Annotated in this window: 40 protein-coding genes and 1 rRNA gene; 11 read left to right on the plus strand and 30 right to left on the minus strand. The window is 71.0% G+C overall.

Features of this window, described 5'->3' with window-relative positions; genetic code table 11:
* Nucleotides 1–101: 101 nt before the first annotated feature.
* Nucleotides 102–956 (minus strand): hypothetical protein, encoded by an 855-nt coding sequence (locus AB0L37_RS26715; protein WP_365510387.1) that lies wholly within the window; start codon nt 954–956, stop codon nt 102–104.
* 74 nt (nt 957–1,030) lie between these two features.
* On the opposite strand from AB0L37_RS26715, the gene AB0L37_RS26720 reads away from it, so the two are divergent.
* Nucleotides 1,031–1,825: an SDR family oxidoreductase gene (locus tag AB0L37_RS26720; RefSeq protein ID WP_365510390.1), complete on the plus strand. Its 795-nt coding sequence runs from the start codon at nt 1,031–1,033 to the stop codon at nt 1,823–1,825.
* Between the two features lie 349 nt (nt 1,826–2,174).
* Entirely contained in the window at nt 2,175–3,749 is a 1,575-nt protein-coding gene (locus AB0L37_RS26725; protein WP_365510393.1) for a sodium:solute symporter family protein, read from the plus strand.
* Nucleotides 3,750–3,865: 116 nt separating this feature from the next.
* Here AB0L37_RS26725 and AB0L37_RS26730 read toward each other — a convergent pair whose 3' ends face one another.
* From AB0L37_RS26730 to AB0L37_RS26750, 5 genes are all read right to left on the minus strand, one after another.
* Nucleotides 3,866–4,987 (minus strand): ADP-ribosylglycohydrolase family protein, encoded by a 1,122-nt coding sequence (locus AB0L37_RS26730; protein ID WP_365510395.1) that lies wholly within the window; start codon nt 4,985–4,987, stop codon nt 3,866–3,868.
* Between the two features lie 386 nt (nt 4,988–5,373).
* Entirely contained in the window at nt 5,374–9,078 is a 3,705-nt protein-coding gene (locus AB0L37_RS26735) for a tetratricopeptide repeat protein (protein ID WP_365510398.1), read from the minus strand.
* 60 nt (nt 9,079–9,138) lie between these two features.
* On the minus strand, nt 9,139–10,020 hold the full coding sequence (locus tag AB0L37_RS26740) for a sigma-70 family RNA polymerase sigma factor (RefSeq protein ID WP_365510401.1): 882 nt from the start codon (nt 10,018–10,020) through the stop codon (nt 9,139–9,141).
* Nucleotides 10,017–10,919, minus strand: a complete 903-nt coding sequence (locus AB0L37_RS26745) for a haloalkane dehalogenase (RefSeq protein ID WP_365510403.1) — start codon at nt 10,917–10,919, stop codon at nt 10,017–10,019. The genes AB0L37_RS26740 and AB0L37_RS26745 overlap by 4 nt, the downstream gene beginning before the upstream one ends.
* Before the next feature lie 136 nt (nt 10,920–11,055).
* Entirely contained in the window at nt 11,056–13,653 is a 2,598-nt protein-coding gene (locus tag AB0L37_RS26750; RefSeq protein WP_365510406.1) for a bifunctional FO biosynthesis protein CofGH, read from the minus strand.
* A 94-nt stretch (nt 13,654–13,747) separates the two neighbouring features.
* Here AB0L37_RS26750 and AB0L37_RS26755 point away from each other — a divergent pair, with 94 nt between their 5' ends.
* A complete protein-coding gene (locus tag AB0L37_RS26755) occupies nt 13,748–14,095 on the plus strand; it encodes a hypothetical protein (protein WP_365510409.1) in 348 nt (115 codons plus the stop codon).
* Between the two features lie 85 nt (nt 14,096–14,180).
* Nucleotides 14,181–15,686 carry a CehA/McbA family metallohydrolase gene (locus AB0L37_RS26760; RefSeq protein WP_365510412.1) on the plus strand — a complete coding sequence of 502 codons (1,506 nt, stop codon included), beginning with the start codon at nt 14,181–14,183 and terminating at the stop codon, nt 15,684–15,686.
* 18 nt (nt 15,687–15,704) lie between these two features.
* Here the strand turns inward: AB0L37_RS26760 and AB0L37_RS26765 are convergent, their stop codons facing one another.
* The 8 genes from AB0L37_RS26765 to AB0L37_RS26800 form a co-directional block, all read right to left on the minus strand.
* The gene (locus tag AB0L37_RS26765) at nt 15,705–17,243 is read right to left on the minus strand and encodes an APC family permease (protein ID WP_365510414.1); all 1,539 of its coding nucleotides are present in this window, start codon (nt 17,241–17,243) and stop codon (nt 15,705–15,707) included.
* A 249-nt stretch (nt 17,244–17,492) separates the two neighbouring features.
* Entirely contained in the window at nt 17,493–19,067 is a 1,575-nt protein-coding gene (locus AB0L37_RS26770) for a serine/threonine-protein kinase (protein ID WP_365510417.1), read from the minus strand.
* A gap of 115 nt (nt 19,068–19,182) precedes the next feature.
* Entirely contained in the window at nt 19,183–20,646 is a 1,464-nt protein-coding gene (locus tag AB0L37_RS26775; protein WP_365510419.1) for an aldehyde dehydrogenase family protein, read from the minus strand.
* Entirely contained in the window at nt 20,643–22,382 is a 1,740-nt protein-coding gene (locus tag AB0L37_RS26780; protein ID WP_365510422.1) for a D-aminoacylase, read from the minus strand. The genes AB0L37_RS26775 and AB0L37_RS26780 overlap by 4 nt, the downstream gene beginning before the upstream one ends.
* Before the next feature lie 187 nt (nt 22,383–22,569).
* On the minus strand, nt 22,570–23,691 hold the full coding sequence (locus AB0L37_RS26785) for an LLM class flavin-dependent oxidoreductase (protein ID WP_365510425.1): 1,122 nt from the start codon (nt 23,689–23,691) through the stop codon (nt 22,570–22,572).
* Between the two features lie 119 nt (nt 23,692–23,810).
* The gene (locus AB0L37_RS26790; RefSeq protein ID WP_365510428.1) at nt 23,811–24,599 is read right to left on the minus strand and encodes an SDR family NAD(P)-dependent oxidoreductase; all 789 of its coding nucleotides are present in this window, start codon (nt 24,597–24,599) and stop codon (nt 23,811–23,813) included.
* A gap of 11 nt (nt 24,600–24,610) precedes the next feature.
* Complete coding sequence (locus AB0L37_RS26795; protein WP_365510431.1) at nt 24,611–25,537, minus strand: TIGR03619 family F420-dependent LLM class oxidoreductase; 927 nt, start codon at nt 25,535–25,537, stop codon at nt 24,611–24,613.
* Nucleotides 25,538–25,650: 113 nt separating this feature from the next.
* Complete coding sequence (locus tag AB0L37_RS26800) at nt 25,651–26,910, minus strand: amidohydrolase family protein (protein ID WP_365510434.1); 1,260 nt, start codon at nt 26,908–26,910, stop codon at nt 25,651–25,653.
* Nucleotides 26,911–27,162: 252 nt separating this feature from the next.
* Between AB0L37_RS26800 and AB0L37_RS26805 the strand changes: the two genes are divergently transcribed.
* From AB0L37_RS26805 to AB0L37_RS26820, 4 genes are all read left to right on the plus strand, one after another.
* Nucleotides 27,163–30,144 carry a BTAD domain-containing putative transcriptional regulator gene (locus AB0L37_RS26805; RefSeq protein WP_365510437.1) on the plus strand — a complete coding sequence of 994 codons (2,982 nt, stop codon included), beginning with the start codon at nt 27,163–27,165 and terminating at the stop codon, nt 30,142–30,144.
* Between the two features lie 200 nt (nt 30,145–30,344).
* A complete protein-coding gene (locus AB0L37_RS26810) occupies nt 30,345–30,530 on the plus strand; it encodes a sigma-like protein (protein WP_365510440.1) in 186 nt (61 codons plus the stop codon).
* A gap of 184 nt (nt 30,531–30,714) precedes the next feature.
* Nucleotides 30,715–30,861 (plus strand): hypothetical protein, encoded by a 147-nt coding sequence (locus tag AB0L37_RS26815; protein WP_365510442.1) that lies wholly within the window; start codon nt 30,715–30,717, stop codon nt 30,859–30,861.
* A 353-nt stretch (nt 30,862–31,214) separates the two neighbouring features.
* Entirely contained in the window at nt 31,215–31,763 is a 549-nt protein-coding gene (locus AB0L37_RS26820) for a hypothetical protein (RefSeq protein ID WP_365510445.1), read from the plus strand.
* A gap of 7 nt (nt 31,764–31,770) precedes the next feature.
* On the opposite strand, the gene AB0L37_RS26825 is transcribed toward AB0L37_RS26820, so the two are convergent.
* The 7 genes from AB0L37_RS26825 to AB0L37_RS26855 form a co-directional block, all read right to left on the minus strand.
* Complete coding sequence (locus tag AB0L37_RS26825; RefSeq protein WP_365510448.1) at nt 31,771–32,937, minus strand: winged helix DNA-binding domain-containing protein; 1,167 nt, start codon at nt 32,935–32,937, stop codon at nt 31,771–31,773.
* A 33-nt stretch (nt 32,938–32,970) separates the two neighbouring features.
* Nucleotides 32,971–33,960 (minus strand): porphobilinogen synthase, encoded by a 990-nt coding sequence (hemB, locus tag AB0L37_RS26830; RefSeq protein ID WP_365510451.1) that lies wholly within the window; start codon nt 33,958–33,960, stop codon nt 32,971–32,973.
* A gap of 104 nt (nt 33,961–34,064) precedes the next feature.
* On the minus strand, nt 34,065–35,738 hold the full coding sequence (locus AB0L37_RS26835; RefSeq protein WP_365510454.1) for a bifunctional uroporphyrinogen-III C-methyltransferase/uroporphyrinogen-III synthase: 1,674 nt from the start codon (nt 35,736–35,738) through the stop codon (nt 34,065–34,067).
* Nucleotides 35,735–36,712, minus strand: a complete 978-nt coding sequence (gene hemC / locus AB0L37_RS26840; RefSeq protein WP_365510457.1) for a hydroxymethylbilane synthase — start codon at nt 36,710–36,712, stop codon at nt 35,735–35,737. The genes AB0L37_RS26835 and hemC overlap by 4 nt, the downstream gene beginning before the upstream one ends.
* Nucleotides 36,709–38,364: a glutamyl-tRNA reductase gene (locus tag AB0L37_RS26845; protein WP_365510460.1), complete on the minus strand. Its 1,656-nt coding sequence runs from the start codon at nt 38,362–38,364 to the stop codon at nt 36,709–36,711. Before AB0L37_RS26845 ends, hemC begins: the two co-directional genes overlap by 4 nt.
* Nucleotides 38,361–39,155 carry a redox-sensing transcriptional repressor Rex gene (locus AB0L37_RS26850; protein WP_365510463.1) on the minus strand — a complete coding sequence of 265 codons (795 nt, stop codon included), beginning with the start codon at nt 39,153–39,155 and terminating at the stop codon, nt 38,361–38,363. Before AB0L37_RS26850 ends, AB0L37_RS26845 begins: the two co-directional genes overlap by 4 nt.
* Before the next feature lie 309 nt (nt 39,156–39,464).
* Nucleotides 39,465–39,743, minus strand: a complete 279-nt coding sequence (locus AB0L37_RS26855) for a glutaredoxin family protein (RefSeq protein WP_365510466.1) — start codon at nt 39,741–39,743, stop codon at nt 39,465–39,467.
* Between the two features lie 139 nt (nt 39,744–39,882).
* Here AB0L37_RS26855 and AB0L37_RS26860 point away from each other — a divergent pair, with 139 nt between their 5' ends.
* The 3 genes from AB0L37_RS26860 (at nt 39,883) to AB0L37_RS26870 (ending at nt 43,406) form a co-directional block, all read left to right on the plus strand.
* Nucleotides 39,883–40,818: an HAD-IB family hydrolase gene (locus tag AB0L37_RS26860; RefSeq protein WP_365510469.1), complete on the plus strand. Its 936-nt coding sequence runs from the start codon at nt 39,883–39,885 to the stop codon at nt 40,816–40,818.
* A 337-nt stretch (nt 40,819–41,155) separates the two neighbouring features.
* Nucleotides 41,156–41,959 (plus strand): ECF subfamily RNA polymerase sigma factor, BldN family, encoded by an 804-nt coding sequence (locus tag AB0L37_RS26865; RefSeq protein WP_365510472.1) that lies wholly within the window; start codon nt 41,156–41,158, stop codon nt 41,957–41,959.
* A gap of 238 nt (nt 41,960–42,197) precedes the next feature.
* The gene (locus tag AB0L37_RS26870; protein ID WP_365510475.1) at nt 42,198–43,406 is read left to right on the plus strand and encodes a DUF5667 domain-containing protein; all 1,209 of its coding nucleotides are present in this window, start codon (nt 42,198–42,200) and stop codon (nt 43,404–43,406) included.
* 72 nt (nt 43,407–43,478) lie between these two features.
* On the opposite strand, the gene AB0L37_RS26875 is transcribed toward AB0L37_RS26870, so the two are convergent.
* The 9 genes from AB0L37_RS26875 to rrf form a co-directional block, all read right to left on the minus strand.
* Nucleotides 43,479–44,525, minus strand: a complete 1,047-nt coding sequence (locus AB0L37_RS26875) for a lysophospholipid acyltransferase family protein (RefSeq protein WP_365510478.1) — start codon at nt 44,523–44,525, stop codon at nt 43,479–43,481.
* Nucleotides 44,526–44,539: 14 nt separating this feature from the next.
* Nucleotides 44,540–45,613, minus strand: a complete 1,074-nt coding sequence (locus tag AB0L37_RS26880) for an NAD-dependent epimerase/dehydratase family protein (protein WP_365510480.1) — start codon at nt 45,611–45,613, stop codon at nt 44,540–44,542.
* A 268-nt stretch (nt 45,614–45,881) separates the two neighbouring features.
* Complete coding sequence (locus AB0L37_RS26885; protein WP_003948845.1) at nt 45,882–45,980, minus strand: AURKAIP1/COX24 domain-containing protein; 99 nt, start codon at nt 45,978–45,980, stop codon at nt 45,882–45,884.
* 149 nt (nt 45,981–46,129) lie between these two features.
* Nucleotides 46,130–46,342, minus strand: a complete 213-nt coding sequence (locus AB0L37_RS26890) for a helix-turn-helix domain-containing protein (RefSeq protein WP_365510483.1) — start codon at nt 46,340–46,342, stop codon at nt 46,130–46,132.
* 129 nt (nt 46,343–46,471) lie between these two features.
* A complete protein-coding gene (locus tag AB0L37_RS26895; protein ID WP_365510486.1) occupies nt 46,472–47,287 on the minus strand; it encodes a phosphatase in 816 nt (271 codons plus the stop codon).
* 88 nt (nt 47,288–47,375) lie between these two features.
* Nucleotides 47,376–48,551, minus strand: coding sequence for an acetoin utilization protein AcuC (locus AB0L37_RS26900; protein ID WP_365510489.1), 1,176 nt, complete (start codon nt 48,549–48,551; stop codon nt 47,376–47,378).
* The gene (locus AB0L37_RS26905) at nt 48,502–49,737 is read right to left on the minus strand and encodes an MFS transporter (protein WP_365510492.1); all 1,236 of its coding nucleotides are present in this window, start codon (nt 49,735–49,737) and stop codon (nt 48,502–48,504) included. Before AB0L37_RS26905 ends, AB0L37_RS26900 begins: the two co-directional genes overlap by 50 nt.
* A 56-nt stretch (nt 49,738–49,793) precedes the next feature.
* Complete coding sequence (locus tag AB0L37_RS26910) at nt 49,794–50,438, minus strand: HAD family hydrolase (protein WP_365510495.1); 645 nt, start codon at nt 50,436–50,438, stop codon at nt 49,794–49,796.
* A 63-nt stretch (nt 50,439–50,501) separates the two neighbouring features.
* Nucleotides 50,502–50,587, minus strand: a 5S ribosomal RNA gene (rrf, locus tag AB0L37_RS26915); the annotation flags it as partial.

Raw genomic sequence — 50,587 nt, forward strand, 5'->3', positions numbered from 1 at the left:
CCACAGAGCACAACGTAGGAGCCCTCTCGACTGGCCCGCCGTCCTGGCCGAGGGGGCTCGGCCCTTTTCCGGATCATGAATTCTCCGAGAGTTCCGCGAGCTCAGCGCAGTTGATCCACATAGCGGTCGGTGCCCGGCACCGTCGGGACGAACGGCGCCATCAGCTCCACCCGCGCCCCGAGGCCGGCCCCCGCCACCTGCTCCCCCAGGCCGGCGAAGTGGTCCTGCCAGCAGTCGCGCGGATCCTGTTCCAGGAACCACAGCAGCGTCAGCCGGGTGTCGACGCCCTCGACCTGTTTCACGTACGTCATCCGGTCGCCCGGCAGCGGCGTCGGCCGGAAGATCGTGACGAGGGCGGCCGGTGACCCGGCGAGGACCTTCGGCAGGTGGCGCGAGCGCAGCCACTCGAGGACCTCGGCGCGCTGCTCGGCGCGTTCGACGTCGACGACCTCCACCACGAGCCCCGCGTACGGGTGGTCGAGCGCGTGGTAGTCGCGCGGTCCGGCGGCGCCGTCCCGGTAGACGGTCGCCTCGTGGTCCTGGAACGCGGTGAAGACGTGCGTGCGGTCCTGGTAGACGCGCCCGTCGCGGTTGAGCCGCTTGTTGATGCCGACGGTCCACTTCATGTGGTCGTCGTAGCGGCCTTCGGTGACCCAGTACGTGGAGATGTAGCAGCCCGCGGTGACCGGCTCGGCGACCGCCGACTTCTCCGGGTAGCGCAGGAGTTGTAGATCGCGGGTCGCGACCCAGCGGCGCCCCGCGTACATCCAGGGCATGGCCATCGCGCCGGCGTAGTAGTGGTCGTCCTCGTACCATCGGTTGTACGCGTACTCGTGGCCCGGGTGCGGTTCCACCATGGTGATCAGGGCGTGCCCGGGGCGCACCCCGTACGGTCCGACGGCCGCCAGTTCCGCGTACGTGTCGCTGCGCGTGTCGCCTGTTTCCATGCCGCTCATCCCCTTCCAACCTCCGTCCGACGCCCATACTCTGACGCCCCGTCAGATAGATGGCCAGAGTCGGGAGGCACCCAATGGCGCAGGACGCACCGCTCGCCGGCAAGACCGTGATCGTCTCCGGGGTCGGCGCCGGGCTCGGCCATCAGGTCGCGGCCGCCGTGGTGCGCGACGGCGGGAACGCGGTCCTGGGGGCGCGCACGGAGGCCAACCTTGCCAAGTGCGCCGCCGAGCTCGACCCGGCCGGCACCCGGACCGCCCACCGCTCGACCGACATCGGCGACGAGACGCAGTGCGAGGCGCTGGTGGCGCTCGCGCGGGAGCGGTTCGGCGGGGTCGACGCGGTGGTCCATGTCGCCGCCTGGGACAGCTACTTCGGCGGCCTGGAGGACGCCGACCTCGACACCTGGCGCGAGGTGATCGACGTGAACCTGCTCGGCACGCTGCGGATGACCCGGGCCTGCCTGCCCGCCCTCAAGGAGCGCGGCGGCTCGGTCGTCATCATCGGCACGCAGTCGGCGGTGGCCGCGCCGTCCCAGGTGCGGCAGGCGGCGTACGCGGCGTCGAAGGGCGCGCTGACGAGCGCGATGTACTCCCTGGCGCGGGAGCTGGGTCCGTACCGGATCCGCGTGAACACGGTCCTGCCGGGCTGGATGTGGGGCCCGCCGGTACAGGCGTACGTGCAGTTCACGGCGCACACCGAGGGCGCGTCGGAGGAGGAGGTGCTCGCCCGGCTCACGGAGCGGATGGCTCTGCCGGAGCTCGCCACCGACGGCGACGTGGCGGACGCGGCGGTGTTCTTCGCGTCGGACCGGTCCCGCGCGATCACCGGTCAGCAACTCCTGGTGAACGCGGGTGAGTTGATGCGCTGAGCCGACCACCTCTCCTTCTGTCCACTCACGCGACCGCACGGGACCCGCATCCCGTGCGGTCGTTCGCGTATCCGCGACTGTCTGCGGCCACTTGCGGGCACTGACGAAGTGCCCGCTCATCGTGTGGCCGCCGTCACGTTCACGACAACTCCCCGCCGGGTCACGAAAGAGCAAAATCGTTCGGCTTCCTGATCTCGGTTCACATCCGTGACCTCTGGAACCCTTGACCGACCGGCCGAACAGGCGGTTCAATCCCCGAAGTCCCCACTCCCGCACGGGGGCGCCCGCTGGAACGGACGTACTGACGAAGAGCCGCAACGTTCACAAGGCGGACCCCTGGAGGGGGCACATGAACAGTCTCGACTGGGCCGTGCTCATCGGCTACTTCGGCGTGATGGTCGCGATCGGCGTCTGGTCCCACAAGCGTGTGGACAACGTCTCCGACTTCTTCACGGCCGGCGGAAAGATGCCCTGGTGGCTTTCCGGCATCTCGCACCACATGTCCGGCTACAGCGCGGTGATGTTCACCGGGTACGCCGGCATCGCGTACACGTACGGCGTGACGTCCTTCGTCACCTGGTCCTTCCCGATCGCGCTCGGCATCGCCATCGGTGCGAACCTCTTCGCGCCGCGCATCAACCGGCTGCGCTCGCGGCTGCACGTGGCCTCCCCGCTCGAGTACCTGAAGAACCGGTACAACCTGGGCACGCAGCAGGCGCTCGCCTGGTCCGGGATGCTCCTGAAGATCGTCGACGTGGGTGCGAAGTGGGCGGCGATCGCCACGCTCCTGTCGGTGTTCACCGGGATCTCCCTCAATCAGGGCATCCTCATCACCGGCGCGATCACCGCCGTCTACTGCACCATCGGCGGCCTGTGGGCGGACGCGCTCACCGAACTGGGCCAGTTCATCATCCAGTTGCTGGCCGGCGTCTCGATGTTCGTCGCCGTCGTGCTCAAGCTGAACGACAAGGGCATCGGGTTCTTCGGCGCCTGGGACGAGCCCGCGCTCCAGGGGCACGGCAAGCCGCTCGTCGGCCCGTACGGCACGGTGTTCCTGCTCGCGTTCCTGTTCATCAAGCTCTTCGAGTACAACGGCGGCATGCTCAACCAGGCCCAGCGCTACATGGCGACGAGCAGCGGGCACGAGGCCAAGCGCTCCGCGCGGCTCTCGGCGATCCTGTGGCTGGTGTGGCCGGTCGTGCTGTTCTTCCCGATGTGGATGTCGCCCCTGCTGGTCAAGGCCCAGAAGCCGGACGGCTCCGACTCCTACGGCCTGATGACCGAACAGCTGCTGCCGCACGGCCTGTTGGGCCTGGTCATCGTCGGCTTCTTCTCCCACACGATGGCCATGTGCTCCTCGGACGCCAACGCCATCGCGGCCGTCTTCACACGGGACTGCGCGCCGGTTCTCTCGAAGCGCGCCCGTGCGTGGAACGCGCGGTCGGGGCTCATCGCGGCCCGTGTCACCACGGTCGTCTTCCTCGGTCTGTCGATGGCGGCTGCCACGCAGGTCAACTCCCCCGCGTTCAAGGACATCATCACCGTCGTCATCAAGTGGGTCGCCGGCCTCATGGGCCCGATGGCCATCCCGATGATGCTGGGCCTGCTGCGTCCCTTCCGCCGGTCGGGGCCGACCGCGGCGCTCACCAGCTGGGCCCTGGGCCTCTTCGCCTTCTGGCTGGTCAACTACCCGATCAACTGGAACGTCGAGGGCGGCGTGCCCCTCCAGTACCAGGTGTCGGTCCCGCTCGCGGTCTCGCTGATCCTGTACATCGCCATCGGCTTCATCAAGCCGGAGGACACTCCCGAGCGCGACGCGCTCATCGAGACGATCAACAGCGACGGCGACGGCCCGGGCGGCACGGGGGCGGCGGCCGCGGTGCCGGCGCCCGCGGGAGCCGCGGACGACGTGTCACGGCTGTAGAAGACGGGATACGTGGACGGGCCCGCGGGTGATCACTCACCCGCGGGCCCGTCCACGGACGGCGGGCCCGCGGTCGCCGTACGGCACGGCCACCGCCTGCGGTATCGGTGGGCCCCTCACGCCCTCGGGTAGCGGGCGAGCCAGCCCGGGGAGGCCGCGCCGGGGCCGTGCAGGGCCGGGCCCTGGGTCATCTCCATGGCGAAGTCGTCCGCGAGTTCCAGGATCGTCGCGCGGCCCTCCAGCTCCGCGACCCAGGCGGGCGGCAGCGCCGTCTCGCCGTGCAGGGCGCCGAGCAGTCCGCCGCACAGGGCACCGGTGCCGGACGAGGGGCCGTCGTGATGGACGGCGAGGCCGAGGCCGTGCCGGATGTCCTCGCCGACGAGCGCGCAGTACACGGCGGCGGCCAGGGAGCCCACGGCGTCGCCGTCGCCGACGAGTTCGCCGACCCGGGCCGCGTTCGGCATGCCCTGGCGTACGGCGCCGAGGGCGTGCTTGAGCGCGTCGGCGACCGGCGCGTGCCCGGGGCGGGCGGCGAGCAGGGCCAGCGCGCGCTGCACGGCCGCGTCCAGGGAGTCGCCGCGCGCCAGGGCGTGCACGATCACGGCGTACGCGCCCGCGGAGAGGTACGCCTCGGGTGTGCCGTGGGTGTGCACGGCGCACTCCACGGCGAGCTGGAGCACGAGCTGCGGCTCCCAGCCGACGAGCAGGCCGAACGGAGCCGAGCGCGTCGCCGCCTCGGGGCCCGCCGCGTCCGGGTTCTTGGGGCGGTCGAGGGTGCCCATCACGTCGTTGCCGAGCCCGAGCAGACAGGCCTGGGAGGCGCCGCGCCGCGAGTACAGCCACTCCTCGCGGGCCAGCCAGCCGTCCTCCTTGCGCCGCTCGTCGGGCCCCCAGTCGCGCTGGGTCGCGGACCAGCGCAGGTAGGCGCGGTGCACGTCGGTGGGCGGGTGCCAGGCGCCGGTGTCGCGGCGCACCTGGGCGCGGATCAGCCCGTCCACGGTGAACAGCGCGAGCTGCGTCGCCGCGGTCACCGCTCCCGTACGTCCGTACGCCGGCGCGAGCTGGGTGAGTCCTTCGGCGCCGTGCGCCTCCCGGATCGCGTCGAGGGTGAGGCCGTCGAGCGGGGCGCCGAGGGTGTCGCCGAGCGCGGTGCCGAGCAGGGTGCCGCGGACCCGGCTGCGGAAGTCCTGCTGTTCGGCGCGGCCCCATACGGCTGCGCCGGCGGGCGGTGCACCCATGGGATCCCCTCACATCACGTCACGACCGGCCGACCGCAGCACTCTATTCGACCGGGCACGGCCAGGAACGTTCGCTTCAGCGACTCAAGCGAACTCAACTGGTATGCGAAAAGACGCCCTTGAGGTCACTTCGGCCCACATTTGCCCACCGTTCGCCGTCGGTCAGGTACGCGGCGCGGACGTCGAGCAGCGGCTCGTAGACCTTCGCCCACCCCGACGCCCGCCCGGGTCGCACGAGTCGTCCGCTTCATGCGGCTCCGGGTCCGACGAGGCGCGCGAGGAGTTCGGCCCGTTCCGGGGATACGAGAAGCAGGGGCTGGGGCTGTCCCCTGCCGAACTGCGCGCGCTCAAGGCGGGGTTGCTGGCGTGACGCCGAAGCGGGGCCGCTACACCGCGAACCGCTCCCCGATCTCGTCCCGCGCCCGCTCCACCCGGGCGATGCGCGGAGCGAGCCGGGCGGCGTCGACGCCCTGGCAGGTGGCCAGGAGGCGCAGATAGTGCGCGAACTCCTCGAGACCATCCCAGTTCGCGGGTCCGGCCAGCGCCGCGGTGAGGTGGGCGTCGAGGAGGGACCACTCGGCGAGGCCCGCCGCGGCGACGGCACAGCCCTCGGGCTCGCCCGTGCCGTCCCCTTTCCGCAGCACCGCCTGCCACAGAGGACGCGCGGCGACGGCTCCCCGCAGGCAGGTCGTCGTCATCGCCTGCTCGAACGCCCCTTCGTCGGCGTCGAGTTCACACAGCCGCTCGCAGACCGCCGCCGCCTCGGGCATCCGCCCGGCCCTGCGCAGCGCGACCATCCACAGCCGCAGCATCTCGAAGTCCGTCTGGTCCCCCGCGCCCGGGCCCGCGCCCGGGTCCGCAAGCACCGTCTCGTGCTCGCCGCGGTACAAACGCACGGCGGCCCTCGTCCTGCGGGCCCAGTCGCGCTCGCCGCCCGCCTCCTCGTAGCGCCGCAGATCGTCCAGCGCCCGGTCCAGGCGGCCCACCGCCAGCATGACCCTGGCGTGCCTGCCGAGTGTCCAGGAGGAGGAAGGCGGTGCCAGCCGGACCGCGCGCTCCACGTCCGACACGGCCTGCTCCAGCCGGCCGAGATAGCAGTTCACCTCCGCCCGGCACCCCCACGCCCAGGCGTATTCGGGGTCGAGTTCCAGAGCCCGGTCGAAGGCGGCAAGCGCCTCCTCGTCCCGATCGAGGCGGTAGAGCACGGCGCCCCGGGAACCGTGCGCCGAACCGTTGTCCGGGTCCAGCGCCAGTGCCTGGTCGAGGTCGTGCAGGGCCTCCTCGTAGCGGCGGGCGAGGCGGTGGGCCTCGCCGCGCTCGTACCGGACCCAGGCGTCCGCTGGCGCGAGATCCACCGCGCGGTCCAGGTCCGCCATCGCCCGCTCGTGCTCTCCCAGGTGGCCCAGGATCTCGGCGCGCTGCACCAGCGCCCAGGCGTCCGAAGGCTCCAGCTCGACCGCCCGTCCCGCGGCCGCCAACGCCTCGTCGTCCCGGCCCAGTTCGCGCAGACAGACGCCGCGCATTCCGTGGACGCTCCCCTGCCGGTCGTCGATCTCCAGCGCAAGCTCATAGGCGGCGAGCGCTTCCTCGAAGCGCCGTGCCCCGTACAGGAGATCGCCCTTCGTGGCCGGGTACCAGACCTGAGCCGTCCGGTCCGCCATGGCGTCGTCCAGGTCGGCGAGCGCCTCGTCCCGCGCTCCTTGTCCGGCGAGCAGCCGAGCGCGGTCGGTCCGCGCGGGCCAGAAGTCCGGATCGACGGCGAGCGCGCGGGCGAAGTCACCGAGCGCCTGATCGGCCCGGTCGAGCGCACGGTGCGCGACACCCCGGTGCCAGTACATGACGGGGTCGGGGCCGCCGAGCCGCAGCCCCCGGTCGCACTCGACGACCGCTTCGGCGTAGCGGCCGTCGTCGTCCAGCTGACGGACCCGCTGCCGCGCCAGCCATCCGGTGTACGGCGCCAGGTCGATGCCCTCGTCGGGCCCGGGCCGGCCGTCCGAGTCCTTGCCGAGCTGGCGGTGTACGCGCTCGCGGTCCTTCAGCGCCTTCGCGAGGACGCCGTCCCCCGCGGCCGAGCGGTCGAGCGCGTCCAGGGCCTCCTCGGGCCTGCCCAGCTCGTACAGCAGCACCCCCTGGAGCGCGAGGGCTTCGGAGTTGGACGGCTCACGGTGCAGTGCGTCCTCCACGCCCCGGAGCGCCGCGGCGGTCTCCCCGAGGAACCAGACGGCCTCGGCGCGCTGGATCAAGGAGTCCACGTCGTCCGGATCGAGTTCGAGGGCCCGGTCGAGGTCCGCCAGGGCCTCCCGGTCGCGGGCCTGGATGAGCCGGGTGTAACCGCGTCCGTAGTACGCCCGCTGCAACTCGGGGTCCAGCTCGGCGGCCCGGCCGTACTCGGCGACCGCCTTCTCGTACTCACCGGCCACGCGCAGTTCACGCGCTCTGAGCCCGCGCACCAGGCCGCGGGTCGGCCCGTCGAAGCCGGCCCGGTCGAGCAGCAGATCGAGGGCCGCGAGGACGCCGCCCTCGTCGAGGGCCGCCAGCAGATCGTGCCCCCACCGGCCGACGGCCTCCTCGGCCGCCGCGTCCTCGCCGGCCTCCACCAGCATCTGCGCCCAGTTCCTGATGTCGACCGACCGCCCGTCGTCGAGGACGTCGACGGTCAGCCGCAGGACCGGTCCCAGGGCCGTCTTCGGGTCGGCGCACAGCCGGTGGTAGGTCTCGGAGACGCGCAGTTCACGCCAGCGCTGGTCGCGCCACCGCTCCCAGGCCGTCAGGGGCGCCCCGGCCTCGGTCCGCCACGCCTCGAACGCCTCGGCGAGCCGCCCGTGCCGCTGGGACCACTCGCGGGGCGAACGCTGCCGTTGCAGGCACAGCATCTGCCTGCGCACCACCGGGTGGTACTGCACCCGGCCCGCCCGGTCACCGACGAAGGCGAGCCCGCGCAGCCACTCGTGCAGCGCGTCCGCCTCCTCGTCCGTACCGTCCACCGCGGCACGGAAGACGTCCGCGTCCAGGCGGCGGGGCAGCGCGCAGGCGAGGGCCACGTCGCGGCGGTCCTCGCGCTCCCACTTCAGGAACAGGGTGACCGCGGCGGTGCTGGGCTCACCGATGTCCTCGATGCTGGTCGGACGGCCGTTGGCCAGCATGGACACCAGTACGGGAAGACAGCCGGTGACGTTGAGGATCTTCGCCACGAGCTGCTCGTCGGAAATGCCCTTGGCGGCGAGCAGTCCCCGCGCCTCCTCCTCGGTGAACGGGTCGAGCGGCATGGTCTCCAGGACGGCCGCGTCCGCACCCCACCGCGCCATGTCCAGGGGGCGCTGCCCCGCGGTGACGACCACCACGTTGGCGGGTAGCGTGCCGTGCCGCCCGGTGGTCATCAGGTCGTGCAGCCACGCGTCGAGGAAGGGGCCCGTCCTCTCGTACGTGTCGAAGAAGAGCACGACCCAGGGCACGGCGGCCGCGACGTCGTTCAGCTCACGCAACAGGATCGGCGTCAGCACCTTTTCCGGTGACATGACGAGCTGTACGTCGTCCTGGCTGCTCAGCCGCGCGCTCAGCGCCGCTCTCAACCGGTCGGCGCCCAGCGCGAGTTGGGCGGAGTCGGCGGCACCCGCGAAGGGCCCCATCCCGGGGATGAGCCCGACGCCGGCGAGCCCGGCCCTGACCATCGCCGAGCTCGCCGCCGAGGGGGTCGGCGGGCCGTCCTGCGCCGCGGCGGGCACTGCCGCCTCCGCCTCGTGCCGCCGCTCCCGGTGCACGGCGAGCCGGCGCTCCAGTTCCTTGAGCCGGTGCCCGCTCCGGGCGAACTGGGCGCACACCTCGGCCATGACCTCGGGCACGCTGCCGACCGCCTCGTCCACGGTGGCCGTCACCGCACGGAACTCCCGTGCCACATCGGCCATTTCCTTGAGCAGCGACGTCTTGCCGACCCCGGCGAGCCCGTGCACGTGGAACAGGAACCGGTGCCGCTCGTCCCCCGGCGACACCTCGAAGTTCGCCCGGAACGCGGCCAGTTCGTCCCGCCTGGCGATGAACCCGGCCCTGCGGCGCCGTCGGATCAGCTCCTGCATCGTCGGTTCGGCCTCAGCCACCGCGCCCCCTTCAGTCACCCTGACCTCCCGGCCAGTGTTCCAGGGCTCCGCCGCGGCGGACTACTCCCCCGGCTCCGTCAGCAACGGGAACCTCCCCGAGTCGAGCAGCGCGAGGACCGCCTCCGTCCTGGCCCGGGGTGCCGCGTAGTCCGGGTGCGAGCGGAGCACGGTCGCCGCGTCGTGGAGCAGGCCCATCTGGGCCGACGCCCGGGACAGGTCGCGGCCGCCCGGGGTGACCGGGTGGGTGGCGAGGGCGGGGCGGCGCGGGTCGACGCGGCCCGCCGCGACCGCCGTGGTGACCCGGCGCTCGCAGCGGCACGGCGCCTTCGGATTGGCGAGGCCGCACGTGGCGTCCATGAAGGAGCGCATCCGCGTACGGGCGCGCTCACGCCGCTTGCGGTAGGCGGCCGGTGAGATGTCGAGGACCCAGGCGGCGTCCGCCGACGGCAGGTCGAAGACCTCCCCGAGGACGAAGGCGACGCGCTCGTCGCGGCCCAGGCACTGGAGCATCGCCTGCGTGCACGTCAACCGCACCTCGCGGGCGAGGAGTTCGGCGTCCGGGCCCGCGTAGTCCTGGGCCGCGAGCCCGACCACGAGGTCCTCGCCGAACGCGTCGAGGCTCAGGCCCGCCGCCTCCTGCGGGGTGCGCCGCTTGAGGTTGAGGAGGTAGTTGACGCCGACGCGGTAGGCCCAGGTCAGCAGCCGCGCCTCGGCCCGCCAGGTGGCGAGCCGGGTCACGACGCGGATGAGGATCTCCTGCGCGGCGTCCTCGGCGTCGGCGGGCCGCCACGTCATGCGCAGGGCGAGGCGGTACAGGGGGTCCTGGAGGCGCCGTACGACATCTTCCAGGGCGGTCTTGTCGCCGTCGACGGCCCGGCGCACCAACTCCCGCTCCTGGGCGAGGAGTTCGGGGTCGTTCACTTGCGGCGTCCCGTTGCTCATGACGCCATTGTCCGCGCCAGCCAGTCGGACACGGCCGCGCCGATGGCGTCCGGCTGGTCCTCGGGGGCGTGGTGTCCCGCGACACCGATGTTCACGGTCTCGGCGTTCGTGAACGTCGCGCGGACCCACTCCATGGCCTCCGACGAGCCCATCCCGAACCCGTTCTCGGCGTGCATGACGAGCTTCGGCACCCCGGCCGACTCCGCCGACCCCAGCCAGTCCCCGTACGCCACCATGCGCGCGTGCACGTCGGCGGGCTCGCCGTCGAACGGGATCTCGCGCGGCCACACGAGGAGCGGCTTGCGGGAGGCCTCGGTCGGATACGGGGCGCGGTACACGTCGTGGTCCTCGGCGGAGAGGCGGTCGATGCCGTGCGGGAGGTTGAACTCGATGAACATGTTGTCCCGCAGGATCATCTCCTCACCCTTGCCGGGGGTGCGGAAGTCGCGGAACAACTCCTGTCCCAGCGGCGGGAGTTCGGCCCACGCCAGCGGACGCAGGAACGTCTCGACGAGGGCGAGGCCGCGTACCCGTCCCGGGTGGCGCGCCGCGAAGTCCATGGCGAGGGCGCCGCCCCAGTCGTGCCCGACGAACACGGCATCGTCGACCCCGGCCGCGTCGAGCCAGGCCTCCAGATAGCGGGCGTGGTCGGCGAACCGGTAGCCGATGTCGGGCTTGCCGGAGGCGCCCATGCCGATGAGGTCGGGGACGAGGACGCGGGCCGCCTGCCCGGCGACGTGCGGGGTGACGTTGCGCCACAGGTGGGAGGAGGTGGGGTTGCCGTGCAGGAAGACGACGACGGGGCCGCCGCTCGCGCTCCCCGCCGCCTCGTCCACGTATGCCATGAAGGAGTCGAGGACGGGGACGGTGCGGGTGCTGGTGCTCGTACTGGTCGACATGTGCGTGCCTTTCGGTGGGCCGGCTGGTCCGTGCGATCCGGGTGCGGGCGCCCTGCGGCGCCTTCACCCGGGTTGGACACAGCCGGCCCCCCGTCCGTGACAGCCGACCGGAGACTTTCTCCGGCGCGGGCGGCGGTCAGTCCCCGAGGACCGGCAGCAGCTCCGGCAGATGGCCGTCCGATGCCTCCGCCGCGCGTACCCGCTCCTCGGGGACCTCCCCGTAGAGCGTCGTGCGCGGCTTCGCGGGACGGCCCGCCGCGTCGGCGACCGCGATGAGGTCCTTCACCGACTTGTACGAGCCGTACGACGACCCGGCCATCCGCGAGATCGTCTCCTCCATGAGCGTGCCGCCCAGGTCGTTCGCGCCGGAACGCAGCATGTCGGCGGCGCCCTCCGTGCCGAGCTTCACCCAGCTGGTCTGGATGTTGGGGATGTGCGGGTGGAGGAGGACACGCGCCATGGCGGTAACTGCCCTGTTGTCACGGGAGGTCGGCCCGGGGCGCGCGATTCCGGCGAGGTACACCGGCGCGTTCGTGTGGATGAAGGGGAGCGTCACGAACTCCGTGAAGCCGCCCGTCTCCTGCTGGATCGCGGCGAGCGTGCGGAAGTGGCCGAGCCAGTGGCGCGGCTGGTCCACATGCCCGTACATCATCGTCGAGGACGAGCGGATGCCGAGCTCGTGCGCGGTCTTGATCACCTCGATCCAGGTCGCCGTCGGCAGCTTGCCCTTGGTGAGGACCCAGCGGACCTCGTCGTCGAGGATCTCGGCTGCCGTGCCGGGGATCGAGTCGAGGCCCGCCTCCTTGGCGGCGGTCAGCCACTCGCGGATGGACATGCCGGTGCGGGTCGCGCCGTTGACGACCTCCATCGGCGAGAACGCGTGGACGTGCATCCCGGGGACGCGCGCCTTGACCGCCTTCGCGATGTCGAAGTAGGCGGTGCCGGGCAGGTCCGGGTGGATGCCGCCCTGCATGCAGACCTCGACCGCCCCGACGTCCCAGGCCTGTTGGGCCCGGTCCGCGACCTGGTCGAGCGACAGGGTGTACGCGTCGGCGTCCGTGCGGCGCTGCGCGAAGGCGCAGAAGCGGCAGCCGGTGTAGCAGACGTTCGTGAAGTTGATGTTCCTGGTGACGATGTACGTGACGTCGTCGCCGACCACGGACTTGCGGATGTCGTCGGCGATGCCGCACAGCGCGTCGAGCGCCGGGCCGTCGGCGTGCAGGAGGGCGAGCGCCTCGTCGTCCGTCAGCTTCGTCGGGTCGTCGGCGGCCTGCTTCAGAGCGGCGCGTACGTCGCTGTCGATCCGGGAGGGCACCATGCCGGGCGCCGCCTGCTCGCGCAGTGCCTCCCAGTCGCCGTACACCTCGTCGAAGTCGTCACGGCGGTCCGACGTACGGCCCTCGGTGTCGATCGTGCGGTGCAGATCGGTGCGGCCCGACGCCGAGGCGACGTACCCCTCGTCCGGCTCCTGCCAGGGCCGTCCGACGACCGGCGCGCCGGCGACCGCGAGCCCGGTGCCCGGGTCGGCGAGCGCCCGCACGTGCGGGAGGAGGCGCGGGTCGAGCCACGGTTCGCCGCGCGTCACGAACTCCGGGTACACGCACAGCCGTTCCCGCAGCTCGAAGCCGACGGCCGCCGACCGCTCGGCCAGCTCCTCCAGCTTGGGCCACGGCTTCTCGGGGTTGACGTGGTCGATCGTCACCGGGGAGACGCCGCCCCAGTCGTCGATGCCCGCGCCGATGAGGCGCGCGTACTCACCGTCGACGAGGTTCGGCGGCGCCTGGAGGTTCCCGGAGGGGCCCATGATGTGCCGGGCGACGGCGACCGTCGCGATGAGGTCGTCGAGCTCGGCGTCCGGCATCCCGCGCATCGCCGTGTCCGGCTTCGCGCGGAAGTTCTGGATGATCAGCTCCTGGATGCCGTGGTACGAGCGCGCGACGCGGCGCAGCGCGAACAGCGACTCGGCGCGCTCCTCGTACGTCTCGCCGATCCCGATGAGCAGCCCGCTGGTGAACGGCACCGACGAGCGGCCCGCGTCCTCCAGCACCCGTACCCGCACGGCCGGTTCCTTGTCCGGCGAGCCGTGGTGCGGCATGCCCGGCTCGGACCAGAGCCGCTCGGCGGTCGTCTCCAGCATCATGCCCATCGACGGCGCGACCGGCTTCAGCCGCTGGAAGTCGGTCCAGGACAGGACGCCCGGGTTGAGGTGCGGCAGCAGGCCCGTCTCCTCCAGGATCCGGATCGATATGGCCCGCACGTACGCGATCGTGTCGTCGTAGCCGTGCGCGTCCAGCCACTCGCGCGCCTCCGGCCACCGGTCCTCGGGCTTGTCGCCGAGCGTGATCAGAGCTTCCTTGCAGCCGAGTTCGGCGCCGCGGCGAGCGACGTCCAGCACCTCGTCCGGCGACATGAACATCCCGTGCCCGTCCCGGCGCAGCTTGCCGGGGACCGTCACGAACGTGCAGTAGTGGCACTTGTCGCGGCACAGCCGGGTGAGCGGGATGAACACGCTCTTGCTGTACGTGATCACGCCAGGGCGGCCCGCCGCCTCCAGGCCCGCGTCGCGCACCCGGGCGGCCGACGCGGTGAGGTCGTCCAGGTCGGTCCCGCGCGCCTGGAGCAGCACGGCGGCCTCGGTGACGTCGAGCGCGACACCGTCCCTGGCCCGTTTGAGCGCGCGGCGCATCGCGTTGGCGGTGGGCTGACTCTGCTGTACGGCGTCGGGATCACTCATGAACCGAGCATACGAGCGGATCTCACCGGCGGGGCTTCCGGGAGCCGCCCGGCGGTACTAGTCTCGCCGGGTCGTGACCAACGGGGGGTTTGTCATGTTTCTTCGCACGCGTCCCATGACCGTGCCGCTGTTGCTCGGGGGCCTGCTCCTGGGCGGCGTACAGGCGACAACGACGGCATCGGCGTCCACACCGGCGGGCACGCACGCGTCGGTGTCCGTCGCGGCGGCCCCGGCGTCCAAGAAGCCGCCCAAGAAGAAGTCGTCCAGCGTCACCAAGGCCAAGCCGTCGAAGAACTCCAAGAACTCGAAGATCTCCAAGAAGTCCAAGAAGTCCAAGAAGAAGAGCGGCTCGCTGGGGGCGCTCGGCTGGATCCTCATCGTCGTCATCGTGGTCGTCGTGCTGATCGTCGCCGGCCTGTTCCGCAGGCGCCGCCGGCCGTAATCCGCCGATCCCCTTCCCTTGGGCGGGAGTTCACGGCTCAATGCCAGGGTCACCCACGTCACATCCGACCCTGGGGAGCCGCGACATGTGCACCGACGAGATCCACGGAGACGAATCCGGCATCGGCAGACGCGCGCTGCTCGTGACCGGCACGGCGGCCGCGCTTACGCTCACCACCATGAGCTTCGCCAGCGCCGCCGACGGCTCGCAGTCCACCAAGACACTCAAGGGCACCCTGCCGCCGGGCGCGCCCGACTTCGTGTACCTGCCGGTCGAAGTGCCGCGCGGGGTACGGGAGATCAAGGTCGCCTACACGTACGCGAAGGCCACCGTCCCGGCCGGCACCCAGAACAACGCGCTCGACATCGGCATCTTCGACGAGCGCGGCACGGAGCTCGGCGGGCAGGGCTTCCGCGGCTGGTCCGGCGGCGCCCGCACCGAGTTCTTCGTCCGCGCCGACGACGCGACACCCGGCTACATCCCGGGCCCGGTCCGCGCCGGCACCTGGCACATCGCGCTCGGCCCGTACACGGTGGCGCCCGAGGGCCTGCCGTACGAGGTGACGGTGACGCTCACCCACGGTCCCACCGGCGAGACGCCCCGGCCGAGCTACCCGCCGGAGCGGGCCCGCGGCCGGGGCCGCGCCTGGTACCGGGGCGACTGCCACCTGCACTCCTGGTACTCGGACGGGCGCCGCACCCCGGCCGAGATCGGCGCGCTCGCGCGGGCGGCGGGCCTGGACTTCATCAATACGTCCGACCACAACACCCATGCGGCGCAGGCCCATTGGGCGGACGTGGCCGGCGACGACCTGCTCGTCATGCTCGGCGAGGAGGTCACGACCCGCAACGGCCACGTCGTCGCCCTCGGCACCGACCCCGGCACCTTCGTCGACTGGCGCTACCGGGCCCGCGACAACCGCTGGGCGAAGTACGCCGACCGGATCCGCCGCGCCGGCGGCCTCGTCGTCCCCGCCCACCCGCACGCGACCTGCATCGGCTGCGGCTGGAAGTTCGGCTTCGGCGAGGCGGACGCGGTGGAGGTGTGGAACGGCCCGTACACCCCGGACGACGAGATCTCCCTGGCCGACTGGGACAACACCCTGGTGGCGTACGCCCGTTCAGGGCGCCGCCGCGGCTGGCTGCCCGCGATGGGCAACAGCGACGCCCACCGCGACCCGGACCGGATCGGCGGCCCCCAGACCGTCGTCCTCGCCGACGACCTGACCCGGACCGCGATCCAGGAGGGCATCAAGGCGGGCCGCTCGTACGTCGCGGAGAACAAGGACGTCCAGGTCTCCTTCACCGCGACCGGCGGCAAGGGCGAGGTCGCGGGCCTCGGCGAACGTCTCGCCGTCGACCCCGACGCGCCCGTCACCGTACGACTGGAGGTGTCGGGCGCCCCCGGCTGCACGCTCCACATCGTCACGGACCAGGGCACCCTGTTCACGACGTCCGAGCCCACCGCGACCTGGCGCACGACGGCGTCCTACGCTGCGTACGTCCGCGCCGAGGTCCGGCACGCCCCGACGGTGCCCGGCCTGCCGGGCGCCCTGGCGGCGTTCACGAACCCGGTCTTCCTGGGGGCGTGAGGCGGGGGCGGCGCGGCCCTACTCGGCGACCACAAGCACCGCCGAGTCCCGGTTCAGCACCTCGCCCCGGAAGAACGCCGGGCTGCGCCGCCCCATCACCAGCATGATCACGAAGCCGACGAGCAGCAGGCCGACGCCGATCACGAACACCGAGCCGACCCCGAGGACGGAGGAGCCGCTGCCGTACGCCGGGTTCCACATGTCGATCAGGGTCTTGGCGAAGACGGCGGACAGAAGCACACCGCCGAGGACCGGGAAGAGCCCCTTGAAGGCGAAGTCCCGTACGGAGCCGAAGAGTTCGTTCTTGAAGTACCAGGCGCAGGCGAAGGCCGTGAGCGCGTAGTAGAAGCAGATCATGAGGCCGAGCGCGATCGTGTCGACGAGGACGTGCTCGGAGACCAGCGTCATGACCGTGTAGAAGACGGCGGTCGCCACGCCCGCCGTGACCGTCGCCCGGCCGGGCGTCCTGAAGCGCGGGTGGACGCGGGCGTACGACGCCGGGAGCGCCTCGTACGTCGACATGGCGAGGACCGTGCGGGCGACGGGGATGAAGGTCGTCTGGAGGCTGGCCGCGGCCGAGGCGAGGACCGCGACGAACAGGGCGATGCCGAGGGTGGGGCCCATCACGGGGCCCGCGAGCGCGGCGAAGACGTTGTCGGAGGTCTCCGGGTTCGCGAGGCCGAGGCCCTTCTCGCCCGAGCCGACGATCATCTGCGCGGCCACACCGGTCGCCAGGTAGGAGCCGACCAGCACGACCATCGCGATCAGCGCGGCGCGCCCCGGCGTCTTCTCGCTGCCGATGGTCTCCTCGTTCGCGGTGAGGCAGGTGTCCCAGCCCCAGTACATGAAGATCGACAGGGAGAGTCCCGCGGTGAACGCGCCGAAGGACTGCACGGCGAACGGGTTCAGCCACGACCAGGAGAAGTCCACCGACGTGGCCGCGAAGTCCGCGTCGCCCGCCTTGGCCACGGCCAGCGCGACGAAGACGGCGAGCACCACCAGCTGGAGCCCGACCAGCGTGTACTGCACGCCCTTCGTCGCGGTCATCCCGCGATAGCTGATCGCCGTCGCGGCGGCGATCAGGACCAGGCACGTGACGATGTGGACGGCCTTGTTCCCGTCCAGGTCCGCCACCGCCGCGCTGTTCGTGATCTCGCCCGCGAGCAGCCAGAAGTACGAGGTCGCGACCCCGGCCAGGTTCGACAGGACGATGATCGTCGCGATCACCAGGCCCCAGCCGCACATCCAGCCGATCCGCGGCCCGAACGCCTTCACCGTCCACGTGAAGGACGTGCCGCAGTCCGGCATGACCTTGTTGAGCTCCCGGTACGCGAAGGCGACGAGGAGCATCGGCAGGAAGCCGGCCAGGAACACGGCGGGCATCTGGAGGCCGACCTCACCGGCCGTGGAGCCGAGCGTCGAGGTCAGGCAGTAGACGGGCGCCACCGTGGAGACGCCGATGACGGCACTGCCGAGCAGCCCGACGGAGTTCCCGCCGAGGCCCTTGCCCTTGCCGCTGCTCGCGCCGGTCCCGGGGCGCACGTCCAACTGAGTCATGAACAGGACGTTAAATCCTGCGGTTTCCACATCTGGCGTGATTCGTCACGACATCCACCGACCCGCAAGGGCTGAGGATCGATGGGCAATTCGGACAGCCGCCCCGCACTTGCCATGACGATGACAGGAGATCGCCATTCATTGCAAGGCGGGGCGGCCGGTGTCCGATATTCGGTAATCGAAGCAGGGTCCGTTCTGTCCCGTTTCAAAATTTTCCCGTGAGGGTTCGGTCACGCCATGACCGAACGGTCACCGGCGGTAACGGCCGATCGCCGCGGGCACGATGTAGACGCAGACGAGGGAGCCGAGCGCCGGGAAGATGATCAGCAGCTCGTTCAGCCCGCCGACGAGCTTCTGGAAGCCGGTCGCGTCCGGGTCCATGTTCGGGTCGAACTGGCTCACCGCCCACCACGTCTGCACCGTCAGCGCACTCAGCCCGAGCCAGAACCCGAGCGCGGCGCCGTCGCCCAGGCGCCCGGTCATGAGCCCGATGCCGAGCGCGAGCAGGACCGGCACGGCGAGGGCGCGCAGCACACCGAAGAAGCCCGGGTCCGCGAAGACCAGCAGATACGTGCACAGCGCCATCGGCAGCAGCCACAGCAGCCCGAACAGCGGCCGCCCCAGCAGCCCGCCGCTGCCCTCGAAGCCCGCGACCGCCGACGCGCGCGGGGGCGCGGGCGCGGGCGTGGACCGCTGCGGATACCCGTACCGAGGCGCCCCGGTCGGCGTCCCGTACGAGTACGGAGGCGTCGCCCCGTACGGCGGCGACGACGGCGGTGGCGTGGCGGGCCCCTGCGTCGCGGCCCCGTGGAACCCGCCGAAGAACCCGCCCGCCGGCGGCGGCGTGTGCGGCGCGGACGGCCCGGCCTGCGCCGCTCCGGGCCCCTGCGTCGCGGCCCCGTGCAGGCCCGAGGCGGCGCCCGGCCCCGCACCGGCCCCCGCGTCCGCCTCCGTATGTCCCGGCCCCTCCGCCTGCGCCTCCAGGTTGAGCAGCTGCTCCGAGGTGCGGGCGATCAGCGACGCGACCGGCGCGGGCAGCCACGTGTCCCCCGTCGTGTCCCTGGCCCGGGCCCGCGCGGCCGGCTCCCCGATCGGCGGCCGGTCACCCGGCTCCTCGGCGAGGCAGTCGTGGATGAGCGCCGCGAACTCGGCGTCCATGCCCGGCAGTTCACGCGCCACGCTGCCCCGGCGCGGCTGCGCCCCGGTGGCGGCGAAGGCGAGCGTGAGGCCGTAGCTGTAGACGTCGGACGCGGGCGTGACCTTCTCGCCGTACACCTGCTCGGGCGCCATGTACGCGGGCGTCCCGATCCGCGCCCCGCTCATCGTGAGCTGGGTGTCGAGCGCCGCGTGCACGATCCCGAAGTCGATGAGGCGCGGCCCGGCCGTCGACAGGAGCACGTTGGACGGCTTGAGGTCGCGGTGCACCAGGCTCTGCGCGTGCACGTGCCGCAGCGTCTCGGCGAGGTCGGCGGCGAACCGCCACAGGGCGTCGGCGGGCAGCGGCCCGAACCGGTCGACGGCGTCCTGGAGCGAGGGGCCCGGCAGGTACTCGGAGGCGTACCAGGGGTGCTGCTCGTCGAGACCGGCGTCGACGACGGGCACGGTGCCCGCGCCGGCCACCCGCCGCACGACGTCCACCTCGCGCCGGAACCGCTCGCGGAAGCCCGGCACCGCCGCCATGTCGGCGTGGATGAACTTCAGCGCGACGGACCGCCCGCCCCTGTTGCGGGCCAGGTAGACGCGGCCCATCCCGCCCTCGCCGATCCGCCCGAGGACCCGGTACGTGCCGACCGTCCTCGGATCCTGCGTGTCCAGCGCTTCCATGCGACCCCCGATGTCCCTGCGGCCTCAGCCGTGGCCGTACAACTGGGCATAGTGGCATGCCCAGTTGTCTGCACGCACCACAGAAACAACGGGTTCGCGCGGGTCGCGCGAGGTGTCACCCCGGCCAGACGATCGACTGCAACTCGCTGTAGGCGTGCAGCGCGTACGAGCCGACGTCGCGCCCCACCCCGCTCTTCTTGAACCCGCCGAACGGCGCCTCCATGTTCCGGCCGATCGTGTTCACGCCGACCCCGCCGGCCCGCAGCCGCCGCGCGACCCGGAAGGCGCGGGCCACGTCGCCCGACCACACGTAGTCGATGAGCCCGTAGTCGCTGTCGTTGGCGAGCGCGACCGCCTCGTCCTCGTCGCCGTCGAACGGGACGACCGTCACCACGGGCCCGAAGATCTCCTCGCGCACGACCCGCATGTCGTTGGTGCAGTCGGCGAGGAGCGTGGGCGCGACGTAGAACCCCTTCTCGTACGCGGGCCGCTCGCCACCGGCGACGACCGTGGCACCCTCCTTCTTCCCCAACTCCACGTACGACTCGACCCGTTCACGGTGCGCGCCCGAGATGACGGGCCCGACGACGGTGCCCTGCTCACGCGGATCACCGACCTTCATGAACCCGATGTAGCCGGTGAGCTTCTCGACGAACGCGTCGTACACGGACCGGTGCACGAGCGCCCGCGTCGGCGCCGTGCAGATCTGCCCGCTGTAGAAGGCGTACGTCGTGCCGATCCCGGCGACGGCCGAGTCGAGGTCGGCGTCGCCGAAGACGATCGCGGCGCCCTTGCCGCCCAGCTCCATCAGCTGCCGCTTCATGGACCGCCCGCAGACCTCGCCGATGCGCTGTCCGACGGCGGTGGACCCGGTGAAGCTGACCATGTCGACGTCCGGCGAGTCGACGGCGGCTTCTCCTACGCCCACATCGGTCCCGCTGACGACATTCACCACGCCGCGCGGCACGCCCGCCTCCTCCAGCGCGGCCGCCATCCGGTACACGGACAGCGGGTCCTGCGGCGCGGGCTTCACGACGACGGTGTTGCCCATGGCGAGGGCGGGCGCGACCTTGCCCGCCGGGTTGGCCCAGGGGTTGTTGTACGAGGTGATGCAGGTGACGACGCCGACGGGCTGGCGCACGGCGAGCGCGCCCATCACCCCCGCCCTCCCCATCGGCCCGGCCTCGTTGATCTGCGGCGGCAGCCCCTGCTCGACGGGTTCCAGGGCCCCCTGCGCGTACCGCCGGAACCGGGCCACCCCCACCGCCACCTGCATCCCGCGTGCGGTCGCCGAGGTCGCGCCGCTCTCGGCCTGCGCCAGCTCGGCGTTCGCGGCGAAGTCGCGCTGCATGATGTCGGCGGCCCGGTCGAGGATCGCGGCCCGCTCCCCGGGTTCCGTACGGGACCACGGCCCGAAGGCGTCACGGGCGGCGCGCGCGGCGTCGTACACCTGCTGCCGGGACGCTTCGGGAGCGCGCCCGACGACGTCCTCCCGAGCGGGATCGACGACGTCGTAACACCCGCCGCCAGGCTCGACCCACTCCCCGCCGACGAACAACTTCCCGTCCACACCGCTCACTTGGTACTCACCGTCCGCGTGTCCCGCCCCGACCGGAGCACCTTCCCGGGCACGGCGCCGCTGACGACGTCACCGCGTATCGCCTCGACTCCGTTGACCCACACGGCCGTGATGCCGAGGGCCTTCGAGTCGAGCCGGGGCGAGTCCCCCGGCAGATCGTGGACGAGGGTGGCCTTGCCGGCGTCGATGGCCTCGGGGTCGAAGAGGACGAGGTCAGCGTGCCACCCTTCTTCGATCCGCCCCCGCTCCCGCAGCCCGAACAGCCGGGCCGGATCGTCGGTGAGCATCTTCACGGCGGTCTCCAGGCCCACCAGCTTCCGCCCGCGCAGACAGTCCCCGAGGAACCGTGTCGTGTACGGCGCCCCGCACATCCGGTCCAGGTGCGCTCCGGCGTCGGACCCGCCCAGCATCACGTCCTCGTGGCTCCACGTCTCGGCGCGCAGCGCCCACGAGTCCGGGTCGTTGTCGGTCGGCATCGGCCAAAGGACCGTCCGCAGGCGGTCGTTGGCGCAGATCTCGACGAGGCACTCGAAGGGCTCCTGCCCGCGCTCGGCGGCGATGTCCTTCACGACCCGCCCGGTCAGGCCTTCGTTCGCCTCCGAGTACGTGTCCCCGATCACGTACCGCCCGAAGTTCGCGAGCCGCCGGAAGACCCCGGCCTCCTTGCTGTCGGCCCGCCGCAGCATCTCGGCGCGCACGCCGGGGTCACGCAGTTCGGCGATCCGCTCGTCGACCGGCAGCCCCAGCACGTCACCCCACCCGGGGATCAGATTGAGCGCGCAGAACGTCCCCAGGGACATGTTCATCGGGGTCAGGATCGGCATCGTCAGGGCGACGATCCGCCCGCCGGACTTCCGGGCCCGCTCGCTCGCCATGAGCTGGCGGGGCACGCGCTCGGGCACAGCGGCGTCGATCGTCAGCACATTCCAGTTGAGCGGCCGCCCGGCAGCGGCACTCATCTCCACGAACAGATCGATCTCGTCATCACTGAACTGGTCGAGACACCCGGCGACGATGGCCTCGATCTGCGTCCCCTCGTGCTCCCCGACCGCCTTGCTGAGAGCGATGAGTTCGGCGGGCAGCGCATGCCGCGAGGCGACCGGCTTCCCGTCCCCGTCGGAGTGCGTGGACGACTGGGTGGTGGAGAGCCCCCAGGCCCCGGCGTCCATGGCCTCGTGGAACAGCGCCAGCATGGCGTCCATCTGCTCGGCCGTCGGCTGCCCGCCCACGGCATCCGGACCCATCACGTACCGCCGCAGCGCGCAATGCCCCACCATGAACCCGGCGTTGACCGCGATCCGCCCGTCGAGCGCGTCGAGGTACTCGCCGAACGAGTTCCACGTCCAGGGCGCACCCTCCTCAAGGGCGACCAGCGACATCCCCTCGACCTTGGACATCATGCGCCGCGTGTAGTCGGCGTCCTCGGGCCGCTCGGGGTTCAGCGGTGCCAGCGTGAAGCCGCAGTTCCCGCCGGCGACGGTGGTCACCCCGTGATTCAGGGACGGCGTTGCGTACGGGTCCCAGAACAACTGGGCGTCGTAATGCGTATGCGGATCGACGAACCCGGGCGCGAGCACGAGCCCGGAGGCGTCCTCACTGCTCCGGGCGGACTCGGACACGGTGCCGGGCTCGGCGATGACGGCGATCCGCCCGTCGCGCACCCCGACATCGGCGACGTAGGCGGGCCCGCCGGTCCCGTCGACGACAGTGGCCCCTTTGATGAGGTGATCGAGCATGCCAACTCCCAACACAATCAAGCCCAGCACCATCAAGCCCCGCCGGCACCATCAAGCCCGGCCGGCACCATCAAGCCCCTCCGGCGATTGAGGAGCGGGGTCCGGGGCAGAGCCCCGCGACGTCCAGCAAAAGGGGGCCCCGGCTCTCCGGTCCGGGAAGAGGAGAGAGCCGGGGCAGCTCAGCGACTCACACCCCGGCCGCCCTGAACCGGGTCGTCCGGTGGACCGGATCCGTATCGATCTTCGGAATCACGTGCTCCCCGATGAGCCGGATCGAATTCAACGTGTCCTCGTGCGACACCCCGATGGGCAGCCCGAACGACAGCTGATCGGCCCCCGCCTGCTCCCACCGCTTGCACTGCCGCAGCACCTCGTCCGGGTCCCCGCAGATCATCAGCTCCTCGGCGATGAGCAGCTCGATGATCTCCGCCGAGTACTCGGGCAGGATCTCCGGCCACTCGGGGATCCCCTCGGGCCGCGGGAAGGTGTCGTGGTACCGGAACACCAGCGACTGGAGGTAGTTCAGCCCCCCGTTCACGGCGATCTCGACAGCCTTGTCGTGCGTCTCCGCGCAAATGGCGGTCGACGTCACCATCACGTTGTCGTTGACGAAGTCACCGATGGGCTCGGCGTCCTGGATCGCGGTCTTGTACTGCTCCAGGACCCACTCCATGTCGGAGACCTTCTGCACGGAGAACCCGAGCACCCCGAGCCCCTTGCGGGCCGCCATGGCGTACGAGGGCGGGGACCCGGCCGCGTACCACATGGCGGGGTGCGACTTCCCGTACGGCTTGGGGAAGATCTTGCGCGGCGGCAGCGACCAGTGCTTGCCCTGGAACCCGACGTACTCGTCCTGGAGCCACATCTTCGGGAACTCGGCGATGGTCTCTTCCCAGATCTCCTTGGTGTAGTTCATATCGGTCACGCCCGGTATGAACCCCAGGATCTCGTGCGACCCGGCGCCGCGCCCGCTGCCGAACTCGAACCGCCCCTCGCTGAGGTGGTCGAGCATGGCGACCTTCTCGGCGACCTTCACCGGGTGGTTGACCTGAGCGAGGGGATTGAAGATGCCGGACCCCAGGTGAATCCGCTCGGTCGCATGCGCGAGGTAGCCGAGGAACACATCGTTGGCCGACAGATGCGAGTACTCCTCCAGGAAGTGGTGCTCGGACGCCCAGGCGTACTTGAAGCCGGACTTGTCCGCCTGGATGACGTACTCGGTCTCGTTCATGAGCGCACGGTGCTCGGCGGTGGGGTCCGTCAGCGCCTGCTTGCCCACGTATCCCTGTACAAAGAGCCCGAATTCCAAGGAGGTTCACCGTCCTCGTCAGTTTCTGACGAACCGTCAGATTGGATGTGTCGACTGTTCCATCGGAGCAGGGGGCCGTCAATACCTGACGCAACGTCAGACAATGACCGCCGGGACCGTCACAGCACGGACACCCCGGCGAGCCACCCCCCGTCGATCACGAACGGCTGCCCGGTGATGTACGACGACTCGCCCTCGGCCGTGAGGAACAGCGCGAGCCGCGCCACCTCCTCCGGCCGGCCGACCCGGCCGAGCGGCACGAGCTTGCTGTACAGCTCCCCGAGCGCCTCGGTGGCCTCCTCGGTGTTCGCGGCGGGGTCGAGCTGGGCGGGGTTGCTCATGGCGGTGTCGATGGCGCCGGGGCACACGGCGTTCACCCGTATCCCCTTGCCCGCGAGCTCCAGGGCGGCGACGCGCGTCAGCCCCACGATGGCGTGCTTCGTGGCGGTGTACGCGCCCACGTACGCCATCCCCGTCACCCCGGTGTAGGAGGCGGTGTTGACGATGGACCCGCCCCCCGCGGCCTCGATCTCGGGCGCGACGGTCTTGATCCCGAGAAAGGCGCCCACCTGATTGACCTGCACGATCTGCTGGAACTCGTCGAGAGGCGTCGAGACGAGTTCGTTGAACCGCAGGATCCCCGCGTTGTTGACGAGCCCGTCGACCTTCCCGAACGCGTCCTTGGCGGCGCGCACGGCGGCGCCCCACTCCTCCTCCCGGCTCACGTCGAGGTGGACGTAGACGGCACTGCCCGCCCCGATGTCCTTGGCGACGGCCTCGCCCTGGTCGTCGAGCACGTCGGCGAGGACGACCCGCGCGCCCTCCGCCGCGAACAGCCGCGCCTCCTGCTCGCCCTGCCCGCGCGCCGCGCCGGTGACGAGGACGACGCGCCCATCAAGCTTGCCCATGTTTCTGCTCCTCAGGTGAGTTGGGGTGCGACATCGGCGGCGAACGCGTCGATCTGGTCGACGAGCTCGGCACGCCCCCGGCTGCGGAAACGCACCTGAATCTGGTCAACGCCCATGGCGGCGTACGCCCGCAGCGACTCGGCGACGAGACCGGGCGCCCCGTGAACGGTCCGCCGCCCGACGTCCCACCCGGGCACGCCCACGTACAGCGGTTCGGTGATGGCCCCGATGACGATCGGCGCCTCGACGCCGGCCTCGGCGCGCAGCCGCTTCACCTTCTCGATCTGCGCCGGGAGCCGGTCGCGCGGATCGCCCTGCGGCAGCCACCCGTCGCCCTTGAGCGCGGCCCGCCGCACGGCGGGCCCGGAGGACCCGCCGACCCACACCGGCACATGGGCCTGCGTGGGCCGCGGCCGCTGCCCCAACCCCTCGAAGGAGAACAACTCCCCCTTGTGGGACGGGAATTCATCGGCGCCCAAAGCGGCCCTGAGCGCATCGATCGTCTCATCGAGCACAGGCCCCCGCCGGGCGAAGTCGACACCCAGCGCCTCGAACTCCTCCTGTACGTGCCCGGCCCCGACCCCGAGGATCAGCCGCCCGCCGCTGAGGTGGTCCAGGGTCGCGTACTGCTTGGCGGAGAGCAGCGGATGCCGCAGCCCGACGACGGCGACATGGCTGAGCAGCCGGACGCGTTCGGTGGCGGCGGCGAGGTAGGCGAGAGTGGCGACGGGGTCGTACCAGGTCGTCGACATGGCATCGGCGAGCCGCCGCGGGATCGCGACGTGGTCGCAGCAGGCCACGTACGAGAAGCCGCCCCGGTCGGCGGCGCGGGCGATCTCGACGAGGTCGCCGGGACCGGCCGCCGCCTCCCACGATTCGGCGTAGATGGTGCTCTGCGACTGGACGGGAAGCTGCATCCCGTACGCGAGTGACGCCATAGGAACCCCTCAGGCTCAACGCCTATCTGACGGCCCGTCATGTCCGACGGCGACCCTCATCGTCGTATCTGACGCACCGTCAGGCAAGGGGGTGGGCGCCCACAACTGCGCGACTACGGCGCCCACAGACCGTCGGCGCTCAGCCCCAGCAGCTCAATTGCATTGCCGCGCACGATCCGCTCGACGAGATCCGGCGCGAGGTGCCCCATCTGCGCCTCGCCGACCTCCTTGGACTTCGGCCAGGTGGAGTCGGAGTGCGGATAGTCCGTCTCGTACAACACATTGGCGACACCGACGGCATCGAGATTCCTCAGCCCGAAGGCGTCGTCGAAGAAGCACCCGAACACGTGGTCAGCGAAGTACTCACTCGGCGGCTTCATCACCTTGCCGGCGACGCCGCCCCACCCCCGGTTCTCCTCCCATACGACATCGGCACGCTCCAGGATGTACGGAATCCACCCGATCTGCCCCTCGGCATACATGATCCTCAAGTTCGGGAACCGCTCGAACTTCCCGCTCATGAGCCAATCCACCATCGAGAAGCAGCAGTTGGCGAAGGTGATGGTGGACCCGACGGCGGGCGGCGCGTCCGCGGACGTCGACGGCATCTTGCTGCTGCTGCCGATGTGCATGGCGATGACGGTCCCGGTCTCGTCGCACGCGCGCAGGAACGGATCCCACGCATCGGTGTGGATGCTGGGCAGCCCGAGATGCGGCGGAATCTCGGAGAACGCGACGGCGCGCACCCCGCGGGCGGCGTTCCTGCGCACCTCGGCGGCGGCGAGCTCGGCGTCCCACAGGGGGATGAGCGTCAGCGGTATCAGCCGCCCGCCGGCCTCGGGCCCGCACCACTCCTCCACCATCCAGTCGTTGTACGCGCGCACGCCGAGCAGCCCGAGCTCACGGTCCGAGGCCTCGGTGAAGGTCTGCCCGCAAAAGCGCGGGAACGTGGGAAAACACAGGGCGGACTGCACGTGATTGACGTCCATGTCCGCGAGCCGGGCCGGGACGTCGTACGACCCCTTGCGCATCTGCTCGTACGTGATGACCTCGAGCTTGATCTCGTCCCTGTCGTAGCCGACGGCGGTGTCGAGCCGGGTCAGCGGCCGGTGCAGATCCTCGTAGACCCACCAGTCGCCGACGGGGCCGTCGTCGCCGGGTTCGCCCATGACGGGCGCGAACTTCCCGCCGAGGAAGGTCATGTCCCTCAGCGGCGCGCGGACGATGCGCGGCCCGACGTCGAGGTACTTCTTCGGCAGCCGGTCGGACCAGACGTTCGGGGGTTCGACGGTGTGGTCGTCGACGGAGATGATGAGGGGGAACTCATCGGATTTCAGGGCATTGTGGGCGTTGGCGCTCTCCGAAGTCTCCATACGGGCCACGGTAGCGCCGATCTGACGACCCGTCAGCTCCGCTGTCGTGACGGTCCGCGGCGCTGACGGTCCGGCCCGGACACGTGAGATGTCTGTGATGGCTGTCTCCCGTGGCTGACGTATCTGCCATGAACAAGGCAAACTGGCGGAGTTGTCCTCGACCGCACGCCGTCCGCGTCGGCGCGCCGTCTGGACGACGTACGACCAAGATGCGATGTGACGGGTGCTGTGCGGCGGCAGGGGGCAGCGACGATGGACGGTGTACCGCGGGTGCCGGAGCAGCGGCGATCCGGCCTGCCCGAGGACACCCCCGAGGCCGGCCCGGCCTCCGACCTGCGGTTCAGCGTGCTGGGCCCGGTCCGGGCCTGGCGCGGCGGCGAACTACTGGCGACGGGCTCACCGCAGCAGCGCGCCCTGCTCGCGGCCCTGCTCCTGCGGGACGGCCGCACAGCCACGGCCTCCGAACTCATCGACGCGGTGTGGGGCGACGAGCCCCCCTCCCAAGCCCTCGCGGCCCTCCGCACCTACGCCTCACGCCTGCGCAAGATCCTGAACCCCGGGGTCCTGGTCAGCGAGTCGGGCGGCTACGCGATCCGTTCGCTCGGCCGCGACGCGCTCGACCTGACGACGGCGGAATCCCTGTGGTCGGACGCCGAGAAGGCCCGCCAGTCCAACGACCTCTGCCACGCCCGAACCCTGCTCAACGAGGCCCTGAACCTCTGGGACGGCGAACCCCTGGCCAACGTCCCCGGCCCCTACGCGGAGACCCAGCGCGCCCGCCTGGAGGAATGGCGCCTCCAACTCCTCGAAACCCGCCTGGACATGGACCTGGAACAAGGCTGCCACGCGGAAGCGGTCTCAGAACTGACGGCCCTCACCGCGGCCCACCCCCTCCGCGAACGCCTCCGCGAACTCCTCATGCTGGCCCTCTACCGCAGCGGCCGCCAGGCGGAAGCCCTCGCGGTCTACGCGGACACCCGCCGCCTCCTGGCCGACGAACTCGGCGTCGACCCGAGCGCCGGCCTCTCCGACCTCCAACAGCGCATCCTCCAAGCGGACCCGGCACTGGCGGAACCGTCGTCCCCGACGACGGAATCAGCGGCGCCCCTGATCCGCCCGGCCCAACTCCCGGCAACAGTCCCAGACTTCACAGGCCGCGCCTCCTTCGTACGCGAACTCAGCGAGGTCCTCTCCTCGGCGTCGCCCGAAGCCGGTTCGGGCTCGGTCATGGCGGTCTCGGCGGTGGCGGGCATCGGCGGCGTGGGCAAAACAACCCTCGCGGTCCACGTGGCCCACGCCGCGCGCGCCTCCTTCCCCGACGGCCAGCTGTACGTCGACCTCCAGGGCGCGGGCGCACGAGCCGCGGAACCGGAAACGGTCCTCGGCTCCTTCCTCCGAGCCCTGGGCACGGCGGACTCGGCGATCCCGGACTCCCTCGAAGAACGGGCAGCGCTCTACCGCTCGACCCTCGACGGCCGGCGCGTCCTGGTCCTCCTCGACAACGCCCGCGACGCCGCCCAGGTCAGACCCCTCCTCCCGGGCACGGAAGGCTGCGCGGCGCTGATCACGGGCCGCGTCCGCATGGTCGACCTCGCGGGCGCACACCTGGTCGACCTGGACGTGATGTCCCCCGAGGAGGCACTCCTCCTCTTCACGCGCATCGTGGGCGAGGAGCGCGTCGCATCGGAACGCGAGGCGGCCCTGGACGTCGTGGCGGCCTGCGGCTTCCTCCCCCTGGCCATCCGCATCGCAGCCTCCCGCCTGGCGGCCCGCCGCACCTGGACGGTCTCGGTCCTCGCGGCAAAACTCGCCGACGAACGCCGCCGCCTGGACGAACTCCAGGCCGGCGACCTGGCGGTGAAGGCCACCTTCGAACTCGGCTACGGCCAGTTGGAACCCGCCCAGGCCCGAGCCTTCCGCCTCCTGGGCCTCGCGGACGGCCCCGACATCTCCCTTGCGGCGGCAGCAGCGGTCCTCGACCTGGACGTAGAACAGACGGAGGACCTGCTCGAATCCCTGGTCGACACATCCCTCCTGGAATCGGCGGCCCCCGGCCGCTACCGCTACCACGACCTCGTACGGCTCTACGCGCGTGCGTGCGCGGAACGGGACGAACTGCCGCCGGTGGAGCGGGAGACGGCGATGTCACGCCTGCTGGACTTTTATCTGGCCACGGCGGCGGGGGTTTATGCGATTGAGCGGCCGGGGGACCGACTGGTGGCCCATTTGGAGCCGACGAGTTATCCCGGGCTGAAGTTCAGCGATCGCCATGAGGCGCTGGATTGGCTCTACGCGGAGGCGAATTGCCTGCTGGCCACCGCGCATCAGGCCTGTAACGCCGGCCGTCTCCGGCGCGGAGTCGACCTCATCTGGTCGGCCAAGGACCTTGGCGAGTCCGGAGCCAACTCCAAGCAATACGAGTTGGTCGCCATCGGGGCCAGAGATGCGGCGCGCTCTCTGGGCGACGATCACGCAGAAGGTCGCGCACGGACAGCTTTGACAAACGTCCACCTTGTTGCGGGACGCTATGACGAAGCTGAAAGCGAGGCGGAGGCAGCGCTTCAACTGGCACGGTCTGCCCACGATGCCGCGCCGCTCTTCTGGTCAAGCAACGACCGGGGCATCATTGCACTGCTCCAGGGCCGGTATGAACAAGCTGAAGTTGCGCTTCTCCAGGCCATTGCCGAGTCGCGGGCTGACAGCAACGCTCCTGGTGAAGCAAGCGCGCTCTGCAATCTGTCCCGAGTCCACCTGGCCATGGGACACACAGAACGGGCGATCTCCCTGGCGCAGCAGGGGATGAACATCTACGACCGCCTCGGCCTGGCCCTGCGTCTGGCGAATGCTCGGTACGCCCTCGGGCTTGCTCTTACCGCTGCAGGTCGAGCCTCCGAAGCATTGACGGAACTGACCGAGTCGCTGCAAATGTTCCGCGCCAACCGGCAGCGCCTTTGGGAGGGAACCACCCACTTCCGGATCTCTGAGGCGCACCTCGCGGAGCACCACCTCACCTCGGCAGCGCAACACGCTGAGCAGGCGCTCTCCATCGGATTCATCGGCGGTGACCGGCTACGGGCCGGCATCCTCACCGCGCTTGGGCAGGCCTTGGCGGGCCTCGGCCAGACCGACCGGGCACGTGCCTGTTGGACCGAGGCGCTGGGCATCTACGAGTTTGCCGACTCCCCGGAAGCCGTCAAGATCAGGTCGCTGCTGTCACCGGCACCGACGGTCTGAGGCACCCAAGTAGCACGTTCATCGATTGTTTATGCCGAACTGCCAAGCTCAAGTCATCGAGCCGTCGCATCGGGGGGTAGGCGGATCGGCAGGCTCCGCCACCTAGGCTGGAGCCGACGAGACCCCTGTCCAGCAGCCCTCGGGGGAGCTGCTGGACAGGGCCGTCCACACCAGACTTCAACATCCAGGGGACGCATCAGATGACGCAGGCAGAGAAGAAGACGGACGAAATAACCACGATGGACAACCACGCGCCTGCGCCGCCCGTGGACGAGACCATCACCACGATGGACAACCACGCGCCCGCCCCGCCCGTGGACGAGACCATCACCACGATGGACAACCACGCGCCCGCCCCGCCGGCCCTGGACCTGGACGGCAAGTAGACCTTCATCCCGACGGGGATCGGCCGCGGCGGCGCGGAGGGGGAGCCGCCGCGGCCGAGGCATGTCCGGAGCCGGTTCAGGCCAATCGGTGGCGAGAACCGTTCGACCCTCTCGAACAACGACCCCGCCTGTCACTAGCGTCACTCATCGACCGGCAACACCAGCCTCCCCACAAGGAGTTGGAATGACCAGCGCCAAGAAGATCCTCGTCACCGCCGCCATGATCGTAGGCGTCGCAGCGGGAGCGACGGCTCCGGCGATGGCCGACCAGCACGCGCCCGTCCCGCCCGCCGACGGCACCGTCACCACGCTGGACAGCCACCAGCCGTAAGGCTCCTCGACTCTCACGACGAACGGGGCTCAGCTCAAGCTGGGCCCCGTTCGCCGTACTCCCCGCCGCTGCTCCAACACGGGCCTCCCGCACAGCGCCCCCTGTCCGCGACACCAAGCTGCCCCCGCCCCCGGGGGGCCCTTGGAACCCAAGTCCGGTTTCGTGGCCGTCCCACCCGGCGCGCCGCCATGGACGAGACCCATGCCGTGCACGCGGCGGCCCGGACGTCCCTCGCTCGTGGGCAGCCGGCATGAAAGCACCCCGCAAACGGCCCACCCCAACGCGCCACCCCACCCCCTTTCTGCTTTCCATGGACGAACGGATTCCCGGAAACCGGAAACGGAGCCCCACCCATGCGCCCCGCACGCCGCCCCCTCGCCGCAGCCGCGCTCACGGTCCTGGCTCTGACCGCCGCCTCCGGCACCGCCGTCACCGGCACCGCCGTGGCCGAGGACCAGCCCACCCTCTCCATCACCCCCGACCCCGCCGTCCCCGGCTCCACGGTGATCGTCTCCGTGGCCGGTGGCTGCACCGAGACCTCCGCGACGGCGACGTCCACCGCCTTCTCCGAGGCCGTCGAGCTGTCCACCGGTTCGGCCGGGACCTACACGGGCACCGCCACCGTCGCGGAGTCCACCACCGGTACGCACTCGGTCTCCGTGACCTGCGCCGGCGGCACCACATCGACGCACCGGATCAACGTCGGCCACGCCGGAGGCAGCGCGCACACCCCGCCGCCCCGGCCCGACTCCCCCACCGTCGGCAAGGGCGTCAAGGCGGGCATCGGCGCCGACGACAAGGTCACCGCCTTCGACACCGCCCAGCTCGTCCTCGGCGGCCTCCTCATGGCCGGCGCGATCGGCGGCACCCTCTACGTCGTACGCCGCCGCTCGACCCCGTGACCCACCATCACGCCCCCGCCACCACCCGGCTCTCCTCCACCGGCAACCCCTTCACCCACCAGTGGTCGTACCGCCGATACGCCCCCGCGTCCCGCGCCCCCAGCCACGCCCCGATCCCCCGCGCCTCCTCCTCCAGCGCCTCCCACACCGCCGCCGGCAGCGGCCGGAACGCCCCCACTTCCACGGCGCCCCCGTCGACCACCCGCCACACCCCGGCGACATACCCGTCGACCAGGACGGTCGGCAGCACGTCCCCGTTCACCCGGGTCACATGCTTGCGGTACTCGGGCGGGATGACCCGGCCCCGGTCCGCGTACGCGAGGAGCACGCTGTCCCACATCGCCATCAGCCGCGGCGGCGCCGGCACGTCCTCGTCGGGCAGCACCCCGCCCGGTACGTCGTACAGCGCCACCCCGCCGGGCCCGGTCAGCTCCGCGAGACCCTCGACCCGTCCGAGCGCCGCCCGCACCCGCCCCTTCTGGACGAGTCCGAACTGCGCCATGTCCGCCACCGACGCCGGCCCGAAGCCCTCCAGGTAGCGGCGGAGCAGCTCCGCGAGGCCCGCCTCCACCGCCTCCGCGTCGTCCAGCCGGGGCAGCTCGCCCCGCGCCGCGACGAACCCCTGCCTGCTGTCCGACGTGAACCCCCACGGCGCCTCCTCCACCGGCGCGTGCCACAACGGCGCCCACTGCCGCAGCATCCGCCACGCGGGGCGCGCCAACTCCGCTTCCACGGCAGCCCGCTCCGCGAGCCACTCCCCCAACTCGGCGGCCCCGCAAGGCCGTTGCGCGAGCGCCAGCAGCTCCGGCAGCAGCCGGGCCGCGTCCGCCTCCGTGAGCCCCGACCCCTTGAACCGCCGGTCCCGCAGCCGCGCCCCCCGTACCGTCGGCTCCACCGCCGCCCGGAAATCCCGGTAGTCGTCGGCGTGCACGGCATGCAGCGTGATCCGCATCAGCGTCGACTTCACGACCCGGAACTGCGCGTACAGGGCGTCCAGTTGCGTCGCCTCGAAGCCCGCGACCCGGTTCCACAGGGCCACATACGGCGAAGCGGGCTGCTGCGCCTGAAGCGCCACAACCCGCCTGACCGCGTCCTCGACCGGCACATCGGCCCGCTCAAGAAGCAACTGCCGTGCCAGAGTCGCCCTGTTGAGGGCCCGCGCGGTGATCTCCATACCGCGCATTCTGCCGCCCCTGGAACCAGGAACTCAGAGCTGCCGCGCCACCTCGGTCGCCCAGTACGTCAGGATCATGCTCGCGCCCGCCCGCTTGATCCCCGTCAGCGACTCCAGGATCGCCTTGTCCCGCTCGATCCAGCCGCGCTGCGCCGCCGCCTCGATCATCGCGTACTCGCCGCTGATCTGGTACGCGGCCACCGGCACGTCCGACGCCTCGGCGACCTTCGCGAGGATGTCGAGGTAGGGACCGGCCGGCTTGACCATCACCATGTCGGCGCCCTCTTCGAGGTCGAGCGCCAACTCCCGCAGGGAGTCACGGGTGTTGGCCGGGTCCTGCTGGTACGTCTTGCGGTCGCCCCGCAGCGACGAGCCGACGGCCTCGCGGAACGGGCCGTAGAACGCCGACGAGTACTTCGCCGTGTACGCGAGGATCGCCACGTCCTCGCGGCCGATCTGGTCCAACGCGTCGCGCACGACGCCGATCTGACCGTCCATCATGCCGGAGGGTCCCACGACGTGGGCGCCCGCGTCCGCCTGCACCTGCGCCATCTCGGCGTACCGCTCGAGCGTGGCGTCGTTGTCGACGCGGCCGTCCGCGTCCAGGACACCGCAGTGCCCGTGGTCGGTGAACTCGTCGAGGCACAGGTCCGACATGACGAGCAGGTCGTCGCCGACCTCGGCCCGTACGTCGCGCAGCGCGACCTGGAGGATGCCGTCCGGGTCGGTGCCGACCGTGCCGGCCCCGTCCTTCTTCTCGTCCAGCGGTACGCCGAACAGCATGATCCCGGAGAGGCCCGCCTCGACCGCCTCGACGGCCGCCTTCTTCAGGGAGTCACGCGTGTGCTGGTACACGCCCGGCATGGAGCCGATCTCCACCGGCTCCGCGATCCCCTCGCGCACGAACGCCGGGAGGATCAGGTCGGCCGGATGCAGCCGCGTCTCGGCGACCATGCGCCGCATGACGGGGGTCGTACGCAGACGCCGGGGCCGCGCACCAGGGAAAGAGCCGTACCGAGTCACTGTTGTGTCACCTCGTACCTACAGCCGCGTACACGCATACGCGACTACGAAAATGAAGCGGGGCGGGCATCCGGCCGAAACCGGGCACCCGCCCCCACTCTCTCTTACGGGGCGGCCCTGCGGCGCCGCGCCCCCGGCCGGCGCTCGCTGGGCCGGGTCACAGGATCCCCTGCCTCGATGGCGGCGTCCCGCCGCCGGGCGCCGAACTCGGCGAGCGCGGCGGCCAGCTTGTGCACCGACGGCTCGGGAGCCATGACGTCGACCCGCAGGCCGTGCTCCTCGGCGGTCTTCGCCGTGGCCGGGCCGATACAGGCGATGACCGTCACGTTGTGCGGCTTGCCGGCGATGCCGACCAGGTTGCGCACCGTGCTCGACGACGTGAACAGCACGGCGTCGAAGCCACCGCCCTTGATCGCCTCACGGGTGTCGGCCGGCGGCGGCGAGGCGCGCACGGTCCGGTACGCGGTGACGTCGTCGACCTCCCAGCCCAGCTCGATGAGCCCGGCGACGAGGGTCTCCGTGGCGATGTCGGCACGCGGCAGGAAGACGCGGTCGATCGGGTCGAAGACCGGGTCGTACGGCGGCCAGTCCTCCAGGAGACCGGCGGCCGACTGTTCGCCGCTCGGCACCAGGTCCGGCTTCACGCCGAAGGCGATCAGGGCCTGCGCCGTCTGCTCGCCGACCGCCGCGACCTTGATCCCGGCGAAGGCACGCGCGTCGAGCCCGTACTCCTCGAACTTCTCGCGTACGGCCTTGACCGCGTTGACCGACGTGAAGGCGATCCACTCGTAGCGGCCGGTGACCAGGCCCTTGACCGCGCGCTCCATCTGCTGCGGCGTACGCGGCGGCTCGACGGCGATGGTCGGGACCTCGTGCGGCACCGCGCCGTACGAGCGCAGCTGGTCGGAGAGCGACTCCGCCTGCTCCTTCGTGCGCGGCACGAGCACCCGCCAGCCGAAGAGCGGCTTGGACTCGAACCACGACAGCTGGTCGCGCCGGGCGGCGGCACTGCGCTCACCGACCACGGCTATCACCGGACGGTTGCCCTCCGGCGACGGCAGGACCTTGGCCTGCTTCAGCGTCTGCGCGATCGTGCCGAGCGTCGCCGACCAGGTCTTCTGCCGGGTCGTCGTACCGGCGACCGTGACGGAGAGCGGGGTGTCGGGCTTGCGGCCCGCCGTCACCAGCTCACCGGCGGCCGCGGCCACCGCGTCGAGCGTCGTCGACACGACGACCGTGCCGTCGGACGCGCCGACCTCGGTCCAGCAGCGGTCGGAGGCCGTACGGGCGTCCACGAAACGGACGTCCGCGCCCTGTGCGTCCCGCAGCGGCACACCGGCGTACGCAGGCACGCCCACGGCCGCCGCGACGCCCGGGACGACCTCGAAGTCGATGCCCTCGGAGGCGCAGGCGAGCATCTCCTCGGCGGCGTACGTGTCGAGCCCGGGGTCCCCGGAGACCGCACGCACGACCCGCTTGCCGCTCCGCGCGGCCTGCATGACAAGATTGGCCCAGTCCCTCAGAGCCGGGACCGCGACGGCAGTTGACGTCTCGTCAGCAGCCGTCAGCCCCGGCGTGTCCGCGTCGAGCACGGTCACGCCCGACCTGGCGTGCGTGCGTACGACGTCGAGCACTTCGGGCTCGGCGATCAGCACATCCGCTCGGGTCAGGGCCTCCACGGCCCGTAGGGTCAGCAGTCCTGGGTCACCGGGACCGGCACCCAGGAAGGTGACGTGCCCAGGTGCGCAGGCGGTCGATTCAGCGGTGGTGGGGCTCAAAGTGCTCGCTCCCCCATCAGACCGGCCGCACCCTTGGCCAGCATCTCGGCGGCGAGTTCGCGCCCGAGAGCCAGCGCCTCGTCCTCGGACGAGGGCACGGGACCGGTGGTGGACAGCTGCACGAGCTCGGTGCCGTCGGTGCTGCCGACGACGCCGCGCAGGCGCATTTCCTTGACAATCTGCCCGTCGGCCAGCAGGTCGGCCAACGCACCCACAGGTGCGCTGCAGCCGGCCTCCAGGGCGGCGAGCAGGGCTCGCTCGGCCGTGACGGCGACCCGGGTGAACGGGTCGTCCAACTCGGCGAGCGCGGCGGCGAGTTCACCGTTCCTGGCGGTGCACTCGACTGCCAGTGCCCCCTGACCGGGGGCGGGCAGGACGATGTCGGTGGAGAGGAAGTCGGTCACTTCTCCGCTCCGGCCGATACGGCTGATCCCGGCGGCCGCGAGAACCACGGCGTCGAGCTCACCCTTCTCCACGTATCCGATGCGGGTGTCGATGTTCCCCCGGATCGGCACGGTCTCGATGCGCAGGCCGTGGCTCTTCGCGTACGCGTTGAGCTGGGCCATGCGGCGCAGCGAACCGGTGCCCACCTTGGCAGCCCCCGTCGGGGACTGGGCTGCCAGCTCGGTGAACGTCAGACCGTCGCGGGCGATCAGTACGTCGCGCGGGTCCTCGCGCTCGGGGATCGCGGCCAGCGTCAGCTGTGCGGGCTGCGCGGTCGGCAGGTCCTTGAGGGAGTGCACCGCGAAGTCGATCTCACCGCTGTCGAGCGCGTCGCGCAGCGCGGTGACGAAGATCCCGGTGCCGCCGATCTGCGAGATGTGCGCGCGGTTCACGTCACCGTACGAGGTGATCTCCACGAGCTCGACCTCGCGGCCGGTCAACTGCCGTACGGCATCGGCGACATGACCGGACTGGGTCATGGCCAGCTTGCTGCGCCTTGTGCCCAGCCTCAGTGCTCTCTCGGCTGTCATGCCGGGCCTCGATTCTTGCCTGCCGTGCCGGTTGCGGATTCACGGTCTTGGGGGGTGGCGCGGGAGACGGAAGCCACCGTCTCCTGGTCCAGGTCGAACAGGGTCCGCAGCGCGTCCGCGTACCCGGCACCGCCGGGCTCGGCCGCCAGCTGCTTGACCCGTACGGTCGGCGCGTGCAGGAGCTTGTCCACCACGCGCCGCACGGTCTGGGTGATCTCCGCGCGCTGCTTGTCGTCGAGGCCGGGCAGCCGGCCGTCGAGGCGCGCGATCTCGTTCGCCACCACGTCCGCGGCCATCGTGCGCAGCGCGACGACGGTCGGCGTGATGTGCGCGGCCCGCTGGGCGGCGCCGAACGCGGTGACCTCCTCGCCGACGATCGCCCGCACCATGTCCACATCGGCGGCCATCGGTGCGTCGGCGGAGGCCTCGGCGAGGGACTCGATGTCGACGAGGCGGACCCCGTCGATACGGTGCGCCGCCGCGTCGATGTCACGCGGCATCGCCAGGTCGAGCAGGGCGAGTGCCACATGCCGTACGGGCTCGGGGGCGCGCTCGCGGCGCATCTCCGGCACGCGTCCCGCGGCGGCCAGCGCGGCGATGGCCTCGGCCTCGGACGCCTCGGGGGCGCGCACCCGCTCGCCCGGGGCGTTGTCCACCCAGGCGCCGTGCTGCTCCAGGGCCGCCGCGTCGAACCCGGCGACGGCGGCCTCGCCCTCGACGGAGAACCCGCCGCGCACGGCCTCGACCGGGCAGCTGTCGACAACGCCCTTGCCGGAGGCGGGAGTCGAAGGCGCGGGCACCTCGGCGCCCGCGGTCGGCGTGCGGCCCGCGACCGCGGCGCGCACGGCGTCGGCGGTGAGCACGAGGCCGGTCGCGCCGGTGCAGGAGATGGCGACGTCGGCACGTGTCAGTTCATCGGCCACGGCGTCCATGGCGACGGCCCGGGCGGCCGTACCGGCTTCGCCAAGGATCTCCACCAGCCTCTCGGCGCGCTCCACCGTCCGGTTGGCGACGACGACCTCGGCCACTCCGGCCCGCGCGAGCGTGGCGGCGGCCAGCGACGACATCGACCCGGCGCCGATGACGAGCGCGCGCTTGCCCTGCGCCCACGCGTCCACCGGCTGCCCGACGGCGAGCTGCTCCAGGCCGAAGGTGACCAGCGACTGACCGGCCCGGTCGATGCCCGTCTCGGAGTGCGCCCGCTTGCCGACCCGGAGGGCCTGCTGGAAAAGGTCGTTGAGGAGCTTGCCCGCCGAGTGCAGCTCCTGCGCCCGGGCCAGCGTGTCCTTGATCTGGCCGAGGATCTGGCCCTCGCCGACGACCATGGAATCGAGCCCGCACGCCACCGAGAACAGGTGGTGCACCGCCCGGTCCTCGTAGTGCACATAAAGATAAGGAGTGAGCTCGTCCAGACCGACGCCACTGTGCTGCGCGAGCAGCGTCGACAGCTCGGCGACACCGGCATGGAACTTGTCCACGTCCGCGTACAGCTCGATGCGGTTGCAGGTGGCGAGGACGGCGGCCTCGGCGGCCGGCTCGGCCGCGAGGGTGTCCTGAAGGAGCTTGGCCTGGGTCTCAGGGTTCAGCGCGGCCCGCTCCAGCACACTGACCGGAGCGCTGCGGTGGCTCAGCCCGACGACGAGGAGGCTCATGCCGGCATCACGGCGGGCACGTCCCCGTCGGGTCCCTTGCGGTCCGTGCCGTTGCCGGCGGCGGGCTTGGTGACCTTGGCGGCAGGACCCTCGACGCCGACGGCACCCTCGGCGGCCTCGAGCGCGCCCTCGCCGGCCTTGCGCTGCTCGTGGAAGGCGAGGATCTGCAGCTCGATGGAGAGGTCGACCTTGCGTACGTCGACACCGTCCGGCACGGACAGGACGGTCGGCGCGAAGTTCAGGATGGAGGTGACACCGGCGGCGACGAGCCGGTCGCAGACCTGCTGCGCGGCACCGGCCGGGGTCGCGATGACGCCGATGGAGACGCCGTTGTCGTCGATGATCTTTTCCAGGTCATCGGTGTGCTGCACGGCCATGCCCGCGACGGGCTTGCCGGCCATGGCCGGATCAGCGTCTATGAGGGCCGCGACCCGGAAGCCGCGCGAGGCGAAACCACCGTAATTGGCAAGCGCCGCACCGAGGTTACCGATACCGACGATCACGACCGGCCAGTCCTGCGTGAGGCCCAGCTCGCGCGAGATCTGGTAGACGAGGTACTCGACGTCGTAGCCGACACCGCGCGTCCCGTAGGAGCCGAGGTAGGAGAAATCCTTGCGCAGCTTCGCGGAGTTGACCCCCGCCGCGGCCGCGAGCTCCTCGGAGGAGACCGTGGGCACCGAGCGCTCCGACAGAGCGGTGAGGGCTCGGAGGTACAGCGGAAGCCGGGCGACGGTGGCCTCGGGAATGCCTCGGCTGCGGGTCGCCGGTCGGTGAGTTCGGCTGGTTGCCACGGTGCTCCTGCGGGTAGAGCGGGGCTGTGGGCGGCCGTTCGTTCCTGGACCGCCCCGTCGAATGCAGGCTATGTCTTTGTGAACGCGTGCACAAAGATGGTGTCCGATTTGCCCGGCCAACGTGACCGGGGTCACGCGCCCCCGGCGCGCGGAAGTGGAACCGGCGCGCAGGCAGCTTCGTTGCTCACCTGTGGGGGGCAAAACCGCACACCTTCCTTACGATCCACGCCCCCGAGACCAAAACCGCCCCCGATCCTAAGCGACTTTCGGGACCACTTGGACTCCTCGGTCAGTGACGTGTGCGACCTCCTAGCCGGCCAGCGCTCGCCGCAGCCGCTCCTCCTTCACGCGCCAGAAGTCGTGCTGCGCACCGTCGACGAGGACGACCGGGATCTGCTCCCAGTACTTGCGGTACAGCTCCTCGTCCTCATTGATGTCCTTCTTCTCCCAGGACGCGCCCACCTCGGCGCAGACCTTCTCGATCACCGCCTGTGCGTCGTCGCACAGATGGCACCCCGGCTTCCCGATCAGGGTGACGAGGCGCTCCTGCGGATTCTTCTTCTCGCTCCGGCGAAAAATGGGACTCATACCGGCCATTCTGGCCCCCTCCACGCGCCCCGCACGACGCCCCGTACGGCGCCCTTCGCAGCCGGGATTTCACAAGGCGACAGATTCCCGAAATCCGCTCGACTCCGGAAGCACCGAACAGAATGGCTATGCTCACGGCATGGCCGCTCTCGGATGGCTCACCCCCCGTAGGCGCTCCGCCACCGCGCGGAGCGTGCTGGCTGGCGAGGCTTCGGCCGAGGCCGCCCGCAAGTCCTCCCAGGAGCTGGAGGAGCAGCAGGCGCTCGACCAGGCCGCCGAGGAACCGGAGTTCCCGGTCGTCGGCGACGACAAGGCCGCCGCCTTCTTCGACCTCGACAACACCGTCATGCAGGGCGCCGCGATCTTCCACTTCGGCCGCGGCCTCTACAAGCGGAAGTTCTTCCAGCGCCGCGAACTGACCAGGTTCGCCTGGCAGCAGGCCTGGTTCCGGCTCGCCGGCGTCGAGGACCCCGAGCACATGCAGGACGCCCGCGACAGCGCGCTGTCCATCGTCAAGGGCCACCGCGTCTCCGAGCTGATGTCGATCGGCGAGGAGATCTACGACGAGTACATGGCCGAGCGCATCTGGCCCGGCACCCGCGCCCTCGCCCAGGCACACCTGGACGCGGGCCAGAAGGTCTGGCTGGTCACCGCCGCGCCCGTGGAGATCGCCACGGTGATCGCCCGCCGCCTCGGCCTGACCGGCGCCCTCGGCACGGTCGCCGAGTCCATCGGCGGTGTCTACACGGGCAAGCTCGTCGGTGAGCCCCTGCACGGACCCGCGAAGGCGGAGGCCGTACGGGCGCTGGCGTCGGCGGAGGGCCTGGAGCTCGGCCGCTGCGCCGCGTACAGCGACTCCCACAACGACATCCCGATGCTCTCGCTCGTCGGGCACCCGTACGCGATCAACCCGGACGCGAAGCTGCGCAAGTACGCGCGGGAGCGGGACTGGCGCCTGCGGGACTACCGCACGGGCCGCAAGGCCGCGAAGGTCGGCATCCCCGCGGCAGCCGGCGTCGGCGCGGTCGCGGGCGGTACGGCAGCGGCGATCGCCCTGCACCGCCGCCGTCGCTGACCCCACGCCGAGGCAGTCGCCGGCGCCGACTCGGCGCCAATCGAAGGGTCTTACCCCGCACCGGCTCCCGCCAGTCACGCAGATACCACTCGGCCACAACGCGTCACGACCCCAGCCGGAACATGACCTAATCCGATCAACAAGTGGTCACTCTCTGGTACTTGAAGCATCGCCGATCAGCTACAGAAGTGACGGAATCGATGATTTGAGCAACTGGGTGTAGCGCTCCCTGCACGAAGCGTTATTCTCCTCAGACGCATTCCGGTACCCACTCGTCAGTACGACGGGTGAACGGTCCCGCACTGCACGTGATGGAAGCTCTGCCTCTGGGAGTCCCGTGTTTCAACACGTCGGGGTTGACGCCTCGGGCCTGGCTACGCTGCGCGCAACGGTCGTAGACCGCTTGCGCGGCTTCGTCCCCACCGCGTACGCCGTCCCCGCCCTCGCCGTCGCCGCGCCCGCCGTGGCCGGCCCTGCCGGCCCGTGCTTCGCCATGGCCGACTCCGGTGCCGCCACGGTCGGCAGACGCGCGCGCTCCGGCGCCGCCGGAGCCTCGGGTACGTCCACCGCCCGTCGGCCCGCCGCGGACAGCGACAGCGCCCGCATGATGGACCTGGTCGAGCGCGCCCAGGCCGGCGAGGCCGATGCCTTCGGGCGCCTCTACGACCAGTACAGCGACACCGTCTACCGCTACATCTACTACCGCGTCGGCGGGAAGGCGACGGCCGAGGACCTCACCAGCGAGACCTTTCTGCGCGCCCTGCGCCGTATCGGCACCTTCACCTGGCAGGGCCGCGACTTCGGCGCCTGGCTGGTCACGATCGCGCGCAACCTGGTCGCGGACCACTTCAAGTCGAGCCGTTTCCGTCTCGAAGTGACCACGGGCGAAATGCTCGACGCCAACGAGGTGGAGCGTTCCCCCGAGGACTCCGTCCTGGAGTCCCTGTCGAACGCGGCACTGCTCGACGCCGTACGCAGGCTGAACCCGCAGCAGCAGGAGTGCGTCACGCTGCGCTTTCTCCAGGGTCTGTCCGTCGCCGAGACCGCCCGCGTGATGGGCAAGAACGAGGGCGCGATCAAGACTTTGCAGTACCGGGCCGTACGCACACTGGCCCGGCTGCTCCCCGAAGACGCGCGCTGATCGATTCCCGTGACCGACCGCAATCCTCAACTCACCTTCCGTGAAGGCGAGATGGGATCGCGGTCGGATCATCTTTCGTCCGTAACCCAAGTGCCGCGCCGCTCGTTGTGCGGGATGCAGGCTCCCTGTGGTCACTCCCGACCTGGCTTGGCTCACTCGATCGTGTGCAAGCGGGGCGGGCGTGCAACCCCAGGACCCCCTGGGGAGTCGATCGTCATGACGAGAGGAGGTGCCGCCAGTGATCGCGAATGTCTCGGCACACCGGCGGGCGAACGCCTTCGCCCAGGCCCTGGAGGACGACTCCGACCAGGGCGCGGCGGCGCAGCAGCCGGAAGAACCGGCTGCTCGACAGAGCGACCAGGCCGAGCAGGGCACGTTGCTGTCCCTGGCCGCGGGCCTCGGCGAGCTGCCCAAACCGGAGCTGGACCCCGAGGTCAAGGTGGTGCAGCGGGCACAGCTCGTGGCCGCCATGGAGGCCATGTTCAAGGAGGGCACCAGCCCGTCCGTGCCGGAGCAGCGCTCGAAGGGCGCCCACCGGGCGACCTCGCTGCGCAAGCTGCGGCCCCGCTCCCGGCTGTCCAAGGGCATCGCGGCGGGCGGACTCACGGTGGGCGTGGCCGCGGGCGCGTTCAGCGGTGTGGCCGCCGCGAGCTCCGACGCCCTGCCGGGTGACCACCTCTACGGCCTCAAGCGCGGCATGGAGGACCTCAAGCTCGGCATGGCCGACGGGGACTCCGACCGCGGCCGGATCTTCCTGGACCAGGCGTCGACGCGGCTGAACGAAGCGCGCCGGCTCATGGACCGCGGCCGCGGCGGCCAGCTCGACCACGAGTCCGTGAGCGAGGTCAGGCGCGCGCTCTCCGGGATGCAGTACGACGCGTCCGAGGGCCACCGGCTGCTCAGCGAGGCGTACAAGCGCGACGGCTCGCTCGGCCCGATCCAGGCGCTGTCCGCGTTCTCCGAGTCGCACCGGAAGAGCTGGACCGCCCTCAGCGACAAGCTCCCGGTCCAGCTCGGTGACGTACGGGACCAGGTGAGCTCGGTCTTCGACGCCATAGACCAAGAGGTCGGCCCGCTGCGCTCGCTGCTGCCGCAGACACCCGACCAGAGCGGCAAGCCCGGCACCGGGCGTCACCGCGCCCCGTCGTCGGGGACGTCGGGCAGCGACCGCACGGCCCCGTCGGGCTCCGCCGACAGCGACCGCAGCGGCTCCACGTCCACCAAGCCGAAGCCGTCGAGCTCCGGCACCGGCAAGGACGACGGCGACGGCCTGCTCGGCGAGACCACGGGCGGCCTCCTGGACCCGCCGGACGACGACAAGTCCACCCCGACTCCGTCGAACGCCAGCTCCAGCGGCACGGGCACGGCCGAACCGGACGTGACCCTGCCCCCGCTCCTGCCGGGCCTGCTGCCCGGCTTGGGCATCGACGGCGAGGACGCGAAGTAGCACGTGGCGGTGGGAAAGGGCCCGGGGTTCACCCCGGGCCCTTTCACCTGCCTGTCGCACCGGAAAAAGCCGTCAGAAGAACACCGACCGCCGCTGCACCAGCAACTTGTACAGCGTGTGCTGGATCTGCTCCCTTACCTGGTCCGTCAGGTTGAACATCAGCATCGGGTCCTCGGCCGCCTCCGGCGGATACCCGTCCGTCGGGATCGGCTCGCCGAACTGGATCGTCCACTTCGTGGGCAGCGGCACCGCCCCCAGCGGCCCCAGCCACGGGAACGTCGGCGTGATCGGGAAGTACGGGAACCCCAGGACCCGCGCGAGCGTCTTGGCGTTGCCGATCATCGGGTAGATCTCCTCCGCCCCGACGATCGAGCACGGCACGATCGGCGTGCCCGCCCGCAGCGCCGTCGAGACGAACCCGCCCCGCCCGAACCGCTGCAACTTGTACCGCTCGCTGAACGGCTTCCCGATCCCCTTGAAGCCCTCCGGCATCACGCCGACCAGCTCACCGCTCTCCAGGAGCCGCTGCGCGTCCTCCGCGCAGGCCAGCGTGTGGCCGGCCTTGCGCGCCAGCTCGTTCACCACCGGCAGCATGAACACCAAGTCGGCCGCCAGAAGCCGCAGATGGCGCTCCGCCGGGTGGTTGTCGTGCACGGCGACCTGCATCATCAGGCCGTCGAGCGGCAGCGTCCCCGAGTGGTTGGAGACGATGAGCGCCCCGCCCTCGGACGGGATGTTCTCGATCCCCTTCACCTCGACCCGGAAGTACTTCTCCGCGATCGGCCGGAGCAGCGACATCAGGACCTGGTCGGTGAGCTCCTTGTCGTAGCCGAACTCGTCGACGTCGTAGTCCCCGGTGATCCGCCGCCGCAGGAACGACAGACCGCCCGCGATCCGCCGGTCCCAACCCCCGCCCCCCGCCTCGGGCTTCGCGGCCTCGCGCGGCTCGGGCACGGGCTCCTCCCGCTGCTGCGCCGGCAACGGCTGCACCTCGCGCACAGCCGCGGGCTCACCCGTGCGCCGCCCGCCGCCCGGGCCCCTGCGGCGCGCGGCCGCACCCTTGCCGACCGCCCCCCGCGACCTGTCGTCGTCGAACGGAATGACCTTGGCGTCCGCCATCGTTGCTGCGCTCCTCAGTTGGCGCTCTGCGTCGGGGGGTGGCTGGGCGTGCGGTCGCCGCCCAGGAAGGGCAGCGCGGCGATCCGGTCCACGGCCCCCGCGAGGGCCTGCGGCGGCAGCAGTCCCGGACCGCGGCCCCGTACGAAGTCCGCGAAGGCCTCCGCCGTCGTGTATGTGGGCCTGAACCCCAGGGTGTCCCGCATCTGGACTGTCGACACCACCCTCCCGTGCGTGAGCAGCCTGATCTGCTCGGGCGAGAAGTCCGTCACGCCCAGCGTACGCAGCGCGCCGCCCACCCAGGTCACGGCGGGCAGCAGCACGGGCACGGTCGGCCGCCCGAGCCGGCGCGAACACTGCGACAGGAGCAGCACGCCGTCCCCGGCGATGTTGAAGGTCCCGCTGTTGAGCGTGCCCCGGTCCGGATCGTGCGAGGCGATCCGCAGCACCTCGATCACATCGTCCTCGTGCACGAACTGGAGCCGCGGGTCGTAGCCGAACACCGTCGGCAGGACCGGCAGCGCGAAGTACTCGGCGAGCGGCGAATCGGCCGTAGGACCAAGAATGTTGGCGAAGCGCAGGACGCAGACGGCGACATCGGGGCGGCGCCGGGCGAACCCGCGCACATACCCCTCGACCTCCACGGTGTCCTTGGCGAAGCCGCCGCTCGGCAGCGACTTCGGCGGCGTCGTCTCCGTGAAGACGGCCGGGTCGCGCGGCGCCGACCCGTACACGTTCGTACTGGACTTCACGACGAGCCGCTTCACGCTCGGCGCCTTCTGGCACGCGCCGAGGAGCTGCATCGTGCCGATGACGTTGGTCTCCTTGACCGAGCCGCGGCCACCGCTGGCCAGCGGCGTCCCGGTCACGTCCATGTGCACGACGGTGTCCACCCGGTGCTCCGCGAGCACCCGCGCGATCGTCGGCTGCCGGATGTCGGCCTGGAGGAAGTCGGCGCCGCCCAGATGGTGCGCCGGCGGCACCGCGTCCACACCGATCACCCGGTCCACCTCCGGGTCACGCTGGATCCGTCGGACGAACCGGCCCCCCAGCTGCCGGGCCACCCCGGTCACGAGCACGACCTTGCCCAAGATCAGCGCCTACCTTCCGTCCCAGCCCCGCCGCGCTCCGCATGTACTGCTCGCGAGCCACGTTAGCGGTTAGGTGTTGCGCTGTGATGACCGCACGATGCAGGAAGTGACGACGGCCACAGACGCACGTACAGACCGTTACCGCTTGCACTTTCCCCTGTTCAACGAACAGGCACAACGACCCGGCACAAGGAACCGGCCACAACGCACTGCGGCCCTCCCACCGAACGGTGAAAGGGCCACAGTGTGCGCTTGACGCAGCAGTCGCTTACTTCTTGTTGCGACGCTGCACGCGGGTGCGCTTCAGCAGCTTGCGGTGCTTCTTCTTCGCCATCCGCTTACGGCGCTTCTTGATAACAGAGCCCACGACTACCCTCGCTCACTTCTCGGACAACCCCCGCAATGCGGGGACAATCACTCGGTGCGGGGCTGCATTGGGGCCCACACGACCTACGGAGGGCCAGCGTACCCCGCCCGAGCGCCGAGCCAGAAATCGAGGGCTTCGCAGGCTACGGATCAGCCTGCATCCACCCCCACATAGGACTCGCGGAGGTACTCGTGAACCGCTTGCTCCGGGACGCGGAAGCTCCTCCCCACCCGGATCGCGGGCAGATGACCGCTGTGCACCAATCGGTACACGGTCATCTTGGAGACGCGCATGACCGAGGCCACTTCCGCCACGGTCAGAAACTGCACCTCGTTGAGAGGCCTGTTGTCACCAGCAGCCATGACACACCTGAACCTTCCGCACTCGACGGCCACCGGCTTCCCCTTCCGGTGACTCAACGTCGTTGCGTGCTCACTCCCCAATGTAGGGGCGTGTGGTGCGAGTGGGGAAGAGGAGCAGCGATCGGCCGCCTACTGTGACAGACACGCTCGATTGAGTACATAGCGAGTAAGCGGTCGGTAGTAATCAGACCGCACAGCGTCATCAAGCGGAACGACGACGGACACCTGCCCCTCGGCCTCACCGACGAACAGTGCGGGATCATCCGTATCGGCCAGGCCGATGGCCTCGAACCCCAACTGACCTGCACCGCAGACCCATCCGTGGTCCCCCACGACCAACCCCGGCAGCGGCTCGCCGGCCTCCGCGAGCGCGGCCAGGGCGAGCCGAACCGGGAGCGGTGAGTGGGTGTGCGCGCCGGTCTCACTCCCGGGGGGCGTCGCGCCCGGTTCGCGCACCAGCGCGACTCCTCGTACGTAGTCAAGGTTGTACGTACGTAGACCAAACCGGGTCGTTATGTCGACACTGCGACCCTGCGCCGGGGTGAGGACAGGGCATCCCGCCGCCGACAAAGCGTCCGCCAACGCGGCGTAGAAACCGAGCAGTCGATGCGGATGTCCCGTCCCGATCAGTACCGGGGAGCGACTGTCGAGGGCCCGGCCGATGCGGTCCGCGAAGGCGTCGAGGGCCGTGAGCGTACGCTCCGGATCAATGACATCGCACCCCGAGGTGTGCCCGGGGTCCGCCGAGACCCCGCACTTGTCGGCCATGAGCGCGAGCAAGTCCCGCTGCCCCCAGGCCCATTCGGGATCGAGCCCGAGCAGCACACGCGGATCACGCGCCTCGAAGAGCCGGTAACTGCGCAGACTCTCCTCGCGGGAGGTCGCCACGGGCCCGGCAAGCCGAGCCGCCAAGAGGTGCGCACGCAGGGCGCCGGTGCTCAACACGCTTGTGATGCTGGTGCATTGAGCCGCCAGGTGCCTACAAAACGTCCAAACACCCCACAGTCGGAGTAACGGACGCTACAGCGCCCGCCTAGGGCAGCAGCCCCCGCAGCGGGAACGCCGCCTTCCGCGTCGCCAGGATCGCCTGGTCGAGCCGGTCCGCCGGGTCGTACCCGTCGCCCCACTCCCGGAACTCGACGGGCCACCGCCCGTCCGTCATCCGCGCCGGCGCCAACTGCCGTGTCCGCGCGAAGACTTCCTGCCGCCAGCCGTCCGGGATCACGGTCTCGGGCGCGATCTCCCGCCCCGCCGCGATGGCCACGAGATGCGTCCAGGACCGCGGCACCACGTCGACCACGGCATATCCGCCGCCGCCGAGCGCGATCCACTTCCCGTCCGCGTACTCGTGCGCCAGCTCGTGGCAGGCGGCCTGCACGGCCCGCTGCGCGTCGAGCGAGACGGCGAGGTGCGCGAGCGGGTCCTCGAAGTGCGTGTCGGCGCCGTGCTGCGTCACGAGCACCTGCGGCCGGAACTCCGCGAGCAGCTCAGGTACGACGGCGTGGAACGCCCGCACCCAGCCCGCGTCGCCCGTCCCCGCGGGCAGCGCGACGTTCACGGCCGTCCCCTCGGCGGCGCCGTCGCCCCCGGTCTCCTCGGGCCAGCCGGTCTGCGGGAACAGCGTGCGGGGATGCTCGTGCAGCGACACGGTGAGCACCCGCGGGTCCTCCCAGAAGGCGGCCTGCACCCCGTCGCCGTGGTGCACGTCCACATCCACGTACGCGACCCGCTCCACGCCCAGCTCCAGGAGCCGCGCGATGGCGAGCGCCGCGTCGTTGTACACACAGAACCCGGAGGCGGCGCCCGGCATCGCGTGGTGCAGGCCACCCGCGAAGTTCACCGCGTGCAGCGCGTCCCCGCGCCACACCGCCTCGGCCGCACCCACCGACTGCCCCGCGATCAGCGCGGACACCTCGTGCATCCCCGCGAACGCCGGATCGTCCGTGGTGCCGAGCCCGTACGCCTGGTCCGCCGCCTCGGGGTCCGCGGACGCGGCCCTGACCGCCGCCACGTAGTCCTCGCGGTGCACCAGCCGCAGCGTCGAGTCGCCGGCCCGCTTGGCGGCCACGACCTCGATGTCCCGCTCCAACCCGAAGGCCCCGACGAGACGCCGGGTCAGATCCAGTCTGACCGGGTCCATCGGGTGCCCGGGTCCGAAGTCATACCCCGCTACCGCCGGGTCCCACATCAACTGCGCGCGGCCGCTCATGCTTGCCACCGTATCGGTCCGTCCCGCTCCCGAAAGCAGGGGCGTACACGAGCGTCACCAGCACCAACGCCATCGGTACGAGCATCGCCCCGCGATAGCTCCACGCATCGCCCAGAGCCCCCACAAGCGGCGAACCCACCAGAAAACCAACATAATTGAAGATATTGAGCCGGGCGACGGCGGCATCCGACGCGTTCGGGAACATCCGCCCCGCCGCCGCGAACGTCTGCGGCACGATCACACACAGCCCGAGCCCGAGCAGCGTGAACCCGAGCATCCCCACCCAGGGCCCCGGCGCCACGGCCACCACACCGAACCCGGCGGCGGCCAGCACGGTCCCGCACCGCACCACCGCCACGGCCCCGAACCGCCGCACACCCACGTCCCCGACGGCCCGCCCCACGAGCGTCATGACCATGTAGACGTTGTACGGAACCGTCGACAGCTGCTCCGAGCTGCCCAGCACGTCCTGGAGGTACTTCGCGCTCCAGTTGGAGACGGTCGAGTCCCCGATGTACGCGAACGACATCACCAGGCACAGCGGCAACAGCATCTTGAAGACGAGCCCGCCGGACTGCTGCCGTACGGCCTCCTCCTCGGCGGCGACGCTCCCGTCGACGTACCACCGGCTCCCCACCAGACACAGCGGCAACAGCACGGCGGCGACGGGCAGATACGACACGAACAGCGACAGATCCCAGTGCGCCCCCACCCAGGCGAGCGAGGCCCCCACGATCCCGCCGAGGCTGTACGCGGCATGGAACCCGAGCATGATGCTGCGCCCGTACGCCCGTTGCAGGCTCACCCCGAGCATGTTCATCGACGCGTCGAGCGCCCCCACCGCGAGGCCGAACGCCCCGAGCGCCACGGCGACTTCCACCAGGTTGTCGCCGGCGCCCACGCCGAGCAGCGCCAGGAGCACGACGGGCTGCGACCACCGCAGCACCCGGCTGGGCCGCACCCGCTTCACCAAGTGCTCGGTGCCTACGCTGCCGGCCCCGGCAAGGATCGGCACCGCGGCCAGAAAGACGGGCAGCAGCCCGTCCGATATCCCGTACTGGTCCTGAATGGCGGGGATCCGGGTCACCAGCAGCGCGAACGCCGCCCCCTGCGCGAAGAAGCTGAACCCCAGCGATCTCCGCCCCCACCGCAGCGCACCTGCTATGCCATCGGTCCCATCGCTCATGGCGGCACAGCGTATGCCCCGCGCCTACCGCTGGGTAGATGGATCAAGGTCTCAATTCACCCGAGCAGGTCCGGCAGTTCCCTCATGTCACCGAACAACCCGGTGGCCCCGTCGAGCCGCTCCGCAGGCGTCATGCCCGTGAACCCGTACACATCCATCCCGGCGGCGACGGCGGCCTGCACGCCCAGCGGGCTGTCCTCGACGACGACGCACCGCTCCGGCGCCACCCCCATCCGCCGCGCCGCGTACAGAAACAGGTCGGGCGCCGGCTTCCCCCGCCCGACGTCCTGCGAGCTGAAGATCCGGTCGTCACCGAACCACTGGTCGAGCCCGGTCTTCCGATGCCCGACCCGGATCCGCTCATGACTCCCCGAGGACCCCACACAGAACGGCACCCCGTCGGCCGTCAGCTTCCCCAGTACGTCCACGACGCCGTCGACGGGCTCCAACTCCCGCTCGAACGCGGCGAACACCCGCGCATGAAAGGCGTCGTCGAAGTCGGCCGGCAGCCGCTCCCCGCTCCGCTCGTACACCGTGTCGTGTACGCGGTGCATGGCGGCGCCCATGTAATCGCGCAGGGAGTCCTCGTACGAGGTCGGGTGTCCGAGCTCGGTGAGATAGGCGGCCAGGAGCGTATTGGAGATGGGCTCACTGTCGACGAGAACACCGTCGTTGTCGAAGATGACGAGGTCGTAGCGCATAAACACGACCCTAAACGCAGAAAAGCCCCGTGCCGAATGGCACGGGGCTTTTCTCTAAAATTTGTTCGGCGGCGTCCTACTCTCCCACAGGGTCCCCCCTGCAGTACCATCGGCGCTGTAAGGCTTAGCTTCCGGGTTCGGAATGTAAC

Origin of the sequence: Streptomyces sp. NPDC052225, from assembly GCF_040679615.1 — a bacterium.
Taxonomy (GTDB): Bacteria; Actinomycetota; Actinomycetes; order Streptomycetales; family Streptomycetaceae; genus Streptomyces.

Excerpts from the sequence above, each read along its gene's own strand:
- AB0L37_RS26820 (WP_365510445.1), top strand. The coding sequence starts at position 31,215 with ATGCGCCCCGCACGCCGCCCCCTCGCCGCAGCCGCGCTCACGGTCCTG.
- AB0L37_RS26845 (WP_365510460.1), bottom strand. The coding sequence starts at position 38,364 with ATGAGCCTCCTCGTCGTCGGGCTGAGCCACCGCAGCGCTCCGGTCAGT.
- AB0L37_RS26910 (WP_365510495.1), bottom strand. The coding sequence starts at position 50,438 with ATGCGCTACGACCTCGTCATCTTCGACAACGACGGTGTTCTCGTCGAC.
- AB0L37_RS26770 (WP_365510417.1), bottom strand. The coding sequence starts at position 19,067 with ATGGAAGCGCTGGACACGCAGGATCCGAGGACGGTCGGCACGTACCGG.
- AB0L37_RS26800 (WP_365510434.1), bottom strand. The coding sequence starts at position 26,910 with ATGGAGACTTCGGAGAGCGCCAACGCCCACAATGCCCTGAAATCCGAT.
- AB0L37_RS26730 (WP_365510395.1), bottom strand. The coding sequence starts at position 4,987 with ATGGGTGCACCGCCCGCCGGCGCAGCCGTATGGGGCCGCGCCGAACAG.
- AB0L37_RS26875 (WP_365510478.1), bottom strand. The coding sequence starts at position 44,525 with ATGGCGGACGCCAAGGTCATTCCGTTCGACGACGACAGGTCGCGGGGG.
- AB0L37_RS26760 (WP_365510412.1), top strand. The coding sequence starts at position 14,181 with ATGTGCACCGACGAGATCCACGGAGACGAATCCGGCATCGGCAGACGC.
- AB0L37_RS26780 (WP_365510422.1), bottom strand. The coding sequence starts at position 22,382 with ATGCTCGATCACCTCATCAAAGGGGCCACTGTCGTCGACGGGACCGGC.
- AB0L37_RS26815 (WP_365510442.1), top strand. The coding sequence starts at position 30,715 with ATGACCAGCGCCAAGAAGATCCTCGTCACCGCCGCCATGATCGTAGGC.
- AB0L37_RS26765 (WP_365510414.1), bottom strand. The coding sequence starts at position 17,243 with ATGACTCAGTTGGACGTGCGCCCCGGGACCGGCGCGAGCAGCGGCAAG.
- AB0L37_RS26795 (WP_365510431.1), bottom strand. The coding sequence starts at position 25,537 with ATGGCGTCACTCGCGTACGGGATGCAGCTTCCCGTCCAGTCGCAGAGC.
- AB0L37_RS26860 (WP_365510469.1), top strand. The coding sequence starts at position 39,883 with ATGGCCGCTCTCGGATGGCTCACCCCCCGTAGGCGCTCCGCCACCGCG.
- AB0L37_RS26755 (WP_365510409.1), top strand. The coding sequence starts at position 13,748 with ATGTTTCTTCGCACGCGTCCCATGACCGTGCCGCTGTTGCTCGGGGGC.
- AB0L37_RS26810 (WP_365510440.1), top strand. The coding sequence starts at position 30,345 with ATGACGCAGGCAGAGAAGAAGACGGACGAAATAACCACGATGGACAAC.
- AB0L37_RS26790 (WP_365510428.1), bottom strand. The coding sequence starts at position 24,599 with ATGGGCAAGCTTGATGGGCGCGTCGTCCTCGTCACCGGCGCGGCGCGC.
- AB0L37_RS26825 (WP_365510448.1), bottom strand. The coding sequence starts at position 32,937 with ATGGAGATCACCGCGCGGGCCCTCAACAGGGCGACTCTGGCACGGCAG.
- AB0L37_RS26805 (WP_365510437.1), top strand. The coding sequence starts at position 27,163 with ATGGACGGTGTACCGCGGGTGCCGGAGCAGCGGCGATCCGGCCTGCCC.
- AB0L37_RS26745 (WP_365510403.1), bottom strand. The coding sequence starts at position 10,919 with ATGTCGACCAGTACGAGCACCAGCACCCGCACCGTCCCCGTCCTCGAC.
- AB0L37_RS26900 (WP_365510489.1), bottom strand. The coding sequence starts at position 48,551 with ATGAGCGGCCGCGCGCAGTTGATGTGGGACCCGGCGGTAGCGGGGTAT.
- AB0L37_RS26750 (WP_365510406.1), bottom strand. The coding sequence starts at position 13,653 with ATGAGTGATCCCGACGCCGTACAGCAGAGTCAGCCCACCGCCAACGCG.
- AB0L37_RS26715 (WP_365510387.1), bottom strand. The coding sequence starts at position 956 with ATGAGCGGCATGGAAACAGGCGACACGCGCAGCGACACGTACGCGGAA.
- AB0L37_RS26740 (WP_365510401.1), bottom strand. The coding sequence starts at position 10,020 with ATGAGCAACGGGACGCCGCAAGTGAACGACCCCGAACTCCTCGCCCAG.
- AB0L37_RS26855 (WP_365510466.1), bottom strand. The coding sequence starts at position 39,743 with ATGAGTCCCATTTTTCGCCGGAGCGAGAAGAAGAATCCGCAGGAGCGC.
- AB0L37_RS26890 (WP_365510483.1), bottom strand. The coding sequence starts at position 46,342 with ATGGCTGCTGGTGACAACAGGCCTCTCAACGAGGTGCAGTTTCTGACC.
- hemC (WP_365510457.1), bottom strand. The coding sequence starts at position 36,712 with ATGACAGCCGAGAGAGCACTGAGGCTGGGCACAAGGCGCAGCAAGCTG.
- AB0L37_RS26905 (WP_365510492.1), bottom strand. The coding sequence starts at position 49,737 with ATGAGCGATGGGACCGATGGCATAGCAGGTGCGCTGCGGTGGGGGCGG.
- AB0L37_RS26720 (WP_365510390.1), top strand. The coding sequence starts at position 1,031 with ATGGCGCAGGACGCACCGCTCGCCGGCAAGACCGTGATCGTCTCCGGG.
- AB0L37_RS26725 (WP_365510393.1), top strand. The coding sequence starts at position 2,175 with ATGAACAGTCTCGACTGGGCCGTGCTCATCGGCTACTTCGGCGTGATG.